Below are 55,172 nucleotides of genomic sequence, written 5' to 3'. Positions count from 1 at the left end.
CGCAAGCAGTTGCTGCCCTGGGAAGAATGTCTCCAGCGACTACCGGCTTACTGCGAAAAGGTGGGGCTGCCTGGTACGGCGATGGAATTTGTTGCCTCCCTTAAAACCCAGTTGGAGGAAACCGCGCAGCAGCTGGATGAAAAATTCCCAGCTTGCCGAGGTGACGTATCGATCAATGAAGCCGGCGAGCCTGTGCTGCGCCGAGTGACCGCGCGCGACATCCCGCCATCGGCCATATCGCTGCAGACAGCGCTCATGCAGCGCATGCCGGCCAGGCACGTGCTCGACATCATGGCCAACATAGAGCATTGGATTCAGTTCACTCGGCATTTCGGGCCGATGTCCGGGAACGAGCCGAAGCTTAAAGATCCGGCCGAGCGTTACCTGATGACGATCTTCGCCATGGGCTGCAACCTAGGCCCGAACCAGGCCGCGCGGCATCTGGCCGGTAATGTCACGCCGCACATGCTCTCCTATACCAATCGCCGTCACCTCTCGCTGGAGAAGTTGGACAAAGCTAACCGCGAGCTGGTGGAACTCTACCTGCAGCTCGACCTGCCCAAGCTCTGGGGCGACGGCAAAGCGGTGGCCGCGGACGGTACGCAGTTTGACTTCTATGACGACAACCTGCTGGCCGGCTATCACTTCCGCTACCGCAAGATGGGGGCTGTGGCGTACCGGCATGTGGCCAATAACTACATCGCAGTGTTCCAGCACTTCATCCCGCCGGGCATCTGGGAGGCGATCTATGTGATCGAGGGGCTGCTAAAGGCTGATCTCAGTGTCGAGGCAGACACTGTGTATTCCGATACTCAGGGGCAATCGGCGACGGTCTTTGCCTTCACCCATCTGCTGGGCATTAATCTGATGCCACGTATTCGCAACTGGCGCGAGCTGGTGATGTGCCGACCGGATCGCGGCGCCTCGTACAAGCATATCAACCGCCTGTTCACCGACACTGCCGACTGGAACCTGATCGAAACCCACTGGCAAGATCTGATGCAGGTCGCACTATCGATCCAGGCCGGCAAAATCTCCTCGCCTATGCTGCTGCGAAAACTCGGTTCCTACAGCCGGCGCAACAAGCTCTACCATGCGGCACAGGCACTGGGCAGCGTGATCCGTACAATCTTCCTGCTCAACTGGATCGGCAGTCGCGAGTTGCGCCAGGAGGTCACCGCGAACACCAACAAGATCGAGTCCTACAACGGATTCTCCAAGTGGTTGTCCTTCGGCGGCGATGTGATTGCTGAGAACGATCCGGACGAGCAGCAGAAACGGCTGCGCTACAACGACATGGTGGCCTCGTCGGTGATCCTGCAGAACACTGTGGACATGATGCGCATCCTGCAGAAACTGGCCCGCGAGGGCTGGCAGTTCACTGATGAGGACGTGTCGTTCCTCAGTCCCTACCTGACCAGCAACGTCAAGCGCTTCGGCGAGTTCAACCTCAAGCTCAATCGGCCACCGGAGCCTTGGATCAAGGATTCGGTGTTTCAACAAGCCGCCGGCTCGCTGCGAGTCAGCACGACCCGCCAGGCCGATACCGAGATGGCCACATGATCAACATACCTCCCGCATCCTTTCGCGTTACGCCGTGTGGAGAGGTGGACGCCGCGGCATTGGACAAGCTGCGCAACAGCTTCGACACGTCACAGCTACTCGGACTGGTCGATCGACTGGAAACTAGTCTGGCTGAGGTGGGTGGGATGATTGCGCTACGCGACGACTTGCTGAAGCTGCATACGATGGCCCTGGCGTTGGTCGAAGGCACTCTACCACCGGTTACAACCGAGGAATCCTGCGTCTGGGAGGTAGCCGAATCAGTGCTGTTAGATCTTGAGACTTTGAACTCTTGGATTCGCACTGCTCAGATGATGATCGCGCCGTTGGTCGATCTGGTGCCAGAGCATAGAGTCAGTGAGTTGCCAGATCGCGAAGGCAAGTGAGCAGGTAATTACCTGAGATAGATCAGCGTTCTGACTGACTCGGGCTTTTACACTGTGCAATCGATCCGATTGGAGTCCCTCAGTGGAAGCTCGCTCTGAAAATAAGTGGGATGTAGTCATCATCGGCGGCGGCCAAGCCGCGTTGGCCACCGCGTACTTTCTGCGGCGCACGGGGTTGTCGTTTGTGATGCTCGATGCCGAGGATGGCCCCGGCGGGGCCTGGCGTCATGGCTGGGACTCCTTGCGACTGTTTTCGCCGGCGACTTGGAGTTCGATTGCCGGCTGGATGATGCCGCCAGTTCAAGAGGGTTACCCCACACGTGATCACGTCATCGACTACCTGACACGCTATGAGGCGCGCTACCGGCTCCCGGTCGAGCGCCCCGTGCAAGTCACCTCGGTCGAGCGCATCAATGGCGCGCTGCGCGTCCATGCCGAGCAAGGGCATTGGGATGCAAAGTCGGTGGTCAGCGCCGCTGGTACCTGGAGCAATCCTCATATCCCAAGCTATACGGGTATCGAGTTGTTCCGCGGCCAGCAGTTGCATTCGGCCCACTATGTCGAGGCCCAGCCGTTCGCAGGCAAACGGGTGCTGGTGGTAGGCGGTGGAAACTCCGGGGCACAGATCCTGGCAGAGGTCTCCAAAATGGCCGACGCCACCTGGGTGACGCCCACCGAGCCGCTGTTTCTGCCCGACGATGTCGATGGTCGTGTGTTGTTCGAGCGAGCGACCGACCGCTGGAAAGCCCAGCAGGAAGGTCGCGTCATCGAACAACCAGTGGGCGGGCTGGGCGATGTGGTGATGGTACCGCCCGTGGTCGAAGCGCGTGAACGTGGCGTCTTGCACGCAGTGCGCCCCTTCACACGCTTCACCCGTAATGGTGTGGTTTGGCCCGATGGCACGGAGACCATGGTCGATGCAGTGATCTGGTGCACCGGCTTCAAACCCGCGCTGGGCCACCTGGCCAACCTGGGGCTGATCAACGATGAGGGGCGAGTCGAGGTTGAGGGGACTCGCGCCGCCCACGAACCCAGGCTCTGGCTGGTGGGCTACGGCGAATGGACGGGATCGGCTTCAGCAACCTTGATCGGGGTGACCCGCACGGCACGCAGCACGGCAACCGAGATCGAGCAGTTTTTGGCAACGGCGGAGGCCTGAAAGCCTCCGCTCTAAGCCGCTTGATCAGGCCTGCGGAGCCGCATCGAGGTGCCTAGGCAAGGCGATGGAAATCAGCGCAGCGGCCAGCACAAACGCACTGGAAACCCACAGGCAGGCCTCCAGACCATAAGCCTGGAATACCCAGCCCGAGAGTAACGTACCGATCAGTCTCCCCAGCGCGTTGGACATGTAGTAGAAGCCCACATCCAGCGACACGCCATCCTCCTTGGCGTAGCTGACGATCAGGTAGCTGTGCAGCGACGAGTTCACCGCAAACAGCGCGCCAAATACCATCAGCCCACCCAGCAGCACAACCTGGGGCGCCCACCCCGCCGAAAGACCGAGGGCAATAGCCGCAGGTAAGCCAGCCAGCAGTGCCGCCCAAACAAAGGCAGCTCGCCCATCGGGGACATGACCACGTTTTTTCCCGGTGATGTTCGGGGCGAACGACTGCACGATGCCGTAGCCGATCACCCAGGCTGCCAAGAAGCCGCCCACCAGCCAGAAGTCCCAGCCAAACACGGTGCTCAGGTAGACCGGCAAGGCCACCACGAACCACACATCACGGGCACCGAAAAGGAACAACCTGGCCGCGGAGAGGATGTTGATCGCCCGGCTCTTGGAGAGGATGTCGCGAAACTTGGGCTTGGCTTTGGCCTTGCCCAGGTCTTTCTTCAGCAGGAACAGGCTGGCTATCCAGATCAGGGCCAGCACTGCGGCCATCGCCAGCACTGCGCCCGTGAACCCCATCAATGCCAGCAACGCACCGCCTAGGAAGAAGCCAACCCCTTTCAACGCGTTCTTTGAGCCGGTGAGGATCGCCACCCACTTGTAGAGCGTGCCTTGCTGGTTGTCAGGCACCAACAGCTTGATCGAACTCTTAGCGCTCATCTTGTTGAGGTCTTTGGCGATACCCGACATGGCCTGAGCGCCCATCACCCACGGGATGGTCAGCCAGGCGGCGGGCACCGTCAGCATCAGCAAGGCCACAACCTGTAGGCCCAAGCCAATGTTCATGGTGCGATTCAGGCCCAGCCGAGCCCCGAGGTAGCCGCCCACCAAGTTGGTGATAACGCCGAAGATCTCGTAGAACAGGAACAGCGCAGCAATTTGCAGCGGCGTGTAGCCCAACGTATGGAAGTGCAGCACCACCAACATGCGCAACGCGCCATCGGTGAGGGTAAAGGCCCAGTAATTGCCGGTGACCAGCAAGTACTGGCGCACTTCCGGGGAAAGGGCTGACAACGCCTTCATGATCGCTCCCTGTTAACCGGCCAAGCCGACCAGTTTGGCCAGTTCGACAGCACGGTTGGCGTATCCCCACTCGTTGTCATACCAGGCGTAGATCTTCACCTGGGTGTCATTGACCACCATGGTCGACAGTGCATCGATGATCGAAGAACGCGGGTCGGTGCGGTAGTCGATGGAGACCAGGGGACGCACTTCGTAACCGAGGATGTTTTTCAGCGGGCCATCGGCGGCAGCTTTAAGCAGCGCGTTGACCTCATCCACTGAGGTGGCGCGCTCGACCTCGAACACACAGTCGGTGAGCGAGGCGTTGGCCAGCGGTACGCGTACGGCATGCCCATTCAACTTGCCGCGCAGATCGGGGAATATCTCGGCAATCGCGGTAGCCGAACCCGTAGTAGTCGGGATCAGACTCATGCCCGAGGCACGGGCACGACGCAGATCCTTGTGCGGCTGGTCGAGGATGCTCTGGGTGTTGGTCAGGTCGTGAATCGTGGTGATCGAGCCGTGGCGAATGCCCAGGTTCTCGTGGATCACCTTGACCACTGGAGCCAGGCAGTTGGTGGTGCAGGACGCGGCGGTAACGATGCGGTGCTGAGCGGGGTCGAACAAATGCTGGTTGACGCCCATGACCACATTCAGCGCACCTTTCTCCTTGACCGGCGCACACACCACCACACGCTTCACACCCTGATCCAAGTAGGCTTGAAGCACCGCAACGCTCTTCATCTTGCCGCTGGCTTCGATGACCAGATCACAGCCCGACCAGTCGGTGTCAGCAATCGCCTTGTTGGCCGTCACCTTGATGCGCTTACCATCGATCACAACATGCTCGCCTTCGGAGCTGGCTTCGTTGTTCCAGCGGCCATGCACCGAATCGAAGTTGATCAGGTGGGCGTGAGTCGCGGCGTCACCTGCCGGGTCGTTGATCTGCACGAACTCGAACTCTGGCCAGCTCCAGGCCGCACGCAAGGCAAGACGACCGATGCGACCGAAACCGTTGATACCTACTTTGATGGTCATGTTTTTGTTCTCTCGGGGCGGCTAGCAGCGGGCAATTACGACTTGGCGATGTCGAACTGGCTGATGTAGTTGATATGCGCGGGATGCTGAATCGCACGAGGACGCAGCGCCTGCACGTCGCTGACCGCATCGCGGAATGGAACACCGCACTCGATCAGCAGCTGTGCGGCAATCAGCCCAGTACGACCCGAGCCACCCTTGCAGTGAATGGCAATGTTCTTGCCTTCATTGAGCAGTTGCTTGATCCGCTCGCGGTTGGCATCCCAGGCCGCCTGGAATGGTTCGCCGGGTGCCTGATCGTCTTCCACCGGCAGATGGAACCACTCGATGCCACGCTGCTGGCACTGCCCAGGCAGATTCTCGACTTCGTTCTGGGTCAGCTCTTCAGTGGGCATCAGCGTCAGCAAGGCTGAAGCACCAGCCTCTTTGAGGGTGTCCAGCGCCTCAGCGACCGATGTGTCTTTGGTGCCAGGACACGGCGTGAAGATCAGTTGGCCCTTGACCTGCTCGGAGGTCAGCACGGAATACGGATGTTGTTGCACGATCAAAAATCCTTCAGATGGAACGTTGATTAACGCGTTTAGAGAGTTCTTCCGCCGATTCCTTGCGCTCGGAATAGCGGTCAACCAGATAGTCGGAGCGCTCACGCAGCAGCAGGGTGAACTTCACCAGCTCCTCCATCACGTCCACTACGCGGTCATAGAAAGCCGATGGTTTCATCCGGCCTGCTGCGTCGAATTCGAGGTAGGCCTTCGGTACGGACGACTGGTTGGGGATGGTGAACATGCGCATCCAGCGACCCAGCACACGCAGCTGGTTGACCACGTTGAAGGACTGCGAGCCACCACAGACCTGCATCACCGCCAAGGTCTTGCCCTGGGTCGGACGCACCGCGCCAATAGCCAGCGGCACCCAGTCGATCTGCGCCTTGAACACTCCGGTCATTGAGCCGTGGCGCTCTGGCGAGCACCAGACTTGGCCTTCCGACCACTGCATCAGCTCGCGCAGCTCCTGCACCTTGGGATGGCTGTCCGGAGCATCGTCCGGTAGAGGTAGGCCAGAGGGATTGAAAATCCGCGTTTCGGCACCGAAGTGCTCCAGCAGGCGCGCCGCTTCCTCGGTCAGCAAGCGGCTGAAGGAACGTTCGCGGGTCGATCCGTAGAGCAGCAGGATGCGCGGCTTGTGGGTGACTGTAAGCGGGCTGCCGAGCTTGTCTAGAGTGGGCAGATCGACCAATTCAGCATCGAGATTAGGGATGTGTTCTTCAGACATACGACTACTCCTGAACGAGTGTTGCGCGAGGCTGGTCGAACCAGCGGCGCTTGAGCCAGAGGGCTACACCGACCAGAGCAATCAGCACCGGCACTTCAACCAACGGGCCGATCACCGTGGCAAAGGCCACTGGCGAAGCCAGGCCGAAGGTGGCAATGGCCACAGCGATGGCGAGTTCGAAGTTGTTGCTGGCGGCGGTAAAGGCCAGCGCGGTAGTGCGTGGGTAATCAGCCTTCAGCAGCTTGCCCATCCAGAAGCTGATAAAGAACATCACCACGAAGTAGATGGCCAGCGGGATGGCGATGCGCAGCACATCCAGCGGCAGTTGCAGCACCATATCGCCCTTGAGGCTGAACATCGCGACGATAGTCAGCAGCAAAGCGACCAGCGTCAGCGGGCTGATGCGTGGAATGAAGCGATGGTTGAACCACTCTTCGCCTTTGCGGCTGATCAGGATCTTGCGCGTCAGGAAACCAGCCAGGAATGGAATGCCGAGGTAGATCAGCACGGACTCGGCGATGCTGACAAAGCTCACATCGATCACACTGCCCTGTAGCCCGAACAAAGGCGGCAGCAGGCCTAGGAAGATCCAGGCATACACACTAAAAAACAGGATCTGGAAGATGCTGTTGAACGCGACCAGACCAGCGACGTATTGGTTGTTGCCACCTGCAATTTGGTTCCACACCAGCACCATGGCGATGCAGCGCGACAGACCGATAAGAATCAGGCCTGTCATATATTCGGGGTAATCGCGCAGGAAGATCACCGCGAGGGCGAACATCAGTACCGGGCCGATCACCCAGTTCTGGATCAGCGACAGCGCGAGAATGCGCTTGTCCTTGAACACCTCGGGCAGCTCTTCATACCTGACCTTGGCCAACGGCGGGTACATCATCACGATCAGGCCGATGGCGATCGGGATATTGGTCGAACCCACCGACAGGCTGTTGAGCCAGACCGGCAGGCCTTCAAACAGGCTACCCAGGCTGACGCCAATCGCCATGGCGAGAAAGATCCAGAGCGTCAGGTAACGATCCAAAAATGAAAGGCGGCTTTTGCTCATCGTCATGCCTCCAATGTCAGAGCGTGCCGATCAAGGCCAACTCGGCCTTGAGCTGCTCGGCATCCATCCGCTTGAGCGGTAATGCCAGGAAGGCTTCGATACGGGTTCTGATCTGATCCAGGGTGGCGGCAAAAGCGGCTTCGATCTCCTCTTCGCTGCCCTGGTATTCCGACGGATCAGCCAGCCCCCAATGGGCCTTGGTCGCGGGGCCGAAAAACACCGGACAGGCTTCGCCGGCAGCCTTGTCGCAGACCGTGATCACGAAGTCTGGGGCTAGGCCCTCATGAACATCGCTGGATTTGCTGGAGAGTCCTGCGGTCGAGATACCGGCGTTTTGCAGCGTTTTCAGGCTCAATGGATGCACTACACCTTTAGGCTGGCTGCCGGCGCTGTAGGCTTTCATGCCTGCCGGTGCCAAGTGATTGAACACAGCCTCGCAAAGAATGCTGCGGCAACTGTTGGCGGTGCATAGAAACAAAATTTTCATCAGGCTATCTCGTAAAGGCCGAGCGCGACTCAGCAGCAGGCAGCAAGACGTTGCGGGCGGTCGCCCATCACATCGAGGCGTTTGGCATTTGGGCTGAGCCAGTGCTGATTGGCATCCAGAGTGATTTTCAGGATGGCGATCACCCAGTCCGGCAGACTGGGGTGCAGGCGGTAATAGACCCACTGACCTTGCCGGCGATCTTCCAGCAGGCCGCAGTTGCGCAGTTGCGCCAGGTGGCGGGACACCTTCGGCTGGCTTTCATCAAGCGCACAGGTCAGCTCACAGACGCACAACTCATCCTCACGGGTAATGAGCAGCATCAGGCGAACGCGGGTCTCGTCAGCCAGGCATTTGAATACGGTGGTCGGGGTCAGATGGTCTGCCATAGGGTCTCAGCGCTTGGTTTTCTTGGTTTTCACCAACACGAACATCTTGATGCGCTCGTGTATCTCGTGAAGGGTGTGGCGGAATGCGTCGGGCTGTGTGCTGGTCACCGGGTCTTCAAAGTTCCACGCCAGTACCTCGCCAGCACCTGGAAGGGCCTGACACTCCAAAGACGACTTATCGCACAGTGTGATGACGTATTCGAAACGCTCGCCGGCAAACTCATCAATGGACTTGCTGCGCAGTCCCTCGATGTTTACGCCAAGGTGCTCAAGCGCATCCAGGGTGCGCGGATCAACCTCACCAGGCTCAGTGCCGGCGCTGAATGCCTCGAAGCGCTCGGAATCAGTGTGTCGCAGCAGCGCTTCAGCCAGCTGCGAGCGAGCAGCGTTAGCCACACAAACGAACAGCACGCGGGTTTTGTAAGCCATTGCTAAATCTCGAACCGAGTATGGTTTCAGGAATATACGTTTTAGCGAATATTCAGTAAAGCGGAAATGACAGTCCAGGGGCTGAGTCACGTACATGAAGGCTTGAATGGCTCATCTTTGCTGGCCAAAGGCAGCAAGCAGGGCGAAGCTTGGAGCTGGAAACACCCTGAAACATCTGGTTAAACGCATATCCATATCTTGTAATCTTTCCGTCATCAGAAGAGCTTTAGGCTTTATCGCATCTCCAACCCAAGCAGGAACCTTGCGATGAAAAAACTGACTTTGACTGCAATGCTGTTGACCAGCCTGTTCGCCACCGCCGCCTTCGCCAGCCAGTATGACAAGCCTGGCTTTGTCACCGAGGTTGAAGATGGCCGCCTGTGGGTATTCCGCGAAGGCTCCAAAGAGCTGGAAGAGTTCAAGAAAACCGGCGAGCCGGCCAAGCAATTCACCGACATCGGTAGCGGTCCGAACGGCATGACGGTTAAAGCCGCTGATGATCAGACGCTGAAGGACTACCTGCAATCGCTGAAGAAGTAATCGGACCAAGAATCCGAGTGTTCAGAAAGGTCATCCATCTGTCGCTCAGTGCCGCCTTCGGGCGGCTTCTTTTTTGCGTCCAGTTAGAGTCGCTCTCAGCCCAGTCCCGTTGCATTGTCAGGGCTAGTGGCGAGCAGTCAACTTCCAACTCCAAAGCCAAGGCCGTGGCGCTTTAGGAGTGCCTGATGCTTACTGTTTGGCCCACTTAACCTACAACCCCACCATGACAGGATCGCCACCTGCGATCAGGGCTTCCAGCAGTGGTCATGTAAGAAGACTCTCAGGCTGATAGTGCTGGGCACAGAGTCGCGTCCTCGGTAACGGATTCATCGTAGACGTAGCAGACGCGCTGCCCGAGCCAAGCCTGCGGGAACGGCTGCTCCTGCCGAATAGTGTCCTCGATGGTGGCGAACCATGACTTGCCGTGCGAGAGTCCGTCGCGCTTGGCTTCTAGCAGGCTGCATAGCCGGCGCTGGCCCTGATAGGCCTCATTGAGGCTGGAGCGCAGCACACCAAAACCTCTGAGCAGGCGAGCTAGTCCGCTCACCTGCTCAAAACGTATTGGAGTCTCCGTGGCCAGTTGACCGAGCAGCTGGATACCCCCAGCGGCTTGGTAATGCTCATCCGACTCCAGCAACTCACAAAGTGTCAGGATGTCGATGGCTTCGCCGAGACTGGCCAGTGTTTCCATGGCCAGATAAATCCGGCAATGCGGATACCCTTCGAAATCACCTGGATCGATAATCCTTGCCACCACGCGCCACGCCTCACCATTGAGCATCACGTAGCCCAGTAGGTGGCGCTCTGCGAGATGGGCTGCCAAGGCATAGGCCGGGTCGAGGCGAATCAAACCGGGGCCGGGCTGGGCGGTACGGTTGGCGTCAAGCGGGAGGGACATTTGTACCTTTGTACCTTTTCTGGACAGCGGTGAAGCGGGGTTACGACAATAGCGCGCATGGTACAGCCCTCCAAACACGGAGCTGCGCGCAAGAAAAGGAACTCAAGTCATGCTTTACCTTACCGATCTGCAACCTGCTTATTGCCCAAAGTGTGGCAAGCCCATGGAGCCGCGGTTGCATGGCTGGGAAGCACAGGATCGTTTCTACAACGCCAAGCAGCCATTTCTCTGCGATTGCGGCGCGCGTTATCTGCTTAAGGAAAATGCCGTTGCCAATGCATTCGATCATGCCGAGCCCGTAGGTGGTGATGCCGGCTTCGATCGTGCGGATAGGATGAACGTGATATCCGAGTTGTATGTGATTCTCGGTGCTCTTGATGCCCCCGAGGCGGTGCTGGATCAGGTGCTAGCCGCAGCCGAAGGTGATTCGCTGCCGTACTCCACGCTGCTCCCATTCGAGAAGAAATAAATGGACAGGATTCATTGGTTTGCCGTTTCAAACCCCGAGCAGAAGCGGTTCCCCGAATGGAGGCGCTCTTTCGGCATTGACGACAACGGCATGGTCTTCGTGCCGGCAGCGATGGCCGGCGATGATTCAGAGATGCACGTCATGCTCTGCGCGGCTGCCGAAGGCCAAAGCACAATCGTTCACCTCGATCATCACTTCGTGCCCAGCGGCTGGCTCAAGCGAGAGTTCCCCAAGCATATCGAGCTGATCGAGATCATCGAGGCCCGTGCACAATTGACGCTGGCGGCTGCCTTTCAGCAGCACGAGACCTAGGGGCACTGGTCAGGGCTTTGGGGCGTTAACCAGGAGCCCGGTCACGATCAACCCGGCGCCGGCGAGCTTCCGCAGCGTGATCGCTTCGCGCAGCAGTAGCCACGCCATCAGCATGGCTACCACGACGCCGCCCTTGTCGATCAGCGCCACCGTAGCTACGCCCGAGCTTCGACGTTTTGCAATAGAAGATCTGAGACAGCGTCGTGGTGATGCCGGAGAGACCAAGCCACAGCAGGTTGCGCTGGCTGACCTCGGCGAGCTGCTATAGGGGGCCTGCGACAAGGTGCAGTTGAACAGCCTACGAATCGTCAGCACCAGTTCGCCGGGCAGCGTGGGCCGGGCGTCCAGAATAGGATTCTATAATCGACTATAAAGACCTATAAAGTTCATTCTAGAGCGGCTCAGCTGCCCGTAAACGCCAGCAGCGAGTCCGATCGCGCTTCATGTGGCACCGTTGTCCCTGATGTGTACCGATGTTAATGAGAAGCTGATTTTGCCCAAAGAGCCAGCATGAAGCTCAAGGGCAGGTTTAGCTGCAAGGCCGCCAAAGGAGATGGCGGGGTCGATGTAGCGCATGGCGGACTTGATGTCCTTCCAGCCCACGTAAGTCATCAGCGCCTTGAGATCCCAGCCGTTGGCCGTGGCCCAGGTAGCGAAACCTCGGCGTAAGGAATGGCTGGTGTACAGTTCGGCTGGGATGCCCGCACGCTGCAGGATCTGGCGTAGCAGGCTGATCAGGCTACCGGGATGCAAGGCCTCGTCGCTCAGGTGCCCCCAGCGATCCAGGCGGCGGAACACTGCGCCGCGGGCGATGCCGGCGGCACTGATCCAGTCGAGATAGGCCTGTACCGGGCAGAGGCGCTTCAGGGCCGGTGCGTAATGGGTCGTGCCGAGGTTTTCCCGGTCACCCTTGCTCTGCGGCAGGAACAGGCTCATGCCAGCACCGGCTTCGGCCTGGATATGCTCGACCTGCAGTCGACAGAGTTCGTCGCTGCGAAAGCCGCGCCAGAAGCCGATCAGCAGCAGCGCCGCATCGCGCCGACCGCGCAGCAGGCTTGCCAAGTTGCCGGCCTGCCGAGCCCGTTCGGCTTCCTGATTCAGCCAGTGAACCGCCTGCTCCAGGTGCTGCAACTGCAACGGTGCAGCCTGCTTCGTTTGCGCCGGATGCAATGTGCGGATGCCTTTGAGTACCTGGCGCACCGTGGGCGTCTTGGTCGGATCAGGAAAGCCCTGGGTGATGTGCCACTGAGCCAGAGCAGCCAGGCGCTGCTTGAGCGTGCTGCTGCTTAGGCTGTCGGCGTAGTCCACCAGGTAGCGCACGATGCTATCGCTAGTGGCGGGCAGAAAGCCGCCCCACACCACTTCGAAGTGCTCGATGGCCGACTGATAGCTGCGGCGGGTGTTTTCCCGCGTACCGGCTTGCAGATAGCGCCCGACGTCTTTCATCGCTCGAAATGCCCTTTGTGTACTGGAAAACGGCAGCTAAGCGACCGTTTGTGCCGATCTCATTGAATAAGCCTCCATTATTTTATCTGATTTAATCGGTTAAAACTCGCTTTACATAGGATTAATTTAGAATGTAAATACATGGTATGTACTACATTACGAAATCGAAGGAGCAGATCATGGCCCGTGGCGGCATCAACAAGGCGCTAGTTCAGAAGGCGCGACAGGCCATCGTGGCGCGTGGCGAGAACCCCAGCATCGATGCGGTACGGGTCGAACTAGGCAATACCGGCTCGAAAACCACCATTCACCGCTACCTGAAAGAACTCGAAGACGCCGAGCGCGGCCGGAATACGGCAGCAACGTCGCTCTCCGAACAGTTGGCCAACTTGGTCGGCCAACTGGCAGATCAGCTAGAGGAGGACGCGCAGGCCGCCGTGGCCCAGGAGCGTGAACAACTGGCACGTGAACGACTCGACTACCACAACCAGGCTCGGCAGGCCGGAAGCCGCATTCAGCAGTTGGAAAATCAGTGCGGCGGGCTCAAGGAACAGCTCCAGACTGCCCAGCAAGCGCTACAGCAGGAGCAGCAGCAACGCCAACAGGCCGAGGTTGAGAATGCCCGCCTGGTGCAGGCTAACGTCGATCAGGAGGCGCGCCTGCAGGATCGCGACAGCCAAATTCGCTCGCTGGAGGAAAAACATCAGCATGCCCGTGATGCTCTGGAACACTATCGTCAGTCCAGCAAGGAGCAGCGTGAGCATGAACAACGTCGACACGAGTCGCAGGTGCAACAACTGCAACTGGAACTGCGGCAACTGCAGCAGACCTTGATAATCAAGCAGGACGAACTGACCCAGCTGAACCGCGACAATGCGCGCCTGCTCGCCGAGGCGCGGCAGTTGCAAAAAGAACAACATGCGCAGCAACAGCTACTGGTGCAGAAGACCCAGGCCCTGGAAACCGCCAAGAGCGCATTGACCGGTGTTGAGCGCGCGAATGAAGCCCTGGAACAGCGTTGCAGCACATTGCAGGAGCAAGTGGCCAAGCTTGGCGAGGTTTCCACGATCCAGGCACAAAGAGAGCAAGGCTTACAGGAGCGCTTGTCCGAAGCGATCGCGCAACTAAAGCTGCTTGAGCATATGCCACCTACGAACGGCGGGGGGGCAAATGGCTCATAAACTGGCGCACTGAGGTCAGGAGCAGGCCCTCGCGAACCCTGTGCGGGTCAGCTGACAGGCCATATTCAATTGCATGAATGGTACCCAGCCGCATGGAAATAGTTACTTTAAAAAACAGCTGCTTGCAGAACGAATGTCCTAATTTTTGCCTTATCTCGGCATGACCCCTACCACGCGGCACAGGCACTGGGCAGCGTGATCCGTACGATCTTCCTGCTCAACTGGATCGGCAGTCGCGAGTTGCGCCAGGAGGTTACCGCGAACACCAACAAGATCGAGTCCTACAACGGATTCTCCAAGTGGTTGTCCTTCGGTGGCGACGTGATCGCCGAGAACGATCCGGACGAGCAACAGAAGCGACTGCGCTACAACGACATGGTGGCCTCGTCGGTGATCCTGCAGAACACTGTGGACATGATGCGGATCCTGCAGAAATTGGCCCGCGAGGGCTGGCAGTTCACCGATGAAGATGTGTCCTTCCTCAGCCCCTACCTGACCAGCAACGTCAAGCGTTTCGGCGAGTTCAACCTCAAGCTCAACCGGCCGCCGGAGCCCTGGATCAAAGACTCGGTGTTCCAGCAGGCAGCCGGGTCCATCCGCACTGGCAAGCTCGGTACTGCGGAAACCGAGGAGATGACCTGATGAACATTCCTCCTGCGTCATTTCGCGTCACGCCCTACGGCGAGGTAGATGCCGAGGCGCTGGAGCGTTTGCATGACGACTACGACACCATCCAGTTGCTGCGTCTAGTCGATGGGCTGGATCTGCTGCTGAAGGAAATGAACAACATCGGCGGCCTCAGGGATGGCCTCCTGCGGGTACATGCCATGGCGAAAACGGTGCTCGATGGTGCGGCACTATCGGTGTCTGTGACGGAAGGCGGCAGTATCTGGGAGGAAGCCGAGTCGCTTGATGAGGATCTGGTGGAACTGGGCAATTGGCTGGCCAGTGTCAGAGTTCAACTGAAACCCTTGATCGAACTCATGCCGGTCGATCCTCATTAACCAGCTAGTCGCCAGCGACACCGAGCAAGCTACTGACTTCTGAACGGCTCGACAATCTGACCCACATAGCCTGTCGGATAGTCCCGGTCACGCAGTCCTACTTCGGCGCTGCTGGGCTTGCTTGCGCTGTCATAGAAGGTTCCAAGCAGTTGATCCCACACCAGCAAGAACTCACCAAAATTGACCTGCGCATCCTCGAAGTCGCGTTTGTGATGCCAGCGGTGTGTTTCTGCAACGCCGATGACGCGCCGTAGCCAGCCCAACGAGTAGTCCAGATTTGAGTGCTGGAAGGCCAAATGTACCGTCAGGATGCCGAACCAGGTGGCCACGAGTGCAGAAGGAGTGCCCATCGCAAAGAGCACGAGCAGCCCAGGCCCTGCCATGATGGCGGCATGCAACGGGTGCCGGCGCTCGCCGTTCATCCAGTAGAGCCGCTCAGCGCTATGATGTGGCTCATGCAAGCGCCACTGCCATGGAACCTGATGGCTGAAGCGGTGCATGGCGTACAAGCTAAGGTCCAGCACGGCGGCGACAATGACTAGCTGAGCCCACAGCGGTAACTCTGTTGGGAAGACACGGAACTCTGCGGGCACCCAATCGCCCAGCCGGGCCAGCACGGTCGCCGTAATCTGGATCACGGACAGGTTCACGACCATATGGATGATATCAGTAAGGGTATCCTGGTGGTCCTCCAACCAGTCGTCACGGAACGGCTGCACGCGTTCCAGCAGCGCCACCAGCAGAATCCCTAGGGCGGCAATGATCGGCGTGCTGGGCCAATACGGAATACCCGTGTAGAGCAACCAGATCATCCAAGCTGCGGCCCCGCCAAAGATTGTTGGGTAGCTGAGCCAGCGGATCATGAACCTGAGTGAACTGCCCATCGTGAAGCCCTCCCTGAGATGACTCCACTTTGTGCCAATCACCTGTGATGGCGCTTGAACAGAAAAGCTGAATTCAGCCTTTCAGACTGACATGACCCAAGGCAGATGAGGGGTCGAGGCCAAACAGGTCGCGGAAGGTGCGGGAAAAGTGGGCAGCGTCAGCGAAGCCGGCAGCGTGGGCGGCCGCAGTCAGGTTGGCGCCGCTGGCGATATGCTGGAGCGCTATGACCAGGCGATTCCATTTCCGGTAGCTGCGCAGCGGCAGACCGGTCTGTTCGACGAACCAATGTGAGAATCGGGTAGGCGACAGATGAACGCGCTTGGCCAACGCCTGCCTGCCATTAATCGGCTCTTTTAACGCAGCGAGGACCGACTGCAGTCGCGGATCGGAGGCCGGCGGAGTCGTAAGGTTGAGAACAAGGCGCACCATTTCCCGAATTTGCTGGGCTGACGGATCGGAGCTGCTCAGCAATTTTCGCAGCGATGCTGTATCGCCCATCTGAATCGGAGTGATGCCCTCCCCGATGTTATCGGGAAGTGCTCGCGCCTCATCGGACAGCGCGTCGAGGTAGATCGACAACACTTCGTCAGCTTCGATCTGATGGGCCACCCCTGCCCTGATGCAGATGGCCCTTGCCGTCACCGACGAGGATGTACACTTCACAGTCAAGCTGCCGTTCAAGCTGACGGTAATTTGATGCGCCATGTGGCTATGCCAATCTTGGCTACCCGCCTGCCCCAGAAAAATGCCCAGCCCGGGTGAAATCCAGGCTCTGCCATGCCAGCCGATACCCTGCGTTGCGTTCATTCAGCGGCACCTCAGGGTTCCACATCCCGCTGCATTTTGTGCACTAATGAGCTTTATAGCTAATTATAGAGTGATTATAGAATCCTCTTTGGCCTGAACTCTATCGCTTGCTCGATTGAAATCTCACCCGCTACAAAATCAGCTCGCCCTGTGAGACTAGACACTCTATTTGATCCAAATCAACGAAGTGCTGTTATCGTCAAAAGGAGCATTCATGGCTCGGGGGCAATCTGCTATCGTCGGCCTATTGCCCCGCCTGGTGAATTGCTGTGCGTCGGATTGGATTGATCCTGCTAATGATTGCTAGCCTCGTGCTGCCGACCTTCGGCGGTGTGGCTTTCAGCATGCCGGCACAACCTTGCCCGATGCAGAGCGCCGATCATCAGGGCCATGCAATGGCCGATGCTCCGTGCTGCGAGCAAATGGACAAGTCTGATGGGGTGGCCAAGAAGTCCCCTTGCAAACCCGGCCAGGAATGCAAGACCGGAGGACTTCTCCAGACCACCGTGATCAAGAGCATATCCCCTCTCCCCTCACGCCCCGAGATATTGCTGACCCAGTCGGTGATTAAGCGAGAGCCCGCAGGACTCTGGCGCCCTCCTCGTTTCGTCTAATGCAGTGATCATCCCGCGCCTTACAGTCAGGCGCATCGTCGCGGTCACGTTTCGTAGTCGCGACTTCGATCAATCGCATTGGAGGCGAAAGCATGTCCGCTTTCCTTTTTCCACGCCGTAGCTTTCTCGGTGTGTTGGCTGCCGCATTCTGGGCAGCTCCCTGGCTTGCCGCGCAGGCGCAGCCCCTAACTTTCGAACGAGCCCAAGCTCTGGCCGAGCAGAGTGCCCCTGAGAACCTCGCGCGCCAGGCGCAGGTGGCATCGGCACAGCAGGCTGTCGAGCCCGCAGACGCCCTGCCCGATCCCAAGCTGATTCTAGGCATCGACAACCTGCCGATCGAAGGCCCTGACCGTTACACGCTTAATCGTGACTCCATGACCATGCGCCGCATTGGGTTCATGCAGGAAGTCCCCAACAGTGACAAGCGTCAGGCTCGGCGCCAGTTGGCCGAGGCTTCAGTAGGCCGAGCCGAGGCCGAGCAGCGTGCCATGCAGTTGGAGATCAAGCGCCAGACGGCAGTGAGCTGGCTGGATGTGTACTACGCCGAACGCAGTGTTGGCCTCTTCGATCAACTGGACCGTCAGATCGAGATGCTCCGCTCGACCGTGCAATCGCTGATTGCCGGCGGTAGTGCTCAGCCTGGCGAGCTGTTGCAGGCCGACCAGGAAGCTTTGGCGTTACAAGATCGGCGAGATGAACTGAATCGCGATGTGGCAGTAGCTCGTGCCAAGCTGCGCCGCTGGATAGGCAACGAGGCTGACCAGCCTTTGCAAGGAGGTGTTCCCAGTCTGAACCTGGTGGCACCGCACCTGCAGCAACGCATTGCCTCACACCCTGAGTTGCGCGCTGCCTCCGCCCGAGTCGGCGAGGCTAGCGCCGAGCTGAACGAGGCCATCGCCGAGAAGACCCCCGACTGGGGTGTTGAGTTTGCCTACAACAATCGCGACAACCAGTTCGGCGATATGGTGATGGTGCAATTTACCTTCGACCTGCCGTTGTTCGTAGGCACACGTCAGGGGCCCAAGATCAACGCCAGACAACAAAGCGTGTCGCAGATGGAAGCCGAGCAGGAAGCATTACTGCGCGCCCATCAGGCTGAGCTGGAAGGCGGTATTGCCGAGCTTGAGCAACTGCGCAGGACCTTGTCACGCACCGAAAAAACCTTGATCCCGCTTGCAAGCAAACGTGCCGATCTCGAACTGGCCGCCTACCAAGCCGGTAACAGCCAGCTCACATCCGTTATTACTGCCCAGCGCGACCTGATTGATGCGCAACTGCGGCAGATTGAACAACAGCGCAAGTTGAGCCAGCTCTCCGCAAGCCTGTACTACGCCTATGTGGAGGGCCTGAAATGAAGATATCGACATTTGGTTTTGCGGTCGCCGTGCTGACCGTGGGCATTGGCGCGGCGGGCGGTGGCTACTGGCTGGCCCAGCGGCAAGCCAAACACGAGCTACTGCCTAGCTCCGCACCGACGGACGAGCGCAAGGTGCTCTATTGGTACGACCCGATGCAGCCTGAGCAGCGCTTCGATAAACCGGGCAAGTCACCTTTCATGGATATGGAGCTTGTCCCTAAATACGCAGGATCCGAGCAAGATCCGTCTGTCCTGAGCGTCCCCGCTCAAGCCGTGCAGAACCTCGGAATGCGGACCTCGACGGTGATCCGCGGTGTACTGCCCTCGGATATCGAGGTGGTCGGCTCCCTGGCCTATAACCAGCGAGAGGTAGCGAACCTCCAGGCCCGCGCTGGCGGATTCGTCGAGCGGGTTTACGGGCGTGCCCCTGGCGATGTACTGCCAGCTGGAACACCCCTGGTCGACCTGCTGATTCCCGAGTGGTCCGCCGCGCAGTTGGAGTTCCTCGCGGTACTGCGTACCGGTGACGCCCGCTTGATCACTGCGGCCCAAGAGCGCCTCCGCCTGCTCGGCATGCCACAAGCGTTGATAGAGCAGGTTCGCCGCAGCGGCAAACCGCGGGCAGTGCAAACCCTCACCACACCTATCAGCGGCGAGCTCCAAGCCTTGCAGGTACGCGCCGGGATGACCGTTGAAGCCGGGCAGGATCTGGCGTTGATCAACGGGCTGTCCAGTGTCTGGCTCGATGCGGCGATACCCGAGGCCATGGCCGGAAGTATCCAGGTCGGGGACGAGATCCGCGCCAACCTGACGGCCTTTCCTGATCGACCGCTGCTGGGCCGCGTCATAGCCTTGCTGCCGAGTGCCGATCCGCAAACGCGCACGCTCACGGTACGCAGCGAGCTACCCAACCCTGCCGGTAAGTTGCGCCCCGGCATGTTCGCCGCCGTACGCCTGAACAGTGCCGTCGAACAATCCACGCTTCTTGTGCCGAGTGAAGCCGTGATTCGCACCGGGAAGCGTGCATTGGTGATGCTGGCCGAAGGCGACGGACGCTACCGTCCCCAGGAAATCACCTTGGGCCGCGAGGCCGATGGGCGTCTGGAGGTGTTTTCCGGTCTTGAGGAAGGTCAGGCGGTCGTTACCTCCGGCCAGTTCCTCATCGATTCGGAAGCCAGCCTGCAGGGCATCCTGGCCGGCAATGCAGAACAGGACAGCACGGAGGGGCTGCATGTGTCTCACGGCGTTATTCGCGCACTGGACGGGAAACAAGTCACCCTGGAGCATGGCCCCTTCGAGAGCCTGAATATGCCAGGTATGACCATGGCTTTTCCTCTGGTCAGCTCCGAAGTAGCTGTGGGACTTAAGCCAGGAGATCACGTACGCATCGCCGCACGTCAGACAAACTCCGGCCTGCTGATCGAGCAGCTCCGCAAGGAAGGAGACCAGCCATGATCGCGCGCCTGATCCATTGGTCGATCGGCAACCGCTTCCTGGTACTGCTGGCCACCCTGTTCATCACCGCCCTGGGCCTCTGGTCGCTGCGCAACACGCCGTTGGATGCACTGCCGGACCTATCTGACACCCAGGTCATCATCAGAACCAGCTTTCCCGGACAGGCACCGCAGATCGTCGAGAACCAGGTGACCTACCCACTGGCCACAACCATGCTCTCGGTACCGGGGGCGAAGACGGTGCGCGGCTACTCGTTCTTCGGCGACTCCTTCGTCTACGTGCTGTTCGAGGACGACACCGACCTCTACTGGGCGCGCTCGCGGGTGCTGGAGTACCTCAACCAGGCGCAGGAACGCCTGCCCGAGGGTGTTACCACCACCCTTGGGCCGGATGCCACCGGCGTGGGCTGGATCTACCAGTACGCCTTGGTCGACCGCAGCGGCCAGCATGATCTTGCCCAGCTGCGGGCACTGCAGGACTGGTTCCTCAAGTACGAACTCAAGAGCCTGCCCAACGTAGCCGAAGTGGCCACCCTCGGCGGCATGGTCAAGCAATACCAAGTGCTGCTCGATCCGCAGAAGCTGGTGGCTTATGGGGTAACTCAGCAGGAGGTCGAAGCGGCGCTGAAGAGCGCCAATCAGGAAACCGGCGGCGCCATCCTGGAGCTGGCAGAGCGCGAGTACATGGTGCGGGCTTCAGGCTATCTAGAGAGCCTGGCGGATTTCCGCAATGTGCCGCTGCGGGCTTCGGCCAGCGGAGTTCCGGTGCTGCTGGGTCAGGTGGCCACCATTCAGCTGGGGCCAGAGATGCGTCGTGGCATTGCCGAGCTGGATGGCCAGGGTGAAGTGGTAGGCGGCGTGGTCATCTTGCGCTCCGGAAAGAATGCCCGCGATACCATCGCCGCGGTGAAGACCAAGCTGGACAGCCTGAAGGGCAGCTTGCCGGCCGGCGTCGAGGTGGTCACCACCTATGACCGTTCGCAATTGATCGACCGCGCCATCGATAACCTCAGCTACAAGCTGCTGGAAGAGTTCGCGGTGGTTGCCCTGGTTTGCCTGATCTTCCTCTGGCACCTGCGCTCGTCGCTGGTCGCGATCATCACCCTGCCCCTGGGCATCCTGATGGCCTTCATCGTCATGCGCTACCAGGGCGTCAATGCCAACATCATGTCGCTCGGCGGGATCGCAATCGCCATCGGCGCCATGGTCGATGCCGCCGTGGTGATGATCGAGAACGCGCACAAGCACATCGAGGCCTGGAAGGCTCGACACCCCGGTGAACCGCTTCAGGGCGAGGCGCACTGGCGGGTGATCGGCGAAGCTGCGGCCGAGGTCGGGCCGGCGCTGTTCTTCAGCCTTTTGATCATCACCCTGTCTTTCCTCCCGGTCTTCACCCTGGAGGCCCAGGAGGGTCGCCTGTTTGGCCCGCTGGCATTCACCAAGACCTATGCCATGGCTGCCGCTGCTGGCCTCTCGATCACCTTGGTACCGGTGCTGATGGGCTATTGGATTCGTGGGCATATCCCCAGCGAACAACAGAACCCCTTGAATCGTTGGCTGATCGGTGCATACCGGCCGGTGCTGGAGTGGGTGCTGGCTTGGCCTAAGGTGACCCTAGCGCTGGCCTTGCTAGTGTTTTTGTCCAGTCTCTGGCCCCTCAGCAGACTCGGAGGAGAGTTTCTACCGCCGATGGACGAGGGCGACTTGTTGTACATGCCATCAGCCCTGCCCGGCTTGCCGGCCAGCAAGGCCACCCAGCTGCTGCAGCAAACCAACCGGATGATCCTCACGGTGCCCGAAGTGGCACGGGTATTCGGCAAGGCCGGGCGAGCAGAGACCGCCACCGATCCAGCACCGCTGGAAATGTTCGAGACCACGGTGCAGTTCAAACCACGCGATCAATGGCGCGCGGGGATGACACCCGAAAAGCTGATCGAGGAACTGGATCGCGCGGTAAAAGTTCCGGGGCTGTCCAATATCTGGGTGCCGCCCATCCGCAACCGCATCGACATGCTGGCGACGGGGATCAAGAGCCCCATTGGGGTGAAAGTATCCGGAACCTCCTTGGTCGACATCGAGCGCATAACGCGCGATATCGAGGCCGTGGCCAAAGAGGTGCCTGGGGTGAGTTCGGCCTTGGCAGAACGCCTTACTGGCGGCCGTTACGTGGACATCCAGATCGATCGACTGGCCGCGGCGCGCTATGGCCTGAGCATCGCCGATGTGCAGGCGGTGGTATCGGGCGCCATCGGCGGCAGCAATATTGGTGAGACGGTTGAAGGACTGGCCCGCTTCCCGATCAACCTGCGCTATCCCAAGGAGTGGCGAGACAGTCCGCAGGCACTACGGCGTATGCCGATCCTCACGCAAGCCGGCCAGCAGATCACCTTGGGCACCGTCGCCCAGGTTAGTCTGACCGAAGGGCCGCCAATGCTGCGCAGCGAGAACGGGCGTCTGTCCGGTTGGGTCTATGTCGATGTCCGTGGGCGCGACCTGGCATCGACCGTGCGCGAGTTGCAGCAACGCGTAGCTGAGCAGGTACAACTCGATGCTGGCATGACCGTCTCCTACTCCGGTCAGTTCGAGTTCCTGGAGCGCGCCAATGCACGGCTGGCCTGGGTGGTACCGGCGACCTTGTTGATCATCTTCGTGCTGCTTTACCTGACCTTCAGCCGCTTCGGTGAGGCCCTACTGATCATGGCAACCCTGCCCTTCGCCCTATCGGGCGGCATCTGGCTGCTCTACTGGTTCGGCTTCAACCTGTCGGTTGCCACTGGGGTCGGCTTTATCGCCTTGGCCGGCGTCTCGGCGGAATTTGGGGTGATCATGCTGCTGTACCTGAAGAATGCCTGGCATGCACGTATGGATGCCGGGCGCAGCGGTGCCCCGGCACTACTGGAGGCAATTCGTGAAGGCGCAGTGCTGCGCGTGCGGCCCAAGGTGATGACGGTGGCCGTGATCATCGCCGGCCTGTTGCCAATCCTCTGGGGCGGAGGTGCCGGATCTGAAGTGATGAAGCGCATCGCCGCGCCCATGGTCGGCGGCATGATTACCGCGCCGCTGATGTCCATGTTGGTTTTGCCGGCCGCGTACTGGCTGATGCGAAGGCAGCGTACACAGAAGGTTCGCGCACCGCAGGAGCTATAGCTTTACAAACCCGGGCAAGCCACGCGCCAAGCTGACTCGCCCGGGTAACGCGGCAGGAAGCATTACGGCGATGTAACTTTGACTTCATTTTTATGACAGGTTGAGCGGATATATTTTAATCACCACCTTGAAGGAGTGATTAAACATGAAAAGCCTCAAAGTTATTGCAGCCCTTGCCGCTATGGTTGTTTCCTCTGCCACTCTGGCAGAAGGCGGCGCTGATCGTGTTTATGGTCGGATGATTCAGGCCAATGAGCAGGCCATGCAAGAGTATGCTGCCGCTAACGGAAAGAATCCGCCTGAAGTTATTCATTACCGCTACGGCATGAAGCTCGATATCGCCAGGGTCGTGGCCACTACCTCAACGGACTCTAGCTGCAATGTGATGCCAGCCCAGATGACCTACGAGGACTCCAACGGCGATCTGAATATTCTTGAATACCGTGCAGCCGGAACAGGTTGCCGGAACCAAAACTAATAAATGACATCGCGCTGACTGAAAAGTAATTTTCAAGTCACCCTGACGTTATTTGGCATGTGGAAATATGGCCAAGGCGCGCCTGGTTATGCCCGGCGCGCTTGGCACATATATGCGACCACACAATGACAACTGCCAATAACATCAGGAGCATTTATGAATAACAGAACCCTGTTAGGACTTTCTCTACTCGCTCTGAGCATCAGTACCGGGCAAGCTGCAATGGCCGCCGACGAGAAAGGCGAGGGATTTATCGAAGGCAGCAGCCTGACCATCCTCAATCGAAATCTCTACTTCAACCGTGACTTCCGCAAAGGCCAGTCCAGCAGCTCGGGTAATGGCTATTCGGAAGAGTGGGCGCATGGCGTGATAGGCCGATTCGAGTCTGGCTTCACCGAGGGCACCATAGGCTTCGGTGTCGATGCCTTTGCCATGCTAGGACTCAAACTTGACACCGGCGACGGCCGTTCAGGAGCCGGTGGCTCAGTCGATGTGCTGCCTTACAACAGCCTCGGGCAGGCTGAGGATAACTACTCCAAACTGGGTGGCGCGGTGAAAGCTCGGTTCATGGATACCGAGATCAAGGTAGGCGACGTCTTTCCTGTCAGCCCTGTCGTCCAATACGGTGATGCGCGGCTTTTACCGGAGAGTTTCCGAGGTATCACCGTGCTCAACAGCAGCGTGGAAGGACTGTCGCTTCAAGGTGGTCGCCTCCACTCGATGAGCCAACCCAATACCAGCAGCATGCGCGACGGCTTCGCTACCTTCTACGCAGGCGAAGTGGACTCGCCATGGATCGCCTATTTCGGTGGTGATTACACGCTTAATGACAACGTCGGCTTTAGTCTCTACACCAGCCGCCTCAAGGATGCCTGGAATCAATATTACGCGGGCACCACGCTGAGCTACCCGCTTGCGGACGATGTCGCCTTGATCGGCGGGCTGAACTACTACAAGGCGGTCGATGAAGGGAAGCAGCTCCTCGGGAGCTTCGATAACAACATCTGGAGCGGCAAGGTCGGCATCCAATTCGGCGCTCACACAGTGCTGGTGGGTCTCCAGCGCAACAATGGCGATGATGACTTCGACTACTTGCGCCAATCGGACTCCATCTACCTCGACAACTCCATCCAGTACAGCGACTTCAACTCGCCGAAGGAGAAGTCATGGCAAGTGCGCTATGACCTGGATATGGAGCCTTTCGGTGTGCCTGGGTTGAGCTTCATGACTCGATATGCCCAAGGCTGGGATGCCGACTACAGCAAGGCCAACGAAGTCTATATGCGCCGTGATGACAACGGCGATCCGTTGACCAACCAGAAGCGCTGGGAGCGGGACATCGAGGCCAAGTACGTTGTGCAGACTGGATCACTGAAGGATATGTCTTTCCGTGTTCGCCAAATGACCACTCGCGCGACCGATTACGAGTCGGATCTGGATGAAGTCCGCCTGATTGTCGAGTACCCGCTGGAAGTTCTCTAACCCTGGCAAGCGGGCGGGTTGATTGCCCGCTCGCGCCTTGGTCCTGCTGTCCCCTCGTAGTGCTCCTTTGGTTTGGAGACAGCCCTTGGCGCCCTCGGGCGCCTTTTTTACTTAGGTTAAAGGGCGTATGAAAAAGAGTCGGCCACTACACACAAGCGGCCGTGCTGGCAGGCAGTACTACTGAGCGGGATATTCTGCAACGACCTGATCAGACCCCGCCTTGGTCAAGCCAATGACCTGGTAGGCATGCTGTACGCCATCGACTTCCATACCGGGGGAGCCCGCCGGCATCCCGGGAACAGCGATGCCCACGAGATCATCGCGCTTGGTGAGCTCGATGACCTGAGCCGCCGGCACATGACCTTCGACGAACTTGCCGTCAATCACCGCGGTGTGACAAGACGCCAACCGCGGCGCAACGCCCAGACTTTGCTTCACTGCCGACATGTTGCTTTCGACATGGTCGACGACTTTGAAGCCATTCGCTTCGAGGTGTGAGATCCACTTCTTGCAACATCCGCAATTAGCATCACGATGGACATCAATCGTCAGGGCATCAGCGGCTTGAACTCCAGTTGTGACGGAGAGAGCGGCCAGCAAGGCCAGATATTTAGCTTTCATGCACGTGCTCTTTGCCATCGGCGTGGGTGTGGGTCTTGGGCGAGGCATTCGGAGTTTGCTCGGAATGATGGTCTCCGCCGCTTGGGGCGGCCTCATCCCCGGCATGGTGATCATCGCCACTCATGTCCGAATGGTGACCTGCCTCAGGTGCGGAGCCACCCTCGCTATCAGTAGCCGCGGCATCGTGATGGCCAGGCTCTCCGGCATCACCTGTTCCATGATGGTCTTCGCCACCGCCGCTATTGCCATGATGGCCAGGCTTGTTGTCGCCGTGCTGACCTTCATGATTGTGCATTTGCGTTTCCCCACCACCATGCTGATGGCCGCCACTGGATGCGACGAGTGCTTGGTATTGCTTGGCATCCATCGTCGGCAATTGGTCAATGAAGGCAACCATGCCCCAGATGTACTCATCGCCCATGCTCTTGCCCCACGCAGGCATACCCGTTGCCTTGATGCCATGCTTGATCACCCAGAACGCTGCTGACGGATTGCCATCGACACCGATCTTGGCGAGGTTGGGAGGCGCAGGGTAAAGCGATTGGCTTAGCTCGGTCTCCGCCACACCTGGCGCCAAATGACAGCCGATACACATGGAGTTGTAGTTGCCCGCACCGGCGCGAATAAGAGCTTGATCATCCAGGTTGGGAACCTCGATGTCCTGCGAACGGACTTCGATAGAGCGGTCGCGGGCCATCGTGAGAAACGCATACACTGCAGGAAAATGGGGATCATCGGCCCCCACGTTGACCACGCCAAAGTAGGCGCCGGCCAGGACAGCTGTGCTACCGACCACGCCGGCCGCCACCAAAGTTTTAATTGTTCTTTTCATGTCAGGTTCTCAAAACCACATCCGGATACCGGCGACAAAACGCGCCTCGTCTACATCACCGCCCTCGTCACGCACCATGTCTGCCGTGTTGCCATAGGAGCGGCTCCAGGAAACCCCGATATAGGGGGCAAACTGTCTGACAATCTCGTAACGCAAACGCAAACCGAGTTCGGTATTGGCCAACCCAGACCCCACACCTCGTTCAGGATCGTTCTTGCCGTAGAAGTTCATTTCGGCAGTTGGCTGGAGAATCAGCCGGTTGGTCAGCAGAATGTCGTACTCGCCCTCCAGTCGGGCAGCAGTTTGGCCATTCTCGCCGACGAAGGCCGTGGCTTCGGCCTCAAAGGCGTAAAGCGCCATGCCCTGGATACCGAAGGCGGCCCAAGTCTGCGGCGACTCCGGTTTGAAGTCCTGGCGAACGCCCGCGACGACATCCCACCAAGGGCCGATCGAGCGGCCGTACAGCAGCTGTAATTCAGCATCCTCGGTCACGCCGTTGGTACGCTCGCCTTCGGAGCGGAACCAGACCCGGTTGATATCACCGCCTACCCAGCCCGACGCATCCCAGGCCAGGGTGCTGCCCTCATCTGCGTCCTGGTATTCGAGCTGATCGAGCAGGAAAAAACTGTTGATGGCGCTGTCGTGAACCTTGTGGCCAGGTAATGGCGGGAAAGCCGCTTGGCGATCAGCATCCGTCAGAACGGGAATCGGCGTACGGCTGGTGGTTCTCGGGGCTTCAGCGGAGCCATGGTTCATCTTTGAATGATCCATGCCCTCCATCTGTCCTTGCATGGCGCCATGCCCCATCTTGCTGTGATCCATAGCCTGGGCCTTCTCTTGGCTCTGGCCGTGGCCCATCTGGCTATGATCCATGCTGCCCGAAGCACCCTGCATGGCACCATGGTCCATCTTGCTGTGATCCATGCCCTCCATCGGCGCTTTGGCGGAACCGTGGCCCATCTGGCTGTGGTCCATCGACATGGAGCCGTGCCCCATTGCCGAATGATCCATTTCTTCCGCAGCCTGGGTAACGCCGCCGCTGAGTGCACTCAGCGACACGACCAGCGCTATGAGGGACGGGCGTGAAAACCTAGTGGTCATGGTTCGAACCTGCTTCGGCTTCGGTGCCGCCATGCTTATCCATCATCTTCTCGTGCCCCATATCGTCATGGTTCATGCCCTCATGATCCATGGTGCCATGATCCATCTGCTGGCCAGCGGCCTTGCCTTTCGATTGATCTGCAGGCTTGTCACTGATGGCCTCGGGCGCAGCCGACTCGGCAGCATGTTGTTCGTGCTCGCTGTGCCCCTCACCTGCCAATGACGTCGGCGCGTACAAAGCAGCCAAAAAACTGAACATCGCTGCGCTGCCAAACAGGGCATTACGCTTCATAAAAGTACTCATCAGAAATCTCCTTTACTCATCCACACGGACTTCACGGAACATGCCCATTTCCATGTGGAGCAACAGGTGGCAGTGGTAGGCCCAACGCCCCAACGCATCGGCGGTCACCCGATAGCTGCGCTTGGAACCTGGCGGCATGTCGATGGTGTGTTTACGCACCAGGAAATTGCCGTTCGCATCCTCCAGATCACTCCACATGCCATGAAGATGGATCGGGTGAGTCATCATGGTGTCGTTGACCAGCGTGATGCGAACACGCTCGCCGTACTTGAGGCGTAGAGGCTCGGCGTCAGAGAACTTGATTCCATCGAAGGACCAGGAGAATTTCTCCATATGCCCGGTGAGGTGCAGCTCGATGGTGCGACTTGGCTCACGCCCGTCCGGATCAGGGAAGGTGCTGCGCAGGTCAGAGTACGTCAGCACGCGCCGGCCGTTATCACGCAGGCCGATACCTGGGTCGTCCAGCTTGTGCGTCGGCGTCATGGTCTGCATGTCGACCAAAGGATTGTTGGTCTCTGAGGCCGGGTGTGCCTGCATGTTGCCAGCCATGCCAGCCATGCCAGCCATGCCAGCCATGTTTGAATGATCCATTCCGGCCATCTGGCTGTGATCCATACCAGCCATGCCACCCTGCATGCTGCCATGATCCATTCCCGCCATATTGCCCTGATCCATCCCGGCCATGTTCCCGTGATCCATACCGCCCATGCTGCCGTGATCCATACCCATGTCGCCCATGGCAATCAGCGGACGCGGGTCGGGGCTGGGTACTGGTGCACTCAACCCCTCCTGTACAGCAAGGGTGCCGCGCGCATAGCCAGTGCGATCCATGGATTGTGCAAACACGGTATACGCCTGTTCGCTGTCTGGTTCGACGATCACGTCGTAGGTCTCGGCCACGGCGATACGGAACTCGTCGACGCTGACCGGTTTGACGTGCAGACCATCGGCCGCAACCACAGTCATCTTCAGGCCCGGGATGCGCACATCGAAATAGGTCATCGCCGAGGCGTTGATGAAGCGCAGGCGGATCTTTTCGCCTGGTTTGAATATGCCGGTCCAGTTGCCATTGGGTGCCTGGCCATTCATCAGGTAGGTGTAGGTGTAGCCACTGACGTCAGCGAGATCCGTCGGGCTCATCTTCATCTCGGCCCACATCTTGCGATCGGCTACGGCGGCGGACCAACCCATCTCGCTTACGTCATCGATGAAGTCACCAACGGTGCGTTTGTGCTGGTTGTAGTAGTCCGACTGTTTCTTGAGCTTGGCCAGTACCCGCGTTGGATTTTCATCCGTCCAGTCGCTCAGCAACACGACGTAATCACGGTCGTAACTGAAGGGCTCGGGCTCCTTGGCATCGATGACCAGCGCGCCGTATACGCCGACCTGCTCCTGCAGCCCGGAGTGACTGTGATACCAGTAGGTACCGTTCTGGTTGACCTTGAACTTGTACTCATACATGCCGTCAGGGGCGATGCCATGGAAGCTCAGGCCAGGAACACCATCCATGTTCGCCGGCAGGATGATGCCGTGCCAATGGATGGAGGTGTCCTCCTTGAGGCGGTTGCGCACGCGCAATGTGACGGTATCGCCTTCGCGCCAACGAAGAATCGGCCCAGGGAGCGAGCCGTTGATGGTCATGGCCGTGCGCGCTGCGCCGGTGATGTTCACCGGGGTTTCACCGATGAATAGGTCGAATTCGTTACCAGTCAGTACGTTGGGCTGGCCGGGGCTGTTCACCGCCCAGACCGGCGTGCGCCACAGGCCAAGTCCGCCGATAATACCGGTGGCTGCCAGGCCTTTGACGAAGGTGCGCCTTGTGGTTTTGCTTTGCATGCCGTTTTGTCCAATCCGTCAAATGAGCCGGTGATGGTGTGCCCGGTCTCGGGTTCATGGCTGCTTCAATGTCGGGGATTTACCCCTCAACTTTCCACGTCGGTGCATTGCACAAGCCTTACCGACGATGAGCAGTATGAAACTGCCATATCCCAACCATCCGGGTGATTACATTTCTGTAAGGTAGATGACTTCAGCAGTTGGTGTGCTCTGCTTGCTCGGTTGGACTGCTGGCTACAGGAGCCTCAACTTTCTGCTGCTGGGCCACCCGGTAGGCCTCCAGAGACGTCTGGCGTGCCTGCTCCATGCGCGCGAAGGTTCGGTCAGCACCACCTTCAGCCATTGCCAAGCTGGAGATGCTCAGAGCAGTAACTACAAGCAGAGCTTTGATCGATTTCATTTTGGGTATTCCTCGTAAGTTAAGTGGTCCCTGCAACTGCAGAGGCCGAGCTTTAGGCTCGATGTCACGTTAACTAAGAGGGCCTGTCAGCAACCTGAGCCGAACATTACAGTTCTGTCAGGTTGCTATTTCTTTCGGGTATCCGGATTAAGTGGTTGATGGGCCTTCCAGCCCCATCCAACCCTTAGTCCTTCCAGAAGGTTGATAGATCGACACCGAAGTTCTTCTCAGGCTCGGGGAGTCCCATGTTGTAGGTCATGGTGGCTCTGCCCAGAAACGGGGATTCCTTGACTTGTGGCGCCTTCTTCTTGTGCTTGGTGGTATAGAGCATCCGGGCTCGCATTACCTCGAACGAATAGCCCCGGCCATCACGGTTTTTGTCCTTGGCTAGGCGGTTTATCGACTACGTGAAAGCGTTGGTGATCGGGATGTCGGTCTCAAAGTAGGTCAGCATCTCTTCACGCCAGCCACTGACGGCGCTGACGAGATCCTTCCAAACCTCCTTCTGCCCCTGAGGGATGTTGTCAATCCAGGTGGCGAGAGCCTGTTCGGCACCACGCCGATTGGTACAGTCCCAGATATGGTAGAAGCGCTCCTTGTGCTCGTAAGCCGCCAAGAGCTGGGGGGAATGCTCCTGTCCAGGTCTCCATGATGAGCCGTTCGCGGTCTGAAACGTCGTGAGCGCGCTTCAGCAGGATTTTCCGGTCACCTTTGAGGGTCCGGCGCTGATTGGGCTTCAACTCCTTCCTTAGGCCTTTGCGGATCTTCTCTAAGGCCTCGTTGGCCATGCGCACGACGTGGAACTTATCGACCACGATACGGGCCTGTGGCAGCACCGTCTGGAAGGCGCGGCGGTAGGGCTTCCACATGTCCATGCTGACGATCTCGACCTGGTGGCGGTTGGCCATGCTCATGAGGCGTCTTGTCACCCTCTCTTGCTGACGACCGGGTAGCAGGTCCAGCAGGGTGCGCTCTTCCAGATTGGTTAGGATGCAGCAGAGCCCTTGGCAGCAGTCGTGCATCAGGAACGTACAGCTGGCTCATGAAGGCGTGCCGCCTTATCAAGGCCCAGGACGCGCCTAATCCGGAAGTCAAGCATGCGATAGCGAAGACGCTAGGCGATTCAGCGGCGGCGGCTGCCTGGTTGATGTCGTATTTCCGCCCAAATAAAGAGGGCGACACCGAGGAAGATCCATACGTCCGCTAGGTTGAACGATGGCCAGTGCCACTGGGCATAGTGAAAATCGAGAAAATCCTCTACGTAGCCTAACCGCAAGCGATCTGCGACATTGCCCAACGCGCCGCCGAGGATCGCACTGAGGGCGAGCCGATAACTCAGTACGCGTGGTGAACGCCAAAGCCAGTACACCAGTAATATCGAGATAACCAGGGCCAGTCCGATGAAAAGCGGCTGCTGCCAACCGCCGACATCCGCGAGAAAGCTGAAGGCCGCCCCCGTATTGTGGCGGTGGACCCAATTGAAGAAGGGTGCGGCAGGCACGCTTTCACCATGCGCTAGCATGGTGCTGGCAAGGTACTTGCTCGCCTGATCGACAAACAGTAACAGGAGCGAGAGCCACAGCCAGCGCATCGCCTTTCCCGGCTCGTGGGCTTTCTCTGCGAGCCGACTGCCATAAGTAGACATATCCCCTTCCTCCTGACCCAATCTAGAATTTGCTCGCTGCTAAATAACAAGCGTCATGTACCCAACCGATGATGCCGACGAATTCGACGGAGCAGGAGCAGGCCGAGTCCGAGTGCGGTCAGGCCAAGGACAGGCCAATCCCGCCAGCGCACATAAGGGGGCGCGCCAGTTCGCGGTGTCACTTCGGCGCTGAGGGTGGCCACTTCGAACTGCGGAGCACGCTTGAGCACTTTGCCCTCATGATTGATGGCTGCTGTGATACCGGTGTTCGTGGCTCGAAGAAGGTCACGTCCGGTTTCGATGGCACGCATGCGTGCCATCTGGAAATGCTGGAGGGGGCCGAGCGAGCTGCCGAACCAGGCATCGTTGCTGACATTCACCAGTAACTGCGCTTCGGGCAGAAGCTCAGTGACTTCGGCACCAAAGACCGCCTCGTAGCAGATGAGTGCCCCTACGGGCACCCCTGCTGCATTCAGGACGTGCGCTTCCCGTCCCGGTGTGAAGTCGGACATGGGCGCCCCGAGCACGTCGAGGGCCGACCCCAAAAGATCCCGAAACGGAACATATTCACCCAAGGGCACCAGGTGGCGTTTGTAGTAGAAGCCTGAGGGATCGGAGAGGCTTACCACGGCGTTGTAGGTACGGCCCTCCGCCTCGCGTACCGGGACGCCAATCATTAACGATGTGCCTGCCTGATCGGCTAACGCCTCAAGCTCAGCAAGATATGCTTTGGCCTGGTCATGCCACATCGGGATTGCCGCTTCTGGCCAGATCACGATATCGGCTCCGAGATGCTGCGCGGTAAGCGCCTGATAGCGCTCAAGTGTGATGTCCCGGTATCTCGGGTCCCATTTCTTGTCTTGCGCGATGTTTCCTTGCAAGAGGACGACATCGATCGGGTCAGCGGCTGGCTGCGTCCATTCACGATCCAGCAGTTGCAAGCCGGCGAGGGTAGCGACTAACACGGCACCGACTACCGCAGCACGGCGCAGGCTTGGCCCCTGGACAACCCAGGCAAGCCCGCCAGCGAGAAGTGCCACCAGTAAACTCACGCCAAGCACACCAAAGACGGGAGCGATAGTGGCAAGTGTGGTGTCGGTCTGGCTGTAGCCAATGAAGAGCCAGGGAAAGCCGGTCAAGAACCAGGTGCGCATCCATTCACTCAGCACCCATGCCGCAGGTAGCCCTAGCCAGAGTGCCATTGCATCCATCTCAGGGCGCAGGCAGCGCACGAGGTACGCGACGCCCCATGGAAAGAGGGCGAGCAGCGAGACAAAGGCCGCCGTGACTAACACCGCCACCACGGGGCCATTGCCGTACTGGCTAATGCTGATAAAGACCCAGGAGACACCCACGCCGAAGTAGCCAAGGCCAAAGAGGTAGGCCGACCACAGCGCCTGACGCCTTGAAGACTGCGCGGTCAGGACAAAAAATGTTGCCAGAGCGATCACCGCAAGCCATGCCCAGCCCACAGGGGCAAAGGCAAGCGGCATGGCGCCTCCAGCAAGTAGAGCCATCCCCCCTGTCAGAAGCGGCTTATAGCGCACGCCCGTGTATAGGCTAGAGGGTAGCGCGCACTTATCACCCAATGCTCTCTCGCCTCCGAATCCAGGATCAACCCTGTGGCTCATGCTTTCTTGCTCCGCTTAATCAAGCTGCGTCAATTCATTCGGCCGGCTGGCCAGGGTGGCAAAGTGAATGTTTCTGGACTCGACTAGGTGCGCCGTAAGCTGGGAGCTGCTTCGTATTCGGCCAGCACGACAGTGGCTGTGTTGGGGAGCAGTACGTTAGCTTTGCGATACCACCCCTTCCAAGCCCGCTGATACCAGAACGAACAGGACGAAGCCGCCTATGAAAGCCAGCGGTGAGATGTGCGTATCGTCACCGCTCTCGTGAGCCTCGGAGACCATATCTTCGATGGCAGCGACCGTGAGAAGGCCTGCCGTGAACGTCAGTGCCGCTAGCTTAAATGCCTCCGGCTGGTTCCTGAGTACGAAGTAAGCAAAGACGGCTGCCGAGAGCACAGGAATCGCGAAGGAAGCAGAGAGCAGTATCCGCTTGCTACGAGGGATTCCTTTATCTTTCATGGTGGCGATCGTCGCAAAGCCCTCAGGAACATCGGCGAGAACCTGACCCGCCGCCAGGATTATCGCGACCGACGGTGAGACCGCCGACCCCGCCCCGATCAGGAGGCCATCGCTGAACAGGTCGATGGATACGGCGATATAGATCATCCAGACACTCGTCTGACCGCCTTCTCCCTGCTGGCCTTGTCGCTTCTGGAGACTCTCAACGAGCTTCTCGATACCTACGTAAGCAATGCCGCCCAGCGCGAAAGCGAGGGCGATTACCCAGGCTGAGAGGTTCTCTAGCACGCGCGGCATGATTTCAACCGCCACCACCGCAATGACGAGGCCGGCAGCGCCGTGAAGGGCGTAATTGAGACGGCGCCCGGTAGTTCGGGAGGCCTCCGCAGCGAGCCCACCACTAAAATTGCCTAAGGCGGGCAACAGCGCCAGGCCGAGTACCAGCCAGATACTATCCATCATCATCCTTCCTTGGTTGATTCCTAGATACGCTACCTTGCTGGCTCCGAGCCTTCGCGCTATATGCTGTCGTTCAGGCCTAGCGCGCTTGTACAGCCACTTCGATCAAGTGTCCCAGGCATCGATAGCTGCGTACCGTGCAGCCTCACCCCTTGAGCGCCAGGATGCGCCGAGCGCCGTTGAGGACGATCAGGCCCACGATGGTACCGATAATCAGGTCAGGGTAGCTGGACCCCGTCCAGGCGACCAAGGCACCGGCGGCGATGACGCCCATGTTGATCACCACATCATTGGCCGAGAATATCCAGCTTGCCTTCATATGCGCGCCGCCTTCGCGGTGCTTGGATATCAACAGCAGGCAACCGGTATTGGCGATCAACGCGACGAAGGCGATCGCCATCATCATCAGCGATTCAGGCTCACTACCGAAAACAAAGCGTCGCACCACCTCGACGAGTACGCCGATAGCCAAAATCAGTTGCAGTACCCCTGCCAGATGCGCGGCACGTACCTGCATTTTCGCACTGCGCCCTACGGCATAGAGAGCCAGGCCATAGACGGCTGCATCGGCAAACATATCCAGGGAATCAGCGATCAGGCCGGTAGACTGGGCGATCAGGCCAGCAGTCATTTCCACCACGAACATGATCGCATTGATACCGAGCAACACGCGCAGAGTGCCTGACTCCTGCGTAGCAGAGACTGCCGAGCTCTCAGCGGCCTTGATCGTCTCTGGGTCGGCAATGACGGTTTCCTGAAGAGAGGCGCCTAGCCCCAAGGTCGCCAGTTTCGCGGTAATGGGCTCAGCCTCGCCGTCATGCACGACCTCCAATCGGCGGTTCGACAAGTCGAAGGACAGCGTTCGAATCTCATCAAAGCCGTTCAGCGCCAAGCGGATCATCCGTTCTTCTGAGGGACAATCCATCTTCGGCACAGCATACACGCTGACCCATTCCCCTGACGCTTCGGAGGAGACCGGCATATCGGTATCCGCTGCAGGCGTTGCATCGCAGCTACATGGGCCACCACAGGCTTTACTCACGATACGGCTCCAGTTAACCAACATAGATTGCTAGTATTAAAAACTATATAGCTACTATAAGGTCAATGGGACAGATGATCCGTTGAGGAGTAAGCCTGATGCGAATTGGTCAGTTAGCCCAGATAGCGGGTATCGACACGCAGACGATCCGCTTCTATGAGCAGCAGGGCCTGTTGCCGCCGCCAGAACGGCAGGAGAATGGTTACCGTGTCTATACCGAGAAGCATGGCGAGTGGCTTGCCTTTATCCGCCGCTGCCGAATTCTGGACCTGTCACTGACAGAGATTCGCGAGCTACAGAGCTATCAGGACGACCCTCGCCAGCCCTGTACCGCCGTCAACGCCATGCTCGATGACCACATCTCTCATGTGCGGTCGCAGATAACTGCTCTGCAAGCGCTTGAGCAACAACTCGTTTCACTGAGGGCGAGTTGCAACGAGGGTCGGGAGATCAATGCCTGCGGCATCCTGACGGGGATCAGCGAGGAGAGCAAACAACAGCTGTATAGGGCTAGCTCAGGCCGTAAGGACTGAGCAGAGACATGCCGGACCTTGCAGTGACATTGTGAATGCATGGTGTGTTGATCGCGAAGCCTCACTGCGTATCTCGGCATGCGAACCTGGGCGTTGCTGCAAACTTGCAGGGGCCGTGAAGAAGAGTCGTCATCAACCAGGTAATCCGCTGAGCTGATGGTTGGTTCCGTCATCATGATATGAGCCAATCAACCAAAAAATCCGGATACCCTTTCTTTCTTGTAGCCCATCCAGAAGGCTCGGTACTGTCTTTCATGCCCTCATAAAGCCTTGCGAATTTCTTGAGAGGGCATGCTCGGCAGCGATGCCTAAGCTACTCAGGGTCATTCGCACCCGCGGATAAGACCACCAACAATTAAGAGAGATTGTCACTATGTCGAATAAATCCAACGTCGCTACCGGTGCCGCTCTGGCTCTCGTGGCCGCCAGCCTGTTTGCTACCCTGCCTGTCCAGGCCGCCCAGGACACCAAAGCAGCTGAAGTGAAGTGCTTCGGCGTCAACGGTTGCAAGGGCCAGAACGACTGCATGACCGCCAAAAATGCCTGCAAAGGCCAGGGAGAATGCAAAGGCCAGGGCTTCAAGCTGATGACTCAGGCCAAGTGCGATGAGGCCGGTGGCAAGACCAGCGAATAATGCCGTTGCGGGGAGTGCCTGCCACTCCCCTGCTGGAGTCTTGAATGAGTAAGCGCAAAACACTGGGTTTCGGTCTTGGCCTTCGCAGTGAGTATTACCAGCAGATTCTTGAACAGCGACCTGCGGTCGACTGGTTTGAGATCATTTCCGAGAATTACCTGGTGGGCGGTGGCAAGGCCCTCTACTTTCTCGATGCGATTGGCGAGCAATACCCGTTGGTGATGCACGGAGTATCGCTGTCGATCGGCGGTTCGCATAACCTGGACATGGGCTACCTACGACAGCTCAAGCAACTGGCGGACCGGATACAGCCCCAGTGGGTTTCCGACCACTTGTGCTGGAGTCGCGGCAACGCCCATCAACTCCACGACCTGCTGCCGCTGCCGTTTACCCAAGAAAGCCTGCTGCATGTCGCCGCGCGGGTGCGTCTAGTGCAGGATGTTCTGGAACGTCCCATTGTGCTGGAGAACGTTTCTTCTTACGTGCAGTGGACAACATCCAGCATGAGCGAGTCTCAGTTCCTCTCGGAGCTCAGTTACCTGACCGGGTGCGAGCTGCTTCTCGACGTGAACAACGTCTACGTCAGCTCGCGAAACCAGGGTTTCGACCCTTGGCAGTTCATCATGGAGTTGCCGCACGAGCGGATTCGGCAAATTCACCTGGCCGGGCACAGCGATTACGGGCAATACCTCATCGACACCCATGATCAGCCCATCGCTGATCCGGTTTGGTCTCTATACAGCAAGACGTTGAGCTACTTGGGCCCGACATCGACCTTGATCGAGCGGGATGACCAGTTTCCGCCGCTGGAGGAGCTGCTGTCCGAATTAGCACATGCCCGTGCTATCGCCAAAGCTGTGATATCGGGGGCCATCCCTTGAGCCTGATCGCCGTACAGACTGCATTTGAAACTTACCTGACAGGTGACAGTGCCCTGCCCTCCAACGAACTTTTGGAGCAGATCCGAGGTAGCACAGCGCTGAGTGCTCTCGAAGGCCTGCAGATCTACCACAATGCTTACCGTTCGCGCCTGCTTGCGGTATTGCGAGAAGACTTCCCTGCCCTGCTTCACTGGATCGGCAACGAATCATTCGAGCAGCTCGCACTGGCCTACTTGGCCGCCTGGCCACCACGACATTTCAGCATTCGCTGGCTGGGCGAGAAGCTGCCCGAGTTCATTAGCAGCTACGTCGAAGAACCCCAACTATCGCCGATGCGCGAACTCGCGGAGCTTGAGTGGGCTTTTACACTGGCTTTCGATGCTCAGGACGTCGAAGTGCTTTCACTGCAGGCCATCAGTGATTTTTCGGCTGAAGACTGGATTTCACTCAGGGTTTCCCTGACTGCATCTGCCCGGTGGTTGCAGCTGCAGTACAACACGCTGGAGTTGTGGAAAGCCGCCAAGTCCGGCAGCTTGCTGCCTGATATTACCCGCCTGCCAACGAACCTAGCCTGTCTTGTTTGGCGTCATGAACTCGTCTGCCAGTACCGGAGCCTGGAGCCAGCGGAGGCTTCGGCATTGCAGTTTCTCATCGAGGGCGGATCGTTCGCTGAACTCTGCGAGTCGTTGAGCGCCACGCATGGCGAGCAAGCTCCCTTGCAAGCCGCGACCTGGTTGAAGTTGTGGGTCAACGACGGTTTGCTAAAGCGCGGCCAGCTATTACACGAATGACCCGGAACCTTTAGGCTAGCGCTCTCTCTTTGGCCACTCCGAGCGCTTCTATGACTCACCGCATCATTCATTTCAAACAGCAAGCCTTGCTTGACCCGGAGACCTATCAGGCAATGCTGGCCGACGGCGTTGGTCACTGGGAGCGGCTTGCAGGAGAAGTCGTCGGCATAGAAGACGAAAAAAGCCACGAGTTCGCTGCATTGAAAAGCCTGTTCAAGCGCAAGCGGTACTCCTATGACACGCTGGAAATGCGCGAGCCAGGCGATCACTCAAACTGGCTTCGCGGCCGAGATGGTTCAGAAGGTATGACCAACGAGGTCACCAGTATCCCAGGGCTAAAAGAGCTCTCAGAACTGGAGATTTAGTGGGATAGCAGGTCAGCGCTCAAGCGCTGACCTGGGCCGAATAGCCAAGCTCCTGGATGAGTTCGCGGATCGATTCGGCACTTTCTGTGCTCTCAACGGTGACCTTGCCGGCCGCTCGATCCACTTCTACTCGTGCATCCTGATCCAGAGCTTGAATGGCCTTCGTGATTTTGCTCACGCAACTGCCACAGCCCATCCCCGCAACACTCAGACTAAACATGTCTTTCACCTCATTTCGTCCGCGGCTCAAGTTACCGCACGGACAGCATCGACCTTGACACGATGGCAAGGTCAAGCCCGTAAGCGCTACAAAAGGATCAGCCGTTTACCACGGGCGTAAGGATGGGGGTTGGTGAACACACCACGACATGCCTTGCGCCCCTCGTCAGTGCGACGTATAGATTCTGGGGGGTCATAAGCTCAGGATGCAGGACAACCGAGACATCCGCCTCGAGCCCCTTGAGAAGTAATGTGCTGCCTACAGAGCGTCTTGCGATCGGTCGGGCAAGGTGTCTATTGCGCTCTCGCGCTTGAATGGCTGCACTCAGAAAGTCGGCAGCACCTCCCACCACCGCTTGCATTGCAGACCGGCAGCAGTACAGAACCTCCGGTCGGTATACACGTGCCCCGTGCTGCTCAGCGAGCGTATCGATCACACGGAGCGCTTGCCCCAATGTTGGCGCTGCTACGAAATCGATCGCCGCAGCCTCGGCCGCGGTCGGAGGCGTTCGGGCCCTTCCTGCACGCAGCGACTCCACGCGCGTTCGCAGGTTTGCTGCACCTACCCCCGTCATTACGCTGGAAGCAAACTCCACAAGTTGTGCCAGAGCATTGGCACCCTGCAAGTCAAAGTTCCTGGCGAAGTTGACGAGATCTCTCAGGTCGACGGCTTCTACGGCCATGGCACCGGGTGTCTGGCTCGTGAGCTGATGGCGACCTTGCACGTTGATGGAGTCCCCGATGATGAGGACGCTACCCTGAGCGTTGGGAGCTTCGGTTCTCGCGGCCACCAGTCGCTGCTGAACTTCGGTTCCGGCGTTTAGCTGCACCCAACGCACTTCTGCTGGAGCCGTGCGCAGATCCACCGGCTGACCAGCTTGAAGTTGTTGCCTTATGGCGAGCAGCCACTGCCCGAGGTTCTCAGCTCCAGCCAGCCGCCAGCGCCACGGTATCCTCAACTCTCCCGCTGCGGGAAACAGGGGTTGCACCTCATTCGCCCAATGCACCAGTCGATTGCCACGAAAGTCGAAGATGGCTTGCATCGGGTCACCGAGCACGCAGGTCGGAAGCACCTGGGCCAAACCAGACACGATGGCGTGCTGGACGACGTTGCAGTCTTGGTACTCGTCGACAAGCAACCGTGCATAGGTGGCGCGAAGGGGCTGAGCGAGGTGACCGGCCTGCAACAACTGCATGGCGGCCTCCCGAATTGCCGGGTAGTCAGTATTGGGTTGATGCAGCTGTAGGATCTGCGGGTTATGGCCGCTTCGCGCTGGGAACTTAGCGATCAGGCGCATCGAGAATCCGTCAATGGTGGAGACTCGATATGCGGAGTTAGGAACACCGGCTCGTCTCAGGCGCGCCCGTATGGCCGCAACGCCGGCGTTCGTATGTGTCAAGACGAGGATGGGTTTGCTCTGCCTATGCGCGATGAGCGTCTCGGCAATCAATTGCGTTTTTCCACAACCTGCGGGGGCCGTTATGGAGCCACGCTCGATAGCGAAAAGATCAATCTCAGGGGGCACTTGTAAACGTCCAGAGCTGATTCGTGACTGCCATGAAGCCCGGTTCGGCGTTCTGTAAAGACGGACCGACGATGTCCCTTGCAACCTCCTGATAGGTTGTCAGCGACTTGAACCAGCCGCTGTTGCGGATACGGGATGCGGTTCCCAGCAGCTCTCGTCTCTCAGGTGAGTACCCATCCACGAGTCGCTCGGCTCGGATATCGTTCAGCGTCACGCGGCCTTGGGACTTCGTCTGAATGTGTGCGTTCATCAGCTCTGCACCCACTATTGTTTCGGCTTTCGCCAGAAGTGCATCGAGTGCTTGGTCACTGAGATGGCGGAAGATCTCGTCCTCCAGAGTGAGACCTGGTCGCCATGTAAGAATTTGCCCGCCGGCGGCCAAGAATGCTTCAGCGAGCCCCGCGGTCGAAGGCTTGTCGGCATCTACAAAAACCATCACGCGGTAACCCAAGTTCAGAAGTGCTGTTCCCCGGATAAGACTGTTATCGGGGCTTCCCCCGCCGGCGTCCACATACGCGCCGCCATGGGCCAGGAATGAGGTAGCGCCAAGACTGACCCACCATTGGTCAAGGCCACGCGCGAAGCCAACCTCGCTGGCCCCCTCGCAAACGATGATGGATTTGGCGAGGAATGCTTCGGGGTCCTTCCGAAGGGTACTTTGTACCTCGTTGGCTTCCCCAGCTGGCATAACACTGTGGCGCTGAGGTGCTGACCGAACAACGAATAACTGGCTGCCGGACAGCTCGCGCAGCGCGACCGGCGAGTGCGTCGTCATGAACACTTGCAACGGAGCGGCAGCGTCCTTTGCACCCAGCGAGTCCAGGAATCGCATGAGCCGATGAGGTTCAAGCCCGTATTCCACCTCATCAACCAGGGCAATTGGCGCGGCGCTGGCCGCAGCCCTTTGAAGCCCTGCCACTAGCAAGCGTGACGAGCCCGTGCCAAGGGAGCGCAGCGGAATACCTGTTTCACTGTGCAGCGCGATCGCCCCCTCGCCAATCGACACAGAATGTGCGTCAAGGAGCGCCTGAGGCATAGCCCCGACCGAAACGCCAAGATGCTGTGCTGTGCGTTGCACGACCTCAAGCGTCTGGGTCAGATGTTCGGCTGCTTGATTGCCAAAGTTCGCTCTTGCTTGCCTAGCGGCGCGCGCCAGTTCAGCACCAAGCTCGGCGCGCTCATCGGTAAGTCGATTGAGCACTGAGCCACGACTCCACGACAGGTTCGAGCTCGCAAAGCTGCCGATACGGGCGGGCGCTAGTGCCGCTCGTTCTTTCCAGGGAAGAGTGCGTTCAAGTTGCTGCTGCTCCGCGCGCTCGGAGAAAAGTGTCCAAACAGGCTCCAAATCGGCACCAACTTGCAGACGCAAGGTGATGACGGTCTCCAGCCCCGCTCGCGGTTCGTCTTCGACTTCCCCCGTACCGGGATGGAATCCACGCAAGAACTCGCCGTAGACATCGATATCCATCAGCGATACCGGTAAATCGCCAAGCGCCACGCTGATGGTGATGGGTACATCGACGTTTAATGCGAAGAAGTCCATGTCGCCGAACGTGCCGCCTCGGCGGGCGCCGACGCAAAGGTCAATCGCGTCCAGGATGCTGGACTTCCCACTGTCACCCGGACCAATGAGGCAGTTAATTCCGGGGGCCGGCACCCAGTCGAGCGCCTGGATAGACCGGAAGTTGCTAATTTGCAGTCGGCGAATGCGGGCCACGGAGAATCCTCATGGGGTAACGACTGTCAGTCTCCTACTCGCAGCGGGAACGATCCATAGAACGTCCCCTCGTCATCAGGTGATGCGACTGATAGGTCAAGTTGCAAGCTACCGTACGGTATTTTCCGGTCAGATGCGCATTTAAAAAATCGCCCTGCAGGTAGGCACATCGTCTTGTCTAGCAGACTAGCCAACGTCCGTTGCTTTCAACCTAAGCGCATTGAAAACCACCGAGGCTGAACTGACGCTCATTGCCAGAGCAGCGATCAAGGGCGACAGAAGATGTCCTGTCAGCGGATACAGCAGCCCGGCCGCTAGCGGGATTCCCATCGCGTTGTAGAGGAATGCAAAGGCAAGGTTCTGCCTCATGTTCTTCACCGTGGCCACCGACAAGGTGCGCGCCCGCAGGATGCCCATCAGGTCTCCCTTGACCAGGGTCACTTGGGCGCTGTTCATCGCCACGTCGGTGCCCGTGCCCATAGCGATGCCTACGTCGGCCCTGGCCAAGGCCGGCGCATCGTTGATGCCGTCGCCCGCCATGGCAACACGCCGGCCATAGCTCTGCAGTTCGGCGACTAATTTCTCCTTGTCCTGCGGTTTCACCTCGCCATGCACCTCCTCGATGCCTAACTGCTTCGCCACGGCTCTTGCTGTGGTGAGGCCATCGCCAGTGGCCATGATGACCTTCACGTCAGCGTTCTGGAGTTGAGCAACAGCCTGTTGGGAGGTCGGTTTGATTGGATCGGAAACGGCCAGGAGACCCGCCAGGCGACCATCGACGGCCAGATAGATGATGCTGATGCCCTCCAGGCGCAGTTGCTCTGCACGGTTACGCAGCGGAGTAATATCGACGCCCGCCTCCTCCATCAACGCTGTGTTCCCAAGCTGCAGTTGATGGCCATCGACCTGTCCGCGTACACCAATACCTGAGCCAGATTCGAAGGTCTCCGGTTTCACCAGGGCAAGACCCTGTTCACGCGCATGATCGACAATGGCATGCGCCAGCGGATGCTCGCTGCCCTGGTCCAGGCTTGCGGCCAAGCGCAGAACCTCGACCGAGTCGAACGGCCCGGTTCCCTCTGCACTATGAAAGGCCGGCCGCCCCTGCGTCAGTGTCCCGGTCTTGTCGACGATCAAGGTGTCGATTTTGCAGAGGTTCTCGATAGCGCTGGCATCGCGGAACAACACACCGCTGCTGGCGGCCTTGCCGGTCGCGACCATGACCGACATCGGCGTTGCCAAGCCCAAGGCGCATGGGCAGGCAATGATCAGTACGGCCACAGCGTTGATCAGGCCAAATACCCAACCTGATTCCGGCCCGAACACCCCCCAGCCAAAAAATGTCAGGATCGCGATCAGAATCACCCCCACCACGAAATACCCTGCCACGGCATCGGCCATACGCTGCATGGGCGCCTTGGAACGCTGGGCCTTAGCCACCATCTGGACGATCTGCGACAACATGGTTTCGGCGCCCACCTTCTGCGCTTCCATCACCAGGCTGCCGTGGGTGTTCAGGGTGGCACCGATGAGGGTATCCCCTGCCCGCTTGGTGACGGGCACCGGCTCGCCGGTGAGCATCGACTCGTCGACAGCGCTCTCGCCCTCCAGCACGGTGCCATCCACCGGGACTTTTTCGCCCGGCCGGACACGCAAGTGGTCACCCTGATGGACGTGGGTCAGCGGAATATCTTCTTCCTGGCCGTCAGGCCTGATGCGCCGGGCAGTCTTGGGGGCCAATCCCAGCAGTGACTTAATGGCGGCAGAGGTCTGCGAGCGGGCTTTGAGTTCGAGCATCTGGCCCAACAGCGTGAGCGAGATGATCACCGCGGCGGCCTCGAAGTAGACGCCGATGCGTCCATCCTGAACGAAGGCCGCCGGGAACCACTGCGGCACCAGGGTGGCTGCCACGCTGTAGAGGTAGGCGGCTGCAGTTCCTAATCCGATCAGGGTCCACATATTAGGGCTGCGTTGCCGGATGGAGTCTATTCCGCGAGTGAAAAATACCCAGCCACCCCAAAGCGTCACGGGCGTTGCCAGAACCAGCTCAACCCAGTTCTGGGATGTTCCATGGAACAGCTGCAAGGAATGACCAGCCATCGCCAGCACGGTCACGATGACGGTCAATGGCAGGGTCCACCAGAACCGTCGCGAAAAGTCTTTCAGCTCCGGATTTTCTTCGTCCTCCAGCTCTGGAATGACGGGTTCGAGCGTCATCCCACAGATCGGGCAGTTGCCAGGGCTCGGTTGGCGAATCTCGGGATGCATCGGGCAGGTGTATTCAGCCCCCAGTCCTGCCTGAGTTGAGTACTCTGGCGGAGCGGCATGCTGGTGGTGCCCGGCATGCGATTGATGGCTCATGTACTGATGAGGGGCTGCCTGGAACTTCTCCTGGCATTTTGTACTGCAGAACCGATAGGCCCTTCCCTCAAAGTTCTCCTGGTAAGGACTATCAGATTTGACCTCCATGCCACACACCGGATCGCGTGGGCTCTCTGGATGGCCGTGCGAGTGATGTGCATGGCCCTGGTCATGATGGCAGGAGGTCTTTTGCATTCGAGTTACTTCCTATCCTCGTCCTTGGAAACTGCGGCTCCGCTGGAGTGGGAGTGCCCGCCATGATTGTGGCCAAACAGATGCATCAGCGGGCATAGCAGCAGGATGAGGTATGGCAAAGCCTGCGAAAGATGACCGTAATGCTCGCGCGCGACATAGAAGATGCCGATTACGGCCAGCATGATCAGTGCGATGCCAATCTTGCTCTTCCAAAAAGGTGGTTCCGTAGTGCCAGTGTGGTGCGTGTGATCCATGACAATAGCCTCGGTTCAATGACCATAGAATCAGCATAGGTTGCTCTAGCCAGGCAGAGTTGACGCGTATCAATGGAGTTCAGCGTACGGTCACCTTACCGACCATTCCCGACTGATAATGTCCAGGAACATTGCAGGCGAACTCCAGATCAGTAGCGTCGGAGAAGGTCCAGATCAGCTCTTCGCGTGCACCTGGCTCGACCAGAACGCTGTTGGGATCGTCGTGCTCCATGCCGACCATCTTCATGCCGCCCATGGCGTGGTCCATTTTGCTCATGTCATGCGCTGCAGTCGGGGACAGCGTGCCGTTCTGAAACATCGCAGCCATCTCTTTCTGATGCGCAGCATGGGATGCCGCTTTGCCAAGGTTGAACTCGTGCAGCAGGGCTCCCTCGTTCAGCAGTACGAAGCGAACCGTCTCGCCCGCCTTGATTTCCATTGCCTTGGGTTCAAAGAAGATGTCCCCCATCCGGACTTCGATGGTGCGATCTACTGCCTGACTGTCTCCCGGTTGCCCGATACTGTCTTTCTTGTGGCCCGGGCTGGCCAGCGCATTGGCAGCACTGAGCAGTAAACCAAGGGTGGTGATTATGAAAGCGGGTCTGAGTTTCATGGTGTGCCTCTGAGGTGTTGAGGAGGGATGAGTCCCGATGCTAATGAGGTGCAACTGGCGGTACGCTGACGCGAAAACTACATCGCAGTAAGGTTCGTCAGATCGGTGCTACCCAGCCCGCGGCCAACGGGTAGCACCGGTGCCGGACTAACGCAGAGCAAACTCACCGACCATTCCCGCCTGGTAATGCCCAGGCAATGTACAGGCGAAGCTCAAACTGCCCGCCTGAGGGAAGGTCCACACGAACTCTTTAGTTGTGCCGGGTTCGACGAGAACCGCGTTCGGGTCGTCATGCTTGGCTTTGATGACTTCCGGATAGCCTGGAGGGTTGGAGTCTCCCGTGCCATAACGCTCATGCCAGACAATGCGCTCGGCCATGCCGGTCGGGGTCAGTGTGCCGTCCTTGAACAAGGACGCCATCTTGCGCTGGTGCTCCAGCTGGGACGCTGCCTGCCCGATGTTGAACTCGTGCATCAACGCGCCCTCGTTCTTCAGAACGAAGCGCACGGTTTCACCTGGCTTCACATCGATCGTTTTCTGGCTGTAGTTGATGTCGTCCATCTTTACCAAGATGGTACGAGTCGCTGGCGTCGCCTGGGCCTGCTGCCCAATGCCATTGCTACTGCCGCCGACCTCGGCAAATGCCGGAAAGGTGGTGCTGATGAACAGAGTGCTGATCAGCAGTTTAAGGGGTAAGCGTTTCATGGTGAGACCTCGCGATGGGTGCTGGAAATCTCATGCTATTCCCCGCTTGCTGCCAGGCCGCTGACCCCAGAACTACAATTGCGTCAGCTGGGAAAAAGCACGGCGCCACAAAGGCGCCGCTAGGCCAAAGGAGCAATCACGAAAGGCCTGGAAGATGGGGGAAATCTTTACTGATGGCATTCCTTATCGGCCATCATCAACTTGTGCTCTCGAATCATTTGACCCAGCACGTCGTCTACCAACTTGTCATGCTTTTCCATCCAGGCCAGATGCTCTTCGGCAGACATGTTCGGCGCGGGATGCTCGTTGTGCAGCTGGCTCATGATGTCTTCGAGCATGTTCATATGCGCCTTCATGTGCACATGCCGCTCGCCGACCGGGGCCTTCTCCGCCTGGTTCAGCACGACTTCTGCTTTGTCGCGCATCTGCTGGATGCGCTCGAATACACGGTCGCTGCCCCCCTCGGCCCAAGCCATAGAAGAGAGCAGTAGCGAGCCAACCAGAAGCAAAGGTTTCAGCGATTTCATGGGACAGTCTCCATCAGTGCAAACGATGGCCGGCACCTCTGCTTTTGGTCTGTCGAGGGCCGAGAGCACAACCTAGTGCTCATGCTTGCACCTTAGACAAGCCACCCTGTCAGCGAGCTGAAGCCAGAATTACATTTTCGTAAGCTTCTGGTTGGGGCCGCGGTTTGCCTGCAAACTCAGGCCACCCGATATTTGGAGTCTGCTCGCATGAAACTACTGGTAGCTGAAGATGAACCCAAAACCGGTGCATACCTGCAGCAAGGCCTCAGTGAAGCGGGCTTCAATGTCGACCGGGTTATGACCGGTACAGATGCTCTACAGCACGCTCTGAGTGAGTCCTATGACCTCCTGATCCTGGATGTGATGATGCCTGGGCTGGACGGGTGGGAAGTGCTGCGCATGGTGCGCGCCGCAGGAAAAGACGTCCCCGTATTGTTCTTGACGGCACGCGATGGTGTGGAGGACCGCGTTAAAGGGTTGGAGCTGGGCGCGGACGACTACCTGATCAAGCCATTTGCTTTCTCTGAACTTCTGGCCAGGGTCAGAACGCTGCTGCGTAGAGGCAATGGCTCACCCACGCAAACAACGATGAAAATTGCCGATTTGGAAGTCGATCTGATGAAGCGTCGCGCCATCCGCGGCGGTAAACGAATTGACCTGACCGCGAAGGAGTTTTCACTGCTGGAACTGCTACTGCGCCGGCGCGGCGAGGTGCTCCCGAAGTCGCTGATTGCCTCTCAGGTTTGGGACATGAATTTCGACAGCGACACCAATGTTATTGAGGTTGCGGTACGCCGGCTACGCGCAAAAATCGATGACGATTTCGATCTCAAGCTGATTCATACCGCCCGCGGCATGGGATACATGATGGATGCTCCGGAGTGAATATGAAGCACCTTTCGCTGACCGCACGCATGAGCCTGATGTTCATGTCCGCGGTAATTGCAGTCCTGACGGTAGCAGGGCTGAGTTTCAATATGCTCAGCCAGCACCACTTCAAGATGCTGGATCGGCAGGCCCTGGTGGAGAAACTCGAATCCGCCAAACATATCCTCAACAATGCTCGCGGTGAAGCGAGCCTTTCGGAAGAATTACCGCAGTTGCGAGCTTTGCTGGGAGCCCATCAGGATCTGGCCGCCACTATCCTGGCCAGTGACGGTTCTGTACTGTTTTCCGACCCCAGAGCAGTCGAAGTACCTGAGCGTTTCAGACGTGCAAATGAGCAGAGCATGTGGGAGTGGCAGAACGGCCAACACATGTACCGTGGCATGACGGAGCAAATCTCGGTAGCCGATCAGGCTGAGCCGCTCACTGCGTTGCTGATTCTTGACGTCACCGATCACACACACTTTTTCGACACGCTGCAACGATGGTTTTGGATTGGATTGGTCATCAGCGCCCTGTTCAGTGCCACACTCGGCTGGGTGGTTGCTCGCAGCGGCCTTAGGCCTCTGCGGCAAGTCACTCATGTGGCCTCCGGGATGTCCGCTCGCTCGTTACAGGAGCGAATCCCTCTCGAACCAGTGCCGCGGGAACTTCAGCAACTGGTTCTCTCCTTCAATGCGATGTTGGCTCGGCTAGAGGATGCCTTCGTTAGGCTCTCCAATTTTTCGGCCGACATTGCCCACGAGCTACGAACTCCAGTCAGCAATCTGATGACCCACACCGAGGTCGTGCTGAGTAAAAAACGCGATATCAATGCCTATGAGGAGAATCTGTACTCCAACCTGGAGGACTTGAAGCGCATGTCTCGGATGATTGATGACATGCTGTTCTTGGCCAAGGCTGATAATGGCCTGATCATCCCCGAGCAGGCCAGGATCGAACTGGCTGACGTAGTCTTCAAGCTGTTTGACTACTACCACCTTCTGGCCGAAGAGCGCGGCATTGAGCTATCGCTCACAGGCAAAGGCCAAGTGCTGGGAGATCGGCTGATGCTTGATCGCGCGCTATCCAACTTGCTGTCCAATGCGCTGCGCTACACGCCGGCGGGACAGACAATTTCGGTTCTGATCCGCGAGACAGAGGACTCCACTACCTTCAGTATCGAGAACCCAGGGGACACAATCAGCTCAGAGCATCTAGAGAAGCTCTTCGACCGCTTTTACCGGGTTGACCCCGCTCGGCGGGAGGGCAGCCCGAGCAACGCCGGGCTCGGGCTTGCAATCACCCGATCCATCATTGAGGCTCACAAAGGCCGCATCTGGTGCACCTCAGCGGCTAGCCTCACGGGCTTTCACATCGAATTGCCCCATCCCAGATAATGCCGGTCTGGCGGTAAGTAGGCTACAGCTAACCGCTAGCCCAACTTGACAGGGTGGGTGCAGGTGCAACTCGACTGAGCGCAGATTGCATTCGCCATCCAGATAGGTAACGAGCGGTGAGCTGACACAAGAGCACCCCATTCGCTCTCGGGTAGCAGCTCATGAAGTTGGAAACTGCATCCCCCGCGCTTGCCTCGCCAAGCCAAACCAATGCTCGGATGGCGTCCCCCGCTCCAGTAGCGCCAAGAGCCATTAACCATTGAGGCGCATGCCGAATCGATACGGTGGACTTGCCAACCTGAAGCTCCCTAGAACGTCCGGTGGTTAGAAAGACATACCGAATAGGAACCTGCGTTGTCAGCCCCCATTTGTTTGCGGCGCTAGCCCCAGTGGCGACTATCAACTCACCCCGCACGTTTGCCAATGAGCGGACGACCGTCTCAGGTGCCGGTGCGCGCACGCCGAACCGAGTTTCGACTGCTGCAACATAAAAGCCCCGAGCAACGCGAAACAGCATTCCACCCTCGACCAGTCGAGAGAACCCTCGCTGCACAGCATGTCGATTCCCCTGATGCAGGAATCTGCCTGGTGTCAGAATTTCACCCTCTGGAAGCTGTTGAATGATGTCCAGGATTTTCTCGGGAAGAGTCTTCATTGGCCGGCCAGAGCAGATGAAATCGATGCAGTTGGTCATCGAAGACTGGGATGGCGACGGAGCTATTTCACATTCCCGACGAGGTGCTCCAAGAGCTCGGTGTCGACGTCGGGGACAGCCTTTTCCTCATTGAGGAGTATGTCGGTACCGCCCGCTGTTTTGTGCTCAGTAAGTCGCCACAGATCCCAGATCGGGTAGATGAGCTTGTGAGCACCTGGGAAGCCTCCGTTCCAAAGCCCCCAGTAAAATGAATTGGTTTTGCAATCCCCTGCAGCTACTCTATGTCTGCAGCCCAAGAGCTTCCTCTCCCGGGCGCTGTACCGGTGATGAAACTTGGTTCGAGGCGGCCTCTAAGGCCGCCTTTATCATTTCTGCCCCGCCGAGCGATATACCTAGCCTGTAATTGAGGAGCTGAAGACTGGTCCCAAAGCCCCCAGTGGCAAGGTCTCCGACTGCTCTTCTATTCGCCCTGCCAGAAACACATCGTCCTGTGTAGGGAAGTGCCGCAAAAGGAACTTGGCATCTCGCCGCACCTTTTCAGGCAGGCTGCTATCTCGGGACAGTTCAACGAGAAAGTCTCGAGTCATTATCACCGCGCGAGAGCGCTCGTTCGGCATTGTCATTTCTGTCTCCATTGGAACCACGACTCCTCTGGCAGCATACGCCTGGGTTCGTGATTGCCCATACTGACGCAGCCAGACGCAGAGCCAAAGCCCCAAGATATCTTTTCCGGAAGCAAGAGCAGCGGCTCAGTCAGACCGGCAGTCCGTACTCAATGGCAAGCATCACCTGGCGTACAGCTCGACCGCCGACTTCGGTGCTCAGCAGGGAAACGGGTTGCACATTTCCTAGCGCAATATTTGGCGACGTGAGCCAGCGAGTCGCTGCGGCTTGATCTGATTCCAAGACACTCATCAGCACGTCGACAAGATTCGCCAGTCGACAAAACGCATCGCCTTCTGCTGAAGTCATGAGGGAAGCCTCTGGAGCGATGCCGATCCAGCCTGCCACGACGCAGGCATCAATACCCAACTCCTCCGCCAAGCGCGAGGTTAGCTCAACCGGGAGTCCTGTTATGGTCGCCTGGTGCAGGCTCTTATGGCTGTGGGGCAGCCCAAGTCGCTCGATAAGACTTTTCATCATGCCAATCTCTGGTTGTGATGTTGGCACCTACCCCGACATTGGTACTGGTCGAGTATTCACATGAAAGCTGCCAGTCATTTGCACAGCCGCCAGCATTCAGTTGCACGCATAACCAACAGGCTTTCGTATCGTCCGGTCCTAGGTCTTGCACGCTTGGCCTCTGTTGACTGCTACCCTACCGCCGTAAGCGGACAGCGCAAATCAGACGTCCAGAACGAATTCTATAATCGCTCTATAATTGACTATAAAAACCTATAAACCCCATCCTAGAGCAGCCTAAGCAACCTAGGATGCTTCATCGCGAAGCCGATAAATTCCTTGCACTGGCGCATGGCCCCAACCAATACAATCGTAGCTATCCGGGCTAGAAGAAGCGAGGTGAATGGTTGTTTTCTGCCAGAGGGTCCTACCACGCAAGCCTTCAAAGACATCAGGATGCAGCGTTTGCATGACCAATGCTGCCGCAACGCGCCTGCAAACTCACATATGGCCGGCCAGCAGCGTCCTGTAACGCACTCCTGCGGGAGATTGAGGCCGTCCACCCCCTCTGTTTCACGACATCCGCCGGCGCAGGGCCTAGTGGCAGCCCCATCGGGGCTGCCTGGTAAGGGGTCAGATGACCCGCTTGATGCTGATGTAGTCGCCCTGGGTGCGCAGGGTGACGGTCACTGGTTCGCTAGTGCGATTACGCCAGAACCAACCGTGCTTGCCATCGAATGCGGCCTCCAGTACACCTGAATCTTCTGGGGTCGAGCGTCCCTTCCCATAGCCGTGGTAGAAGTCGCGCGGTGCGTTGTAAGGATCGCCATGGGTGTCGTAGTTAACGACGCCGCCGTTGGCAGTCCAGAGGTACTTCACCTTGGCACCTTGCTTCATTTCCAGTTTCACCTCGGCGCCTTGATTCGGGCTCAGGGTGATGCTCATTTCATGCTGAAGACCAGGTGCTGGCTCAGGTGCCGTCGATTGCTCCGGAGCGGGAGTGACCTCAGTAGGAGCGGCCGGGGTAGTTGCCGGGGCTGCGGGTACTGCGGCGATAGCTTCAGTTGGCTGCGGAGTGGGCGCTGGAGCTGCGGCCTCATCGGCCAGAGCCTCTTCAGCCAACTGGATCTTCACCTCACCCATCTGGGTGAGTCCAAGTGCTCGGCCCACGCCAGTGGGGTCGATCGCATACTCCGAAGGCATCACCACGGTAACCAGGAGCACGCAGGCAATGATTGCTGCGGTGATCGTGGAGCGAAGCAGCTGCGCTGTCGATGGGAGTTCGTTGAGGGTCGGAAGCTTGGTATTGAACATTGAGAGAATTCCTTACTGAGAGACGATCAGGCCAGTGATCTGGTAGCCCATGAGCAAGAAGCCGGCACTCATCATGGCGACGTTCGCGGTATAGGCATGGCGCCAGAAGCTGGCAGTACGTCGCCAGTAGCCCATCAAAATGAGAATGCCGCCGAGGGCCAGTAGCTGGCCGATCTCGACACCTACGTTGAAGGCAATCAGGTTGGCGATCAGGCCATCAGGAGAAATCTCGAACTCCTGGATCTTGGTGGCCAGACCGAAGCCATGAAGCAGGCCGAAGATCAGCGTTGCTGCACGGGTATCGGGCTGGTAGCCAAACCAGCGCTGGAAGGCGCCGAGGTTATCCAGGGCCTTGTACACGACCGAAAAGCCGATGATCGCGTCGATCACATACGAGCTGATGCTGATGTTGCTGAGCACTCCAAAGAGCAGAGTGATCGAGTGGCCAACTGCGAACAGCGTGACGTACAGCCCTACGTCCTTCAGGCGGTAGAGAAAGAAGATCACGCCGAACAGGAACAGCAGATGGTCGTAGCCGGTAATCATGTGTTTGGCGCCCATGTAGATGAAGGGCATCAACATCACGCCGGTACTTTCCTGGATGAAGCCTTTGTCTCCTTCGGGCACGCCGTGGGCTAGCGCCTCAGGCATGACTGCCATCAGTAAAGCGAGGGTAAGCAAGGGCAGAAAGAGCGATCGACGCAGGCGTGCGATCAGCGCCGTTGCCCCGCTTAGGGGAAGCGAATTCATAATGATTTCCTAGGTTGTAGTGGTCTGGGGCCGCGAGGCGGCCGGTTTCAGAACACGAACCTGGAGCGTGGTGGCCGTTCGATCAGGTAGATCGGCACTTCAGGGACAGTTGTCCGCAACGCGTTGGGAGGGGTTTCCCGCTCGGGGCGTGACAGCAGTGTCAGCGCCGACCCGAGATAAGGGATCTCATGGCTATGGTCAGCCGCATGTTTGTGGCTCAGGAACGCCGGCGCGTCCACGTCATGGGAATGACCATGGGACACAGCACCAGAGTAATCCCCCGGTATCAGCGGTACTTTGATGGCGGCCAGCGAATGCCCTACCCAGGCCAACAGCAAGGCCAGTATCAATGCGATAACGGGTTTCTTCGAGGCACTACGGCGAGCCATTTTCCTATGTCTTGCAGCTTGCAAAGGGCCAACAGGGTCGTTTGACCATATCCCCCCCAGGGGGATAGGATGCGAGCGTAAATCATCGAGGCATAGGACTCAAGGCATGAGCGATCACGAACACAGCCATGGCCACCGACACCAAAGCCACAGCGATGTCATGAAGCGCCTGAAGCGCGCCGAGGGCCATCTGCGCAGCATCATCACCATGATCGAGGATGGCCGTGAGTGCGTGGATATCGCGCAGCAGCTGCATGCCGTGGAGAAGGCCGTATGCCAGGCCAAGCGCACCCTGATTCAAGATCACATCGATCACTGCCTGGAGCACACGATGGACGCCCTCGCTACTGGCGAGCGCACCTCCCTTGAAGACTTCAAGCAGATCACGAAGTACCTGTAGGTATCCCCATGTCGAGCTTTGCCGAATTGCTGCAGCAGGGCGCGTCTCACGCCTGGCTGTACTTCCCCAGCGCCATCCTCCTAGGGGCATTGCATGGCCTGGAGCCAGGCCACTCGAAGACCATGATGGCGGCCTTCATCGTAGCCATCCGCGGCACCGTGAAGCAGGCGGTCTTGCTGGGGCTGGCGGCAACCATTTCGCACACCGCAGTGGTCTGGCTGGTGGCCATGGGCGGCATGTATCTGGGCCAGAACCTGAATGCGGAAACGACAGAGCCCTATTTCCAGCTCGCTTCCGCCGCGATCATCATCACCATCGCGCTGTGGATGCTTTGGCGCACCTGGCGTGGCGAGCAGATGTGGCGTTTCGAAGAAGGTGATCACGCGCATGATCACCACCACGATGAGACCCGCCGAATCGATACCGGACACGGGCGTATCGAACTCTCGATCTTCGAGGAAGGGGTTCCCCCGCGTTGGCGCTTGCGCACTCTGAGTGGTCACTCTTGGCCAGCAGAAGACGTGAATCTGTCGACGACGCGTCCTGACGGGACAGCTCAGCTGTTCCGCTTTGTGCATCGCGGCGAATACCTGGAGTCGGTCGCAGAAATTCCCGAGCCTCATCAGTTCACCGCGCGTCTAAGCCTTGGTCACGCGGGCCATTCGCACGACTATGACCTCGATTTCCATGAGCACGACCACGGCCACGACCATTCCGATCTACAGGGCCTGGAGCTGTCGCTGGAGGGATACCAGGATGCCCATGAGCGAGCCCACGCCAACGACATCCGCAACCGCTTCAATAACCGCAACGTCACTACAGGCCAGATCATCCTGTTCGGCCTGACCGGAGGACTGATCCCCTGTCCTGCCGCGATTACGGTGTTGTTGCTATGCCTGCAGGTGAAGGAAGTCGCACTCGGGGCTGTTCTGGTGCTGTGCTTTAGTGTCGGCCTGGCGTTGACCCTGGTGTCCGTCGGTGCAGCTGCTGCGGTGGGCGCTCGCCAGGCCTCCAATCGTTGGCCTTGGCTGGGGGCAGTCGCGCGTCGTGCGCCCTACCTCTCGAGCGTGCTCATCATTGGTGTCGGTATCTATGTCGGCGTTCATGGCTGGATCGGTCTGACCGCCTAAATGTGGGAGCTATCAGGCTACCTGGGCCTATTCCTCGCGGCCTTCAGTGCCGCGACTTTGATCCCTGCACAGTCCGAGGCAGTGCTCACCGGCCTGCTGATAAGCGGCAATTACTCGGTGGTCATACTGTTGGTTGTGGCTACTACAGGCAACGTTCTGGGTTCAGCGGTCAACTGGCTGCTCGGTTTCTATATCGAGCGCTATCGGCACAAACGCTGGTTTCCGGTAAGTGACGACAAGCTGTCCCGCGCGCAGCGGGCCTACCAACGCTACGGCCGCTGGTCACTGCTGCTGAGCTGGGTGCCGATCATTGGCGACCCGCTGACCCTGATTGCCGGCGTCATGCGCGAACCCTTTTGGAGCTTCTTTATGATCGTGCTGCTGGCCAAGGCCGCTCGATACCTAGT

General features: G+C 58.5%; 59 protein-coding genes and 4 pseudogenes (1 of these 63 running past the window's edge). 25 read left to right on the top strand and 38 right to left on the bottom strand.

Features of this window, described 5'->3' with window-relative positions:
• From N5D30_RS21925 to N5D30_RS21915, 3 genes and pseudogenes are all read left to right on the top strand, one after another.
• A pseudogene (locus N5D30_RS21925) lies at positions 1-1,563 on the top strand (Tn3 family transposase); it begins 1,447 nt to the left of the window's first position.
• Positions 1,560-1,949, top strand: coding sequence for a Tn3 family transposase post-transcriptional regulator TnpC (gene tnpC, locus N5D30_RS21920; RefSeq protein WP_134293817.1), 390 nt, complete (start codon positions 1,560-1,562; stop codon positions 1,947-1,949). Before N5D30_RS21925 ends, tnpC (N5D30_RS21920) begins: the two are co-directional and overlap by 4 nt.
• Before the next feature lie 82 nt (positions 1,950-2,031).
• A complete protein-coding gene (locus N5D30_RS21915) occupies positions 2,032-3,108 on the top strand; it encodes an ArsO family NAD(P)H-dependent flavin-containing monooxygenase (RefSeq protein ID WP_279910681.1) in 1,077 nt (358 codons plus the stop codon).
• Between the two features lie 24 nt (positions 3,109-3,132).
• Here the strand turns inward: N5D30_RS21915 and arsJ are convergent, their stop codons facing one another.
• The 8 genes from arsJ to N5D30_RS21875 are packed head-to-tail and all read right to left on the bottom strand — an operon-like array spanning position 3,133 to position 9,019.
• Entirely contained in the window at positions 3,133-4,362 is a 1,230-nt protein-coding gene (arsJ, locus tag N5D30_RS21910) for an organoarsenical effux MFS transporter ArsJ (protein WP_279910680.1), read from the bottom strand.
• Positions 4,363-4,374: 12 nt separating this feature from the next.
• Positions 4,375-5,379 (bottom strand): ArsJ-associated glyceraldehyde-3-phosphate dehydrogenase, encoded by a 1,005-nt coding sequence (locus tag N5D30_RS21905; protein ID WP_279910679.1) that lies wholly within the window; start codon positions 5,377-5,379, stop codon positions 4,375-4,377.
• Between the two features lie 35 nt (positions 5,380-5,414).
• Positions 5,415-5,921 (bottom strand): cyclin-dependent kinase inhibitor 3 family protein, encoded by a 507-nt coding sequence (locus N5D30_RS21900; RefSeq protein ID WP_236204893.1) that lies wholly within the window; start codon positions 5,919-5,921, stop codon positions 5,415-5,417.
• Between the two features lie 13 nt (positions 5,922-5,934).
• Positions 5,935-6,651 carry an arsenical resistance protein ArsH gene (gene arsH / locus N5D30_RS21895; protein ID WP_134293822.1) on the bottom strand — a complete coding sequence of 239 codons (717 nt, stop codon included), beginning with the start codon at positions 6,649-6,651 and terminating at the stop codon, positions 5,935-5,937.
• A 4-nt stretch (positions 6,652-6,655) separates the two neighbouring features.
• A complete protein-coding gene (arsB, locus tag N5D30_RS21890) occupies positions 6,656-7,717 on the bottom strand; it encodes an ACR3 family arsenite efflux transporter (protein ID WP_134293823.1) in 1,062 nt (353 codons plus the stop codon).
• 16 nt (positions 7,718-7,733) lie between these two features.
• Complete coding sequence (locus tag N5D30_RS21885; RefSeq protein ID WP_279910678.1) at positions 7,734-8,204, bottom strand: arsenate reductase ArsC; 471 nt, start codon at positions 8,202-8,204, stop codon at positions 7,734-7,736.
• Between the two features lie 29 nt (positions 8,205-8,233).
• On the bottom strand, positions 8,234-8,590 hold the full coding sequence (locus N5D30_RS21880) for a metalloregulator ArsR/SmtB family transcription factor (protein ID WP_279910677.1): 357 nt from the start codon (positions 8,588-8,590) through the stop codon (positions 8,234-8,236).
• 6 nt (positions 8,591-8,596) lie between these two features.
• Positions 8,597-9,019: an arsenate reductase ArsC gene (locus tag N5D30_RS21875; RefSeq protein ID WP_236204892.1), complete on the bottom strand. Its 423-nt coding sequence runs from the start codon at positions 9,017-9,019 to the stop codon at positions 8,597-8,599.
• Between the two features lie 267 nt (positions 9,020-9,286).
• On the opposite strand from N5D30_RS21875, the gene N5D30_RS21870 reads away from it, so the two are divergent.
• The gene (locus N5D30_RS21870) at positions 9,287-9,559 is read left to right on the top strand and encodes a hypothetical protein (protein ID WP_058019645.1); all 273 of its coding nucleotides are present in this window, start codon (positions 9,287-9,289) and stop codon (positions 9,557-9,559) included.
• Positions 9,560-9,839: 280 nt separating this feature from the next.
• Here the strand turns inward: N5D30_RS21870 and N5D30_RS21865 are convergent, their stop codons facing one another.
• Positions 9,840-10,457, bottom strand: coding sequence for a DnaB-like helicase N-terminal domain-containing protein (locus N5D30_RS21865; RefSeq protein WP_279910676.1), 618 nt, complete (start codon positions 10,455-10,457; stop codon positions 9,840-9,842).
• Positions 10,458-10,566: 109 nt separating this feature from the next.
• Between N5D30_RS21865 and N5D30_RS21860 the strand changes: the two genes are divergently transcribed.
• Together N5D30_RS21860 and N5D30_RS21855 are read left to right on the top strand one after the other, a co-directional pair.
• Positions 10,567-10,926 (top strand): hypothetical protein, encoded by a 360-nt coding sequence (locus tag N5D30_RS21860; RefSeq protein WP_279910674.1) that lies wholly within the window; start codon positions 10,567-10,569, stop codon positions 10,924-10,926.
• Positions 10,927-11,238 carry a hypothetical protein gene (locus N5D30_RS21855; protein WP_034000034.1) on the top strand — a complete coding sequence of 104 codons (312 nt, stop codon included), beginning with the start codon at positions 10,927-10,929 and terminating at the stop codon, positions 11,236-11,238.
• A 9-nt stretch (positions 11,239-11,247) separates the two neighbouring features.
• On the opposite strand, the gene N5D30_RS21850 is transcribed toward N5D30_RS21855, so the two are convergent.
• Both N5D30_RS21850 and N5D30_RS21845 read right to left on the bottom strand, forming a co-directional pair.
• Positions 11,248-11,388 carry a hypothetical protein gene (locus N5D30_RS21850; protein WP_279910673.1) on the bottom strand — a complete coding sequence of 47 codons (141 nt, stop codon included), beginning with the start codon at positions 11,386-11,388 and terminating at the stop codon, positions 11,248-11,250.
• 291 nt (positions 11,389-11,679) lie between these two features.
• Positions 11,680-12,684, bottom strand: a complete 1,005-nt coding sequence (locus N5D30_RS21845; RefSeq protein WP_279910672.1) for a site-specific integrase — start codon at positions 12,682-12,684, stop codon at positions 11,680-11,682.
• A gap of 179 nt (positions 12,685-12,863) precedes the next feature.
• On the opposite strand from N5D30_RS21845, the gene N5D30_RS21840 reads away from it, so the two are divergent.
• From N5D30_RS21840 to tnpC (N5D30_RS21830), 3 genes and pseudogenes are all read left to right on the top strand, one after another.
• Positions 12,864-13,865 carry a DNA-binding protein gene (locus tag N5D30_RS21840; protein WP_279910671.1) on the top strand — a complete coding sequence of 334 codons (1,002 nt, stop codon included), beginning with the start codon at positions 12,864-12,866 and terminating at the stop codon, positions 13,863-13,865.
• A gap of 168 nt (positions 13,866-14,033) precedes the next feature.
• A pseudogene (locus tag N5D30_RS21835) lies at positions 14,034-14,507 on the top strand (Tn3 family transposase); the annotation flags it as partial.
• Entirely contained in the window at positions 14,507-14,869 is a 363-nt protein-coding gene (gene tnpC / locus N5D30_RS21830) for a Tn3 family transposase post-transcriptional regulator TnpC (protein ID WP_003117279.1), read from the top strand. The pseudogene N5D30_RS21835 and the gene tnpC (N5D30_RS21830), both read left to right, overlap by 1 nt.
• A 29-nt stretch (positions 14,870-14,898) precedes the next feature.
• Here the strand turns inward: tnpC (N5D30_RS21830) and N5D30_RS21825 are convergent, their stop codons facing one another.
• Together N5D30_RS21825 and N5D30_RS21820 are read right to left on the bottom strand one after the other, a co-directional pair.
• Positions 14,899-15,753, bottom strand: a complete 855-nt coding sequence (locus N5D30_RS21825) for a sterol desaturase family protein (RefSeq protein ID WP_279910670.1) — start codon at positions 15,751-15,753, stop codon at positions 14,899-14,901.
• A gap of 73 nt (positions 15,754-15,826) precedes the next feature.
• Entirely contained in the window at positions 15,827-16,561 is a 735-nt protein-coding gene (locus N5D30_RS21820) for a helix-turn-helix domain-containing protein (RefSeq protein ID WP_003117280.1), read from the bottom strand.
• Positions 16,562-17,267: 706 nt separating this feature from the next.
• Between N5D30_RS21820 and N5D30_RS21815 the strand changes: the two genes are divergently transcribed.
• From N5D30_RS21815 to N5D30_RS21795, 5 genes are all read left to right on the top strand, one after another.
• Positions 17,268-18,530, top strand: coding sequence for a TolC family protein (locus N5D30_RS21815; RefSeq protein ID WP_279910669.1), 1,263 nt, complete (start codon positions 17,268-17,270; stop codon positions 18,528-18,530).
• On the top strand, positions 18,527-19,987 hold the full coding sequence (locus N5D30_RS21810; protein WP_003452298.1) for an efflux RND transporter periplasmic adaptor subunit: 1,461 nt from the start codon (positions 18,527-18,529) through the stop codon (positions 19,985-19,987). The genes N5D30_RS21815 and N5D30_RS21810 overlap by 4 nt, the downstream gene beginning before the upstream one ends.
• Positions 19,984-23,133: an efflux RND transporter permease subunit gene (locus N5D30_RS21805; RefSeq protein ID WP_279910667.1), complete on the top strand. Its 3,150-nt coding sequence runs from the start codon at positions 19,984-19,986 to the stop codon at positions 23,131-23,133. Before N5D30_RS21810 ends, N5D30_RS21805 begins: the two co-directional genes overlap by 4 nt.
• A gap of 145 nt (positions 23,134-23,278) precedes the next feature.
• Complete coding sequence (locus tag N5D30_RS21800; protein ID WP_003452302.1) at positions 23,279-23,611, top strand: DUF2790 domain-containing protein; 333 nt, start codon at positions 23,279-23,281, stop codon at positions 23,609-23,611.
• Between the two features lie 156 nt (positions 23,612-23,767).
• Positions 23,768-25,093: an OprD family porin gene (locus N5D30_RS21795; RefSeq protein ID WP_003452303.1), complete on the top strand. Its 1,326-nt coding sequence runs from the start codon at positions 23,768-23,770 to the stop codon at positions 25,091-25,093.
• Between the two features lie 177 nt (positions 25,094-25,270).
• On the opposite strand, the gene N5D30_RS21790 is transcribed toward N5D30_RS21795, so the two are convergent.
• The 11 genes and pseudogenes from N5D30_RS21790 to N5D30_RS21740 all read right to left on the bottom strand — a co-directional run bounded on the left by N5D30_RS21790 (position 25,271) and on the right by N5D30_RS21740 (position 35,420).
• A complete protein-coding gene (locus N5D30_RS21790; protein WP_004574337.1) occupies positions 25,271-25,714 on the bottom strand; it encodes a DUF411 domain-containing protein in 444 nt (147 codons plus the stop codon).
• Positions 25,704-26,546, bottom strand: coding sequence for a cytochrome c (locus tag N5D30_RS21785; protein ID WP_064495845.1), 843 nt, complete (start codon positions 26,544-26,546; stop codon positions 25,704-25,706). Before N5D30_RS21785 ends, N5D30_RS21790 begins: the two co-directional genes overlap by 11 nt.
• A 9-nt stretch (positions 26,547-26,555) precedes the next feature.
• Positions 26,556-27,647: a copper resistance protein B gene (locus N5D30_RS21780; RefSeq protein ID WP_279902415.1), complete on the bottom strand. Its 1,092-nt coding sequence runs from the start codon at positions 27,645-27,647 to the stop codon at positions 26,556-26,558.
• A complete protein-coding gene (locus N5D30_RS21775; RefSeq protein WP_024616826.1) occupies positions 27,637-27,951 on the bottom strand; it encodes a hypothetical protein in 315 nt (104 codons plus the stop codon). The genes N5D30_RS21780 and N5D30_RS21775 overlap by 11 nt, the downstream gene beginning before the upstream one ends.
• A 12-nt stretch (positions 27,952-27,963) precedes the next feature.
• Entirely contained in the window at positions 27,964-29,787 is a 1,824-nt protein-coding gene (locus tag N5D30_RS21770) for a copper resistance system multicopper oxidase (RefSeq protein ID WP_090432320.1), read from the bottom strand.
• Between the two features lie 193 nt (positions 29,788-29,980).
• Positions 29,981-30,187: a co-regulatory protein PtrA N-terminal domain-containing protein gene (locus N5D30_RS21765; protein WP_003139535.1), complete on the bottom strand. Its 207-nt coding sequence runs from the start codon at positions 30,185-30,187 to the stop codon at positions 29,981-29,983.
• Between the two features lie 184 nt (positions 30,188-30,371).
• A pseudogene (locus tag N5D30_RS21760) lies at positions 30,372-31,182 on the bottom strand (ISL3 family transposase); the annotation flags it as partial.
• Between the two features lie 128 nt (positions 31,183-31,310).
• On the bottom strand, positions 31,311-31,832 hold the full coding sequence (lspA, locus tag N5D30_RS21755) for a signal peptidase II (protein WP_008930575.1): 522 nt from the start codon (positions 31,830-31,832) through the stop codon (positions 31,311-31,313).
• Positions 31,833-31,885: 53 nt separating this feature from the next.
• On the bottom strand, positions 31,886-33,325 hold the full coding sequence (gene lnt, locus N5D30_RS21750) for an apolipoprotein N-acyltransferase (protein ID WP_279910666.1): 1,440 nt from the start codon (positions 33,323-33,325) through the stop codon (positions 31,886-31,888).
• 294 nt (positions 33,326-33,619) lie between these two features.
• Positions 33,620-34,381, bottom strand: coding sequence for a ZIP family metal transporter (locus N5D30_RS21745; protein WP_009686175.1), 762 nt, complete (start codon positions 34,379-34,381; stop codon positions 33,620-33,622).
• A gap of 142 nt (positions 34,382-34,523) precedes the next feature.
• Positions 34,524-35,420 carry a cation transporter gene (locus N5D30_RS21740; protein ID WP_008928737.1) on the bottom strand — a complete coding sequence of 299 codons (897 nt, stop codon included), beginning with the start codon at positions 35,418-35,420 and terminating at the stop codon, positions 34,524-34,526.
• Between the two features lie 98 nt (positions 35,421-35,518).
• Between N5D30_RS21740 and cadR the strand changes: the two genes are divergently transcribed.
• The 5 genes from cadR to N5D30_RS21715 all read left to right on the top strand — a co-directional run bounded on the left by cadR (position 35,519) and on the right by N5D30_RS21715 (position 38,624).
• A complete protein-coding gene (gene cadR, locus N5D30_RS21735; protein WP_008175821.1) occupies positions 35,519-35,953 on the top strand; it encodes a Cd(II)/Pb(II)-responsive transcriptional regulator in 435 nt (144 codons plus the stop codon).
• A gap of 373 nt (positions 35,954-36,326) precedes the next feature.
• Complete coding sequence (locus N5D30_RS21730; RefSeq protein ID WP_004577564.1) at positions 36,327-36,587, top strand: membrane protein; 261 nt, start codon at positions 36,327-36,329, stop codon at positions 36,585-36,587.
• A 44-nt stretch (positions 36,588-36,631) separates the two neighbouring features.
• Entirely contained in the window at positions 36,632-37,468 is an 837-nt protein-coding gene (locus tag N5D30_RS21725) for a DUF692 domain-containing protein (protein ID WP_279910665.1), read from the top strand.
• Complete coding sequence (locus N5D30_RS21720) at positions 37,465-38,259, top strand: DNA-binding domain-containing protein (protein WP_279910664.1); 795 nt, start codon at positions 37,465-37,467, stop codon at positions 38,257-38,259. Before N5D30_RS21725 ends, N5D30_RS21720 begins: the two co-directional genes overlap by 4 nt.
• 50 nt (positions 38,260-38,309) lie before the next feature.
• The gene (locus N5D30_RS21715) at positions 38,310-38,624 is read left to right on the top strand and encodes a hypothetical protein (protein ID WP_004374672.1); all 315 of its coding nucleotides are present in this window, start codon (positions 38,310-38,312) and stop codon (positions 38,622-38,624) included.
• 19 nt (positions 38,625-38,643) lie between these two features.
• On the opposite strand, the gene N5D30_RS21710 is transcribed toward N5D30_RS21715, so the two are convergent.
• From N5D30_RS21710 to N5D30_RS21675, 8 genes are all read right to left on the bottom strand, one after another.
• Positions 38,644-38,844, bottom strand: a complete 201-nt coding sequence (locus N5D30_RS21710; protein ID WP_003246756.1) for a heavy metal-associated domain-containing protein — start codon at positions 38,842-38,844, stop codon at positions 38,644-38,646.
• Between the two features lie 97 nt (positions 38,845-38,941).
• Entirely contained in the window at positions 38,942-40,369 is a 1,428-nt protein-coding gene (locus N5D30_RS21705) for a UvrD-helicase domain-containing protein (protein WP_003452322.1), read from the bottom strand.
• Entirely contained in the window at positions 40,359-42,086 is a 1,728-nt protein-coding gene (locus N5D30_RS21700) for an ATP-binding protein (protein WP_003452323.1), read from the bottom strand. The genes N5D30_RS21705 and N5D30_RS21700 overlap by 11 nt, the downstream gene beginning before the upstream one ends.
• A 186-nt stretch (positions 42,087-42,272) precedes the next feature.
• Positions 42,273-44,642 carry a heavy metal translocating P-type ATPase gene (locus tag N5D30_RS21695; protein WP_081711492.1) on the bottom strand — a complete coding sequence of 790 codons (2,370 nt, stop codon included), beginning with the start codon at positions 44,640-44,642 and terminating at the stop codon, positions 42,273-42,275.
• A gap of 5 nt (positions 44,643-44,647) precedes the next feature.
• Positions 44,648-44,896, bottom strand: a complete 249-nt coding sequence (locus tag N5D30_RS21690) for a DUF2933 domain-containing protein (protein WP_009686142.1) — start codon at positions 44,894-44,896, stop codon at positions 44,648-44,650.
• Positions 44,897-44,975: 79 nt separating this feature from the next.
• Complete coding sequence (locus N5D30_RS21685) at positions 44,976-45,509, bottom strand: plastocyanin/azurin family copper-binding protein (protein ID WP_021221948.1); 534 nt, start codon at positions 45,507-45,509, stop codon at positions 44,976-44,978.
• A gap of 147 nt (positions 45,510-45,656) precedes the next feature.
• Positions 45,657-46,214, bottom strand: coding sequence for a plastocyanin/azurin family copper-binding protein (locus tag N5D30_RS21680; protein WP_021221949.1), 558 nt, complete (start codon positions 46,212-46,214; stop codon positions 45,657-45,659).
• A 167-nt stretch (positions 46,215-46,381) separates the two neighbouring features.
• Positions 46,382-46,741, bottom strand: coding sequence for a co-regulatory protein PtrA N-terminal domain-containing protein (locus N5D30_RS21675; protein WP_009686140.1), 360 nt, complete (start codon positions 46,739-46,741; stop codon positions 46,382-46,384).
• Positions 46,742-46,948: 207 nt separating this feature from the next.
• Here N5D30_RS21675 and N5D30_RS21670 point away from each other — a divergent pair, with 207 nt between their 5' ends.
• Complete coding sequence (locus N5D30_RS21670) at positions 46,949-47,626, top strand: heavy metal response regulator transcription factor (RefSeq protein ID WP_004577572.1); 678 nt, start codon at positions 46,949-46,951, stop codon at positions 47,624-47,626.
• Between the two features lie 2 nt (positions 47,627-47,628).
• Positions 47,629-49,005, top strand: coding sequence for a heavy metal sensor histidine kinase (locus tag N5D30_RS21665; protein ID WP_021221950.1), 1,377 nt, complete (start codon positions 47,629-47,631; stop codon positions 49,003-49,005).
• Positions 49,006-49,033: 28 nt separating this feature from the next.
• Here the strand turns inward: N5D30_RS21665 and N5D30_RS21660 are convergent, their stop codons facing one another.
• A complete protein-coding gene (locus N5D30_RS21660) occupies positions 49,034-49,660 on the bottom strand; it encodes a DUF6088 family protein (protein ID WP_279910663.1) in 627 nt (208 codons plus the stop codon).
• Positions 49,661-49,676: 16 nt separating this feature from the next.
• Here N5D30_RS21660 and N5D30_RS21655 point away from each other — a divergent pair.
• Positions 49,677-49,911: pseudogene (locus tag N5D30_RS21655) on the top strand (AbrB/MazE/SpoVT family DNA-binding domain-containing protein).
• 141 nt (positions 49,912-50,052) lie between these two features.
• Here the strand turns inward: N5D30_RS21655 and N5D30_RS21650 are convergent.
• From N5D30_RS21650 to N5D30_RS21630, 5 genes are all read right to left on the bottom strand, one after another.
• Positions 50,053-50,277 carry a BPSL0761 family protein gene (locus N5D30_RS21650; RefSeq protein ID WP_306303623.1) on the bottom strand — a complete coding sequence of 75 codons (225 nt, stop codon included), beginning with the start codon at positions 50,275-50,277 and terminating at the stop codon, positions 50,053-50,055.
• A gap of 136 nt (positions 50,278-50,413) precedes the next feature.
• Positions 50,414-50,803 carry an antitoxin Xre/MbcA/ParS toxin-binding domain-containing protein gene (locus tag N5D30_RS21645; RefSeq protein ID WP_003246768.1) on the bottom strand — a complete coding sequence of 130 codons (390 nt, stop codon included), beginning with the start codon at positions 50,801-50,803 and terminating at the stop codon, positions 50,414-50,416.
• A 612-nt stretch (positions 50,804-51,415) separates the two neighbouring features.
• Complete coding sequence (locus N5D30_RS21640; protein WP_012018614.1) at positions 51,416-52,096, bottom strand: hypothetical protein; 681 nt, start codon at positions 52,094-52,096, stop codon at positions 51,416-51,418.
• Between the two features lie 12 nt (positions 52,097-52,108).
• The gene (locus tag N5D30_RS21635; RefSeq protein WP_012018615.1) at positions 52,109-52,846 is read right to left on the bottom strand and encodes a HupE/UreJ family protein; all 738 of its coding nucleotides are present in this window, start codon (positions 52,844-52,846) and stop codon (positions 52,109-52,111) included.
• A gap of 47 nt (positions 52,847-52,893) precedes the next feature.
• Positions 52,894-53,235 carry a hypothetical protein gene (locus tag N5D30_RS21630; RefSeq protein ID WP_003246771.1) on the bottom strand — a complete coding sequence of 114 codons (342 nt, stop codon included), beginning with the start codon at positions 53,233-53,235 and terminating at the stop codon, positions 52,894-52,896.
• Between the two features lie 106 nt (positions 53,236-53,341).
• On the opposite strand from N5D30_RS21630, the gene N5D30_RS21625 reads away from it, so the two are divergent.
• The 3 genes from N5D30_RS21625 to N5D30_RS21615 form a co-directional block, all read left to right on the top strand.
• A complete protein-coding gene (locus tag N5D30_RS21625; RefSeq protein ID WP_003246772.1) occupies positions 53,342-53,635 on the top strand; it encodes a metal-sensing transcriptional repressor in 294 nt (97 codons plus the stop codon).
• An 8-nt stretch (positions 53,636-53,643) separates the two neighbouring features.
• Positions 53,644-54,765 carry a nickel/cobalt efflux protein RcnA gene (locus N5D30_RS21620; RefSeq protein ID WP_237045146.1) on the top strand — a complete coding sequence of 374 codons (1,122 nt, stop codon included), beginning with the start codon at positions 53,644-53,646 and terminating at the stop codon, positions 54,763-54,765.
• The coding region (locus tag N5D30_RS21615; protein ID WP_279910661.1) for a DedA family protein at positions 54,766-55,172 on the top strand (407 nt) is incomplete at its 3' end.

The organism is Pseudomonas sp. GD03875 (assembly GCF_029840585.1).
Lineage (GTDB): Bacteria > Pseudomonadota > Gammaproteobacteria > Pseudomonadales > Pseudomonadaceae > Aquipseudomonas > Aquipseudomonas paralcaligenes.
The sequence above is the reverse complement of the archived record's forward strand: the minus strand, read 5'-3'. Positions and strand labels throughout refer to the sequence as shown.

What these genes read in the sequence shown, in the direction of transcription:
- tnpC (WP_134293817.1), top strand. Translation starts at nt 1,560, where the DNA reads ATGATCAACATACCTCCCGCATCCTTTCGCGTTACGCCGTGTGGAGAG.
- arsJ (WP_279910680.1), bottom strand. Translation starts at nt 4,362, where the DNA reads ATGAAGGCGTTGTCAGCCCTTTCCCCGGAAGTGCGCCAGTACTTGCTG.
- N5D30_RS21905 (WP_279910679.1), bottom strand. Translation starts at nt 5,379, where the DNA reads ATGACCATCAAAGTAGGTATCAACGGTTTCGGTCGCATCGGTCGTCTT.
- arsH (WP_134293822.1), bottom strand. Translation starts at nt 6,651, where the DNA reads ATGTCTGAAGAACACATCCCTAATCTCGATGCTGAATTGGTCGATCTG.
- arsB (WP_134293823.1), bottom strand. Translation starts at nt 7,717, where the DNA reads ATGAGCAAAAGCCGCCTTTCATTTTTGGATCGTTACCTGACGCTCTGG.
- N5D30_RS21885 (WP_279910678.1), bottom strand. Translation starts at nt 8,204, where the DNA reads ATGAAAATTTTGTTTCTATGCACCGCCAACAGTTGCCGCAGCATTCTT.
- N5D30_RS21880 (WP_279910677.1), bottom strand. Translation starts at nt 8,590, where the DNA reads ATGGCAGACCATCTGACCCCGACCACCGTATTCAAATGCCTGGCTGAC.
- N5D30_RS21875 (WP_236204892.1), bottom strand. Translation starts at nt 9,019, where the DNA reads ATGGCTTACAAAACCCGCGTGCTGTTCGTTTGTGTGGCTAACGCTGCT.
- N5D30_RS21870 (WP_058019645.1), top strand. Translation starts at nt 9,287, where the DNA reads ATGAAAAAACTGACTTTGACTGCAATGCTGTTGACCAGCCTGTTCGCC.
- N5D30_RS21865 (WP_279910676.1), bottom strand. Translation starts at nt 10,457, where the DNA reads ATGTCCCTCCCGCTTGACGCCAACCGTACCGCCCAGCCCGGCCCCGGT.
- N5D30_RS21860 (WP_279910674.1), top strand. Translation starts at nt 10,567, where the DNA reads ATGCTTTACCTTACCGATCTGCAACCTGCTTATTGCCCAAAGTGTGGC.
- N5D30_RS21855 (WP_034000034.1), top strand. Translation starts at nt 10,927, where the DNA reads ATGGACAGGATTCATTGGTTTGCCGTTTCAAACCCCGAGCAGAAGCGG.
- N5D30_RS21845 (WP_279910672.1), bottom strand. Translation starts at nt 12,684, where the DNA reads ATGAAAGACGTCGGGCGCTATCTGCAAGCCGGTACGCGGGAAAACACC.
- N5D30_RS21840 (WP_279910671.1), top strand. Translation starts at nt 12,864, where the DNA reads ATGGCCCGTGGCGGCATCAACAAGGCGCTAGTTCAGAAGGCGCGACAG.
- tnpC (WP_003117279.1), top strand. Translation starts at nt 14,507, where the DNA reads ATGAACATTCCTCCTGCGTCATTTCGCGTCACGCCCTACGGCGAGGTA.
- N5D30_RS21825 (WP_279910670.1), bottom strand. Translation starts at nt 15,753, where the DNA reads ATGGGCAGTTCACTCAGGTTCATGATCCGCTGGCTCAGCTACCCAACA.
- N5D30_RS21820 (WP_003117280.1), bottom strand. Translation starts at nt 16,561, where the DNA reads ATGAACGCAACGCAGGGTATCGGCTGGCATGGCAGAGCCTGGATTTCA.
- N5D30_RS21815 (WP_279910669.1), top strand. Translation starts at nt 17,268, where the DNA reads ATGTCCGCTTTCCTTTTTCCACGCCGTAGCTTTCTCGGTGTGTTGGCT.
- N5D30_RS21810 (WP_003452298.1), top strand. Translation starts at nt 18,527, where the DNA reads ATGAAGATATCGACATTTGGTTTTGCGGTCGCCGTGCTGACCGTGGGC.
- N5D30_RS21805 (WP_279910667.1), top strand. Translation starts at nt 19,984, where the DNA reads ATGATCGCGCGCCTGATCCATTGGTCGATCGGCAACCGCTTCCTGGTA.
- N5D30_RS21800 (WP_003452302.1), top strand. Translation starts at nt 23,279, where the DNA reads ATGAAAAGCCTCAAAGTTATTGCAGCCCTTGCCGCTATGGTTGTTTCC.
- N5D30_RS21795 (WP_003452303.1), top strand. Translation starts at nt 23,768, where the DNA reads ATGAATAACAGAACCCTGTTAGGACTTTCTCTACTCGCTCTGAGCATC.
- N5D30_RS21790 (WP_004574337.1), bottom strand. Translation starts at nt 25,714, where the DNA reads ATGAAAGCTAAATATCTGGCCTTGCTGGCCGCTCTCTCCGTCACAACT.
- N5D30_RS21785 (WP_064495845.1), bottom strand. Translation starts at nt 26,546, where the DNA reads ATGAAAAGAACAATTAAAACTTTGGTGGCGGCCGGCGTGGTCGGTAGC.
- N5D30_RS21780 (WP_279902415.1), bottom strand. Translation starts at nt 27,647, where the DNA reads ATGACCACTAGGTTTTCACGCCCGTCCCTCATAGCGCTGGTCGTGTCG.
- N5D30_RS21775 (WP_024616826.1), bottom strand. Translation starts at nt 27,951, where the DNA reads ATGAGTACTTTTATGAAGCGTAATGCCCTGTTTGGCAGCGCAGCGATG.
- N5D30_RS21770 (WP_090432320.1), bottom strand. Translation starts at nt 29,787, where the DNA reads ATGCAAAGCAAAACCACAAGGCGCACCTTCGTCAAAGGCCTGGCAGCC.
- N5D30_RS21765 (WP_003139535.1), bottom strand. Translation starts at nt 30,187, where the DNA reads ATGAAATCGATCAAAGCTCTGCTTGTAGTTACTGCTCTGAGCATCTCC.
- lspA (WP_008930575.1), bottom strand. Translation starts at nt 31,832, where the DNA reads ATGTCTACTTATGGCAGTCGGCTCGCAGAGAAAGCCCACGAGCCGGGA.
- lnt (WP_279910666.1), bottom strand. Translation starts at nt 33,325, where the DNA reads ATGCCGCTTGCCTTTGCCCCTGTGGGCTGGGCATGGCTTGCGGTGATC.
- N5D30_RS21745 (WP_009686175.1), bottom strand. Translation starts at nt 34,381, where the DNA reads ATGATGGATAGTATCTGGCTGGTACTCGGCCTGGCGCTGTTGCCCGCC.
- cadR (WP_008175821.1), top strand. Translation starts at nt 35,519, where the DNA reads ATGCGAATTGGTCAGTTAGCCCAGATAGCGGGTATCGACACGCAGACG.
- N5D30_RS21730 (WP_004577564.1), top strand. Translation starts at nt 36,327, where the DNA reads ATGTCGAATAAATCCAACGTCGCTACCGGTGCCGCTCTGGCTCTCGTG.
- N5D30_RS21725 (WP_279910665.1), top strand. Translation starts at nt 36,632, where the DNA reads ATGAGTAAGCGCAAAACACTGGGTTTCGGTCTTGGCCTTCGCAGTGAG.
- N5D30_RS21715 (WP_004374672.1), top strand. Translation starts at nt 38,310, where the DNA reads ATGACTCACCGCATCATTCATTTCAAACAGCAAGCCTTGCTTGACCCG.
- N5D30_RS21710 (WP_003246756.1), bottom strand. Translation starts at nt 38,844, where the DNA reads ATGTTTAGTCTGAGTGTTGCGGGGATGGGCTGTGGCAGTTGCGTGAGC.
- N5D30_RS21695 (WP_081711492.1), bottom strand. Translation starts at nt 44,642, where the DNA reads ATGCAAAAGACCTCCTGCCATCATGACCAGGGCCATGCACATCACTCG.
- N5D30_RS21690 (WP_009686142.1), bottom strand. Translation starts at nt 44,896, where the DNA reads ATGGATCACACGCACCACACTGGCACTACGGAACCACCTTTTTGGAAG.
- N5D30_RS21685 (WP_021221948.1), bottom strand. Translation starts at nt 45,509, where the DNA reads ATGAAACTCAGACCCGCTTTCATAATCACCACCCTTGGTTTACTGCTC.
- N5D30_RS21680 (WP_021221949.1), bottom strand. Translation starts at nt 46,214, where the DNA reads ATGAAACGCTTACCCCTTAAACTGCTGATCAGCACTCTGTTCATCAGC.
- N5D30_RS21675 (WP_009686140.1), bottom strand. Translation starts at nt 46,741, where the DNA reads ATGAAATCGCTGAAACCTTTGCTTCTGGTTGGCTCGCTACTGCTCTCT.
- N5D30_RS21670 (WP_004577572.1), top strand. Translation starts at nt 46,949, where the DNA reads ATGAAACTACTGGTAGCTGAAGATGAACCCAAAACCGGTGCATACCTG.
- N5D30_RS21665 (WP_021221950.1), top strand. Translation starts at nt 47,629, where the DNA reads ATGAAGCACCTTTCGCTGACCGCACGCATGAGCCTGATGTTCATGTCC.
- N5D30_RS21660 (WP_279910663.1), bottom strand. Translation starts at nt 49,660, where the DNA reads ATGAAGACTCTTCCCGAGAAAATCCTGGACATCATTCAACAGCTTCCA.
- N5D30_RS21650 (WP_306303623.1), bottom strand. Translation starts at nt 50,277, where the DNA reads ATGCCGAACGAGCGCTCTCGCGCGGTGATAATGACTCGAGACTTTCTC.
- N5D30_RS21645 (WP_003246768.1), bottom strand. Translation starts at nt 50,803, where the DNA reads ATGATGAAAAGTCTTATCGAGCGACTTGGGCTGCCCCACAGCCATAAG.
- N5D30_RS21640 (WP_012018614.1), bottom strand. Translation starts at nt 52,096, where the DNA reads ATGTTCAATACCAAGCTTCCGACCCTCAACGAACTCCCATCGACAGCG.
- N5D30_RS21635 (WP_012018615.1), bottom strand. Translation starts at nt 52,846, where the DNA reads ATGAATTCGCTTCCCCTAAGCGGGGCAACGGCGCTGATCGCACGCCTG.
- N5D30_RS21630 (WP_003246771.1), bottom strand. Translation starts at nt 53,235, where the DNA reads ATGGCTCGCCGTAGTGCCTCGAAGAAACCCGTTATCGCATTGATACTG.
- N5D30_RS21625 (WP_003246772.1), top strand. Translation starts at nt 53,342, where the DNA reads ATGAGCGATCACGAACACAGCCATGGCCACCGACACCAAAGCCACAGC.
- N5D30_RS21620 (WP_237045146.1), top strand. Translation starts at nt 53,644, where the DNA reads ATGTCGAGCTTTGCCGAATTGCTGCAGCAGGGCGCGTCTCACGCCTGG.